The sequence below is a fragment of the Thermithiobacillus plumbiphilus genome (assembly GCF_038070005.1).
Taxonomy (GTDB): domain Bacteria; phylum Pseudomonadota; class Gammaproteobacteria; order Acidithiobacillales; family Thermithiobacillaceae; genus JBBPCO01.
Map to the genome: position 1 here is coordinate 1 of NZ_JBBPCO010000011.1, position 56,613 is coordinate 56,613.

The 56,613-nt window shown below is 60.4% G+C and carries 60 protein-coding genes and 4 tRNA genes (1 of these 64 only partly in view); 14 read left to right on the top strand and 50 right to left on the bottom strand.

The annotated features are described in order from the left end of the window. From WOB96_RS11030 to WOB96_RS11055, 6 genes are all read left to right on the top strand, one after another. The coding region (locus WOB96_RS11030; RefSeq protein WP_341371351.1) for a DUF2283 domain-containing protein at positions 1-198 on the top strand (198 nt) is incomplete at its 5' end. Between the two features lie 97 nt (positions 199-295). Next, on the top strand, positions 296-1,171 hold the full coding sequence (locus tag WOB96_RS11035) for a hypothetical protein (protein WP_341371352.1): 876 nt from the start codon (positions 296-298) through the stop codon (positions 1,169-1,171). 105 nt (positions 1,172-1,276) lie between these two features. Further along, positions 1,277-1,483, top strand: a complete 207-nt coding sequence (locus WOB96_RS11040) for a helix-turn-helix transcriptional regulator (RefSeq protein WP_341371353.1) — start codon at positions 1,277-1,279, stop codon at positions 1,481-1,483. Beyond that, positions 1,480-2,610 carry a DUF7146 domain-containing protein gene (locus tag WOB96_RS11045; RefSeq protein WP_341371354.1) on the top strand — a complete coding sequence of 377 codons (1,131 nt, stop codon included), beginning with the start codon at positions 1,480-1,482 and terminating at the stop codon, positions 2,608-2,610. Before WOB96_RS11040 ends, WOB96_RS11045 begins: the two co-directional genes overlap by 4 nt. Then, a complete protein-coding gene (locus WOB96_RS11050) occupies positions 2,607-4,133 on the top strand; it encodes a YfjI family protein (protein WP_341371355.1) in 1,527 nt (508 codons plus the stop codon). The genes WOB96_RS11045 and WOB96_RS11050 overlap by 4 nt, the downstream gene beginning before the upstream one ends. Then, positions 4,130-4,750 (top strand): hypothetical protein, encoded by a 621-nt coding sequence (locus WOB96_RS11055; RefSeq protein WP_341371356.1) that lies wholly within the window; start codon positions 4,130-4,132, stop codon positions 4,748-4,750. The genes WOB96_RS11050 and WOB96_RS11055 overlap by 4 nt, the downstream gene beginning before the upstream one ends. Positions 4,751-6,055: 1,305 nt before the next feature. Here the strand turns inward: WOB96_RS11055 and WOB96_RS11060 are convergent. The 33 genes from WOB96_RS11060 to WOB96_RS11220 all read right to left on the bottom strand — a co-directional run bounded on the left by WOB96_RS11060 (position 6,056) and on the right by WOB96_RS11220 (position 34,973). Beyond that, positions 6,056-6,132 (bottom strand) — tRNA-Pro (locus WOB96_RS11060). A 66-nt stretch (positions 6,133-6,198) separates the two neighbouring features. Continuing rightward, the gene (locus WOB96_RS11065) at positions 6,199-6,561 is read right to left on the bottom strand and encodes a MerR family transcriptional regulator (RefSeq protein ID WP_341371357.1); all 363 of its coding nucleotides are present in this window, start codon (positions 6,559-6,561) and stop codon (positions 6,199-6,201) included. Further along, positions 6,539-6,835, bottom strand: coding sequence for an integration host factor subunit alpha (locus tag WOB96_RS11070; protein ID WP_341371358.1), 297 nt, complete (start codon positions 6,833-6,835; stop codon positions 6,539-6,541). Before WOB96_RS11070 ends, WOB96_RS11065 begins: the two co-directional genes overlap by 23 nt. A gap of 13 nt (positions 6,836-6,848) precedes the next feature. Beyond that, positions 6,849-9,215, bottom strand: a complete 2,367-nt coding sequence (gene pheT / locus WOB96_RS11075; RefSeq protein ID WP_341371359.1) for a phenylalanine--tRNA ligase subunit beta — start codon at positions 9,213-9,215, stop codon at positions 6,849-6,851. A gap of 3 nt (positions 9,216-9,218) precedes the next feature. Further along, positions 9,219-10,253, bottom strand: a complete 1,035-nt coding sequence (gene pheS, locus WOB96_RS11080; RefSeq protein WP_341371360.1) for a phenylalanine--tRNA ligase subunit alpha — start codon at positions 10,251-10,253, stop codon at positions 9,219-9,221. Positions 10,254-10,351: 98 nt separating this feature from the next. Next, positions 10,352-10,711, bottom strand: coding sequence for a 50S ribosomal protein L20 (rplT, locus tag WOB96_RS11085; RefSeq protein ID WP_341371361.1), 360 nt, complete (start codon positions 10,709-10,711; stop codon positions 10,352-10,354). A gap of 42 nt (positions 10,712-10,753) precedes the next feature. Continuing rightward, entirely contained in the window at positions 10,754-10,951 is a 198-nt protein-coding gene (gene rpmI / locus WOB96_RS11090; RefSeq protein ID WP_341371362.1) for a 50S ribosomal protein L35, read from the bottom strand. A 15-nt stretch (positions 10,952-10,966) separates the two neighbouring features. Next, positions 10,967-11,488 (bottom strand): translation initiation factor IF-3, encoded by a 522-nt coding sequence (gene infC, locus WOB96_RS11095; RefSeq protein WP_341371465.1) that lies wholly within the window; start codon positions 11,486-11,488, stop codon positions 10,967-10,969. 3 nt (positions 11,489-11,491) lie between these two features. Further along, positions 11,492-13,423 (bottom strand): threonine--tRNA ligase, encoded by a 1,932-nt coding sequence (gene thrS, locus WOB96_RS11100; protein WP_341371363.1) that lies wholly within the window; start codon positions 13,421-13,423, stop codon positions 11,492-11,494. Positions 13,424-13,473: 50 nt separating this feature from the next. Next, positions 13,474-13,548, bottom strand: a tRNA-Val gene (locus tag WOB96_RS11105). Between the two features lie 37 nt (positions 13,549-13,585). Further along, complete coding sequence (locus WOB96_RS11110) at positions 13,586-13,900, bottom strand: DUF2818 family protein (protein ID WP_341371364.1); 315 nt, start codon at positions 13,898-13,900, stop codon at positions 13,586-13,588. Beyond that, complete coding sequence (gene nuoN / locus WOB96_RS11115; RefSeq protein WP_341371365.1) at positions 13,900-15,342, bottom strand: NADH-quinone oxidoreductase subunit NuoN; 1,443 nt, start codon at positions 15,340-15,342, stop codon at positions 13,900-13,902. The genes WOB96_RS11110 and nuoN overlap by 1 nt, the downstream gene beginning before the upstream one ends. An 11-nt stretch (positions 15,343-15,353) precedes the next feature. After that, positions 15,354-16,838, bottom strand: coding sequence for an NADH-quinone oxidoreductase subunit M (locus WOB96_RS11120; protein ID WP_341371366.1), 1,485 nt, complete (start codon positions 16,836-16,838; stop codon positions 15,354-15,356). 3 nt (positions 16,839-16,841) lie between these two features. Further along, the gene (gene nuoL, locus WOB96_RS11125; RefSeq protein ID WP_341371367.1) at positions 16,842-18,833 is read right to left on the bottom strand and encodes an NADH-quinone oxidoreductase subunit L; all 1,992 of its coding nucleotides are present in this window, start codon (positions 18,831-18,833) and stop codon (positions 16,842-16,844) included. 2 nt (positions 18,834-18,835) lie between these two features. Next, positions 18,836-19,141 (bottom strand): NADH-quinone oxidoreductase subunit NuoK, encoded by a 306-nt coding sequence (gene nuoK, locus WOB96_RS11130; protein WP_341371368.1) that lies wholly within the window; start codon positions 19,139-19,141, stop codon positions 18,836-18,838. Positions 19,142-19,177: 36 nt separating this feature from the next. Further along, positions 19,178-19,783: an NADH-quinone oxidoreductase subunit J gene (locus WOB96_RS11135; RefSeq protein ID WP_341371369.1), complete on the bottom strand. Its 606-nt coding sequence runs from the start codon at positions 19,781-19,783 to the stop codon at positions 19,178-19,180. A gap of 43 nt (positions 19,784-19,826) precedes the next feature. Continuing rightward, positions 19,827-20,312, bottom strand: coding sequence for an NADH-quinone oxidoreductase subunit NuoI (nuoI, locus tag WOB96_RS11140; protein ID WP_341371370.1), 486 nt, complete (start codon positions 20,310-20,312; stop codon positions 19,827-19,829). Positions 20,313-20,345: 33 nt separating this feature from the next. After that, complete coding sequence (nuoH, locus tag WOB96_RS11145; RefSeq protein ID WP_341371371.1) at positions 20,346-21,377, bottom strand: NADH-quinone oxidoreductase subunit NuoH; 1,032 nt, start codon at positions 21,375-21,377, stop codon at positions 20,346-20,348. A 110-nt stretch (positions 21,378-21,487) separates the two neighbouring features. Continuing rightward, positions 21,488-23,851 carry an NADH-quinone oxidoreductase subunit NuoG gene (gene nuoG / locus WOB96_RS11150; protein ID WP_341371372.1) on the bottom strand — a complete coding sequence of 788 codons (2,364 nt, stop codon included), beginning with the start codon at positions 23,849-23,851 and terminating at the stop codon, positions 21,488-21,490. Between the two features lie 14 nt (positions 23,852-23,865). Then, positions 23,866-25,134, bottom strand: coding sequence for an NADH-quinone oxidoreductase subunit NuoF (gene nuoF, locus WOB96_RS11155; protein WP_341371373.1), 1,269 nt, complete (start codon positions 25,132-25,134; stop codon positions 23,866-23,868). Positions 25,135-25,142: 8 nt separating this feature from the next. Further along, positions 25,143-25,613 (bottom strand): NADH-quinone oxidoreductase subunit NuoE, encoded by a 471-nt coding sequence (gene nuoE / locus WOB96_RS11160; protein ID WP_341371374.1) that lies wholly within the window; start codon positions 25,611-25,613, stop codon positions 25,143-25,145. A 3-nt stretch (positions 25,614-25,616) separates the two neighbouring features. Beyond that, positions 25,617-26,870, bottom strand: coding sequence for an NADH-quinone oxidoreductase subunit D (locus tag WOB96_RS11165; protein WP_341371375.1), 1,254 nt, complete (start codon positions 26,868-26,870; stop codon positions 25,617-25,619). Continuing rightward, positions 26,863-27,456 (bottom strand): NADH-quinone oxidoreductase subunit C, encoded by a 594-nt coding sequence (locus tag WOB96_RS11170; RefSeq protein ID WP_341371376.1) that lies wholly within the window; start codon positions 27,454-27,456, stop codon positions 26,863-26,865. The genes WOB96_RS11165 and WOB96_RS11170 overlap by 8 nt, the downstream gene beginning before the upstream one ends. Positions 27,457-27,462: 6 nt before the next feature. Beyond that, positions 27,463-27,939: a NuoB/complex I 20 kDa subunit family protein gene (locus tag WOB96_RS11175; protein WP_341371377.1), complete on the bottom strand. Its 477-nt coding sequence runs from the start codon at positions 27,937-27,939 to the stop codon at positions 27,463-27,465. Then, positions 27,930-28,286, bottom strand: coding sequence for an NADH-quinone oxidoreductase subunit A (locus WOB96_RS11180; RefSeq protein ID WP_341371378.1), 357 nt, complete (start codon positions 28,284-28,286; stop codon positions 27,930-27,932). Before WOB96_RS11180 ends, WOB96_RS11175 begins: the two co-directional genes overlap by 10 nt. A 196-nt stretch (positions 28,287-28,482) precedes the next feature. Continuing rightward, positions 28,483-28,567, bottom strand: a tRNA-Leu gene (locus WOB96_RS11185). 53 nt (positions 28,568-28,620) lie between these two features. Further along, complete coding sequence (gene secG / locus WOB96_RS11190; protein WP_341371379.1) at positions 28,621-29,001, bottom strand: preprotein translocase subunit SecG; 381 nt, start codon at positions 28,999-29,001, stop codon at positions 28,621-28,623. Positions 29,002-29,036: 35 nt separating this feature from the next. Beyond that, positions 29,037-29,792 (bottom strand): triose-phosphate isomerase, encoded by a 756-nt coding sequence (gene tpiA / locus WOB96_RS11195; protein ID WP_341371380.1) that lies wholly within the window; start codon positions 29,790-29,792, stop codon positions 29,037-29,039. A 55-nt stretch (positions 29,793-29,847) separates the two neighbouring features. Continuing rightward, positions 29,848-31,209, bottom strand: coding sequence for a phosphoglucosamine mutase (glmM, locus tag WOB96_RS11200; RefSeq protein ID WP_341371381.1), 1,362 nt, complete (start codon positions 31,207-31,209; stop codon positions 29,848-29,850). 39 nt (positions 31,210-31,248) lie between these two features. Then, positions 31,249-32,097, bottom strand: coding sequence for a dihydropteroate synthase (gene folP, locus WOB96_RS11205; RefSeq protein WP_341371382.1), 849 nt, complete (start codon positions 32,095-32,097; stop codon positions 31,249-31,251). Between the two features lie 15 nt (positions 32,098-32,112). Beyond that, complete coding sequence (gene ftsH / locus WOB96_RS11210; protein ID WP_479725481.1) at positions 32,113-34,023, bottom strand: ATP-dependent zinc metalloprotease FtsH; 1,911 nt, start codon at positions 34,021-34,023, stop codon at positions 32,113-32,115. A 133-nt stretch (positions 34,024-34,156) separates the two neighbouring features. Further along, complete coding sequence (gene rlmE / locus WOB96_RS11215) at positions 34,157-34,777, bottom strand: 23S rRNA (uridine(2552)-2'-O)-methyltransferase RlmE (protein ID WP_341371384.1); 621 nt, start codon at positions 34,775-34,777, stop codon at positions 34,157-34,159. Further along, a complete protein-coding gene (locus WOB96_RS11220) occupies positions 34,770-34,973 on the bottom strand; it encodes a hypothetical protein (protein ID WP_341371385.1) in 204 nt (67 codons plus the stop codon). The genes rlmE and WOB96_RS11220 overlap by 8 nt, the downstream gene beginning before the upstream one ends. Before the next feature lie 63 nt (positions 34,974-35,036). Here WOB96_RS11220 and yhbY point away from each other — a divergent pair, with 63 nt between their 5' ends. After that, positions 35,037-35,324, top strand: coding sequence for a ribosome assembly RNA-binding protein YhbY (yhbY, locus tag WOB96_RS11225; RefSeq protein WP_341371386.1), 288 nt, complete (start codon positions 35,037-35,039; stop codon positions 35,322-35,324). On the opposite strand, the gene WOB96_RS11230 is transcribed toward yhbY, so the two are convergent. From WOB96_RS11230 to pcnB, 13 genes are all read right to left on the bottom strand, one after another. Further along, positions 35,309-35,776, bottom strand: a complete 468-nt coding sequence (locus WOB96_RS11230) for a DUF4149 domain-containing protein (protein WP_341371387.1) — start codon at positions 35,774-35,776, stop codon at positions 35,309-35,311. The two genes, yhbY and WOB96_RS11230, sit on opposite strands and share 16 nt — an antisense overlap. Positions 35,777-35,800: 24 nt before the next feature. Further along, on the bottom strand, positions 35,801-36,277 hold the full coding sequence (gene greA / locus WOB96_RS11235; protein ID WP_341371388.1) for a transcription elongation factor GreA: 477 nt from the start codon (positions 36,275-36,277) through the stop codon (positions 35,801-35,803). After that, the gene (gene carB, locus WOB96_RS11240; protein WP_341371389.1) at positions 36,274-39,534 is read right to left on the bottom strand and encodes a carbamoyl-phosphate synthase large subunit; all 3,261 of its coding nucleotides are present in this window, start codon (positions 39,532-39,534) and stop codon (positions 36,274-36,276) included. The genes greA and carB overlap by 4 nt, the downstream gene beginning before the upstream one ends. After that, complete coding sequence (gene carA / locus WOB96_RS11245; protein ID WP_341371390.1) at positions 39,518-40,681, bottom strand: glutamine-hydrolyzing carbamoyl-phosphate synthase small subunit; 1,164 nt, start codon at positions 40,679-40,681, stop codon at positions 39,518-39,520. The genes carB and carA overlap by 17 nt, the downstream gene beginning before the upstream one ends. A gap of 167 nt (positions 40,682-40,848) precedes the next feature. Continuing rightward, positions 40,849-41,793 carry a lysylphosphatidylglycerol synthase transmembrane domain-containing protein gene (locus WOB96_RS11250; RefSeq protein ID WP_341371391.1) on the bottom strand — a complete coding sequence of 315 codons (945 nt, stop codon included), beginning with the start codon at positions 41,791-41,793 and terminating at the stop codon, positions 40,849-40,851. 90 nt (positions 41,794-41,883) lie between these two features. Then, complete coding sequence (locus WOB96_RS11255) at positions 41,884-42,240, bottom strand: hypothetical protein (RefSeq protein ID WP_341371392.1); 357 nt, start codon at positions 42,238-42,240, stop codon at positions 41,884-41,886. 133 nt (positions 42,241-42,373) lie between these two features. Continuing rightward, entirely contained in the window at positions 42,374-42,757 is a 384-nt protein-coding gene (gene panD / locus WOB96_RS11260) for an aspartate 1-decarboxylase (RefSeq protein ID WP_341371393.1), read from the bottom strand. 65 nt (positions 42,758-42,822) lie between these two features. Then, positions 42,823-43,647 carry a pantoate--beta-alanine ligase gene (gene panC, locus WOB96_RS11265; protein WP_341371394.1) on the bottom strand — a complete coding sequence of 275 codons (825 nt, stop codon included), beginning with the start codon at positions 43,645-43,647 and terminating at the stop codon, positions 42,823-42,825. Positions 43,648-43,649: 2 nt separating this feature from the next. Further along, positions 43,650-44,468 (bottom strand): 3-methyl-2-oxobutanoate hydroxymethyltransferase, encoded by an 819-nt coding sequence (gene panB, locus WOB96_RS11270; RefSeq protein WP_341371395.1) that lies wholly within the window; start codon positions 44,466-44,468, stop codon positions 43,650-43,652. After that, positions 44,469-45,104: a deoxynucleoside kinase gene (locus WOB96_RS11275; RefSeq protein ID WP_341371396.1), complete on the bottom strand. Its 636-nt coding sequence runs from the start codon at positions 45,102-45,104 to the stop codon at positions 44,469-44,471. It lies immediately after the preceding gene. A 28-nt stretch (positions 45,105-45,132) separates the two neighbouring features. Beyond that, complete coding sequence (gene folK, locus WOB96_RS11280) at positions 45,133-45,672, bottom strand: 2-amino-4-hydroxy-6-hydroxymethyldihydropteridine diphosphokinase (RefSeq protein ID WP_341371397.1); 540 nt, start codon at positions 45,670-45,672, stop codon at positions 45,133-45,135. Next, a complete protein-coding gene (locus WOB96_RS11285; protein WP_341371398.1) occupies positions 45,612-48,320 on the bottom strand; it encodes a CBS domain-containing protein in 2,709 nt (902 codons plus the stop codon). The genes folK and WOB96_RS11285 overlap by 61 nt, the downstream gene beginning before the upstream one ends. Further along, a complete protein-coding gene (gene pcnB, locus WOB96_RS11290) occupies positions 48,317-49,720 on the bottom strand; it encodes a polynucleotide adenylyltransferase PcnB (RefSeq protein ID WP_341371399.1) in 1,404 nt (467 codons plus the stop codon). Before pcnB ends, WOB96_RS11285 begins: the two co-directional genes overlap by 4 nt. Before the next feature lie 292 nt (positions 49,721-50,012). Between pcnB and WOB96_RS11295 the strand changes: the two genes are divergently transcribed. Beyond that, positions 50,013-50,088: transfer RNA gene (locus tag WOB96_RS11295), tRNA-Glu, on the top strand. Positions 50,089-50,120: 32 nt separating this feature from the next. Here the strand turns inward: WOB96_RS11295 and WOB96_RS11300 are convergent. Next, positions 50,121-50,708: a hypothetical protein gene (locus WOB96_RS11300; protein ID WP_341371400.1), complete on the bottom strand. Its 588-nt coding sequence runs from the start codon at positions 50,706-50,708 to the stop codon at positions 50,121-50,123. A 442-nt stretch (positions 50,709-51,150) separates the two neighbouring features. Here WOB96_RS11300 and mscL point away from each other — a divergent pair, with 442 nt between their 5' ends. Continuing rightward, a complete protein-coding gene (gene mscL / locus WOB96_RS11305) occupies positions 51,151-51,576 on the top strand; it encodes a large-conductance mechanosensitive channel protein MscL (protein WP_341371401.1) in 426 nt (141 codons plus the stop codon). Between the two features lie 56 nt (positions 51,577-51,632). Here mscL and WOB96_RS11310 read toward each other — a convergent pair whose 3' ends face one another. Then, entirely contained in the window at positions 51,633-51,899 is a 267-nt protein-coding gene (locus WOB96_RS11310) for a hypothetical protein (protein WP_341371402.1), read from the bottom strand. Between the two features lie 147 nt (positions 51,900-52,046). On the opposite strand from WOB96_RS11310, the gene WOB96_RS11315 reads away from it, so the two are divergent. From WOB96_RS11315 to WOB96_RS11335, 5 genes are all read left to right on the top strand, one after another. Continuing rightward, on the top strand, positions 52,047-52,313 hold the full coding sequence (locus WOB96_RS11315) for a hypothetical protein (RefSeq protein WP_341371403.1): 267 nt from the start codon (positions 52,047-52,049) through the stop codon (positions 52,311-52,313). A 194-nt stretch (positions 52,314-52,507) separates the two neighbouring features. Next, the gene (locus tag WOB96_RS11320; RefSeq protein WP_341371404.1) at positions 52,508-52,714 is read left to right on the top strand and encodes a dodecin domain-containing protein; all 207 of its coding nucleotides are present in this window, start codon (positions 52,508-52,510) and stop codon (positions 52,712-52,714) included. Between the two features lie 93 nt (positions 52,715-52,807). After that, positions 52,808-53,533, top strand: a complete 726-nt coding sequence (locus WOB96_RS11325; protein WP_341371405.1) for a BON domain-containing protein — start codon at positions 52,808-52,810, stop codon at positions 53,531-53,533. Between the two features lie 192 nt (positions 53,534-53,725). After that, entirely contained in the window at positions 53,726-54,220 is a 495-nt protein-coding gene (locus WOB96_RS11330; RefSeq protein WP_341371406.1) for an Rsd/AlgQ family anti-sigma factor, read from the top strand. Positions 54,221-54,267: 47 nt separating this feature from the next. Further along, complete coding sequence (locus WOB96_RS11335; protein ID WP_341371407.1) at positions 54,268-54,696, top strand: hypothetical protein; 429 nt, start codon at positions 54,268-54,270, stop codon at positions 54,694-54,696. 66 nt (positions 54,697-54,762) lie between these two features. On the opposite strand, the gene tal is transcribed toward WOB96_RS11335, so the two are convergent. Continuing rightward, the gene (gene tal / locus WOB96_RS11340; protein WP_341371408.1) at positions 54,763-55,929 is read right to left on the bottom strand and encodes a transaldolase; all 1,167 of its coding nucleotides are present in this window, start codon (positions 55,927-55,929) and stop codon (positions 54,763-54,765) included. A gap of 24 nt (positions 55,930-55,953) precedes the next feature. Beyond that, positions 55,954-56,613 carry the 3' end of a transketolase gene (gene tkt / locus WOB96_RS11345; protein ID WP_341371409.1) on the bottom strand. It continues 1,380 nt past the right edge of the window, so only the last 660 of its 2,040 coding nucleotides appear in the window; its start codon lies beyond the right edge, outside the window — the gene reads right to left on this strand; the stop codon is at positions 55,954-55,956.

Consider the following 56,613-nt stretch of genomic DNA (forward strand, 5'->3'; position numbering starts at 1 on the left):
GTGAAGATCAACTACAACGCGGAAGATGACATTCTGGTAATCGAGTTCAGCAAGGACAAGATCATCAAGGATCTATCCCTGAACTGGAACGTCAATGTCGGCATGACAGAGAACGGCGTGGGCGAAATCGTCATCCTGGATGCCAAGCGGGATGGCTTTCTACCCGTCGAACTGGACGAAGCGGCGGAAGTCGCCTGACCGAGTTTTGCCAAGCCTAGCCCGACGGGGCGAAGAGCGGGACACCCTTCCCTGCCTGGTTTGGCAATCTATTTGGAGGGCGCGCAAAGGGGCGCTGATGAACAAGTTGTTGAAGCTCAAGTCGTGGCTGACAGTTCCTGAAGCTGCCAAGTACATGTCTGCATTATTTGAAGAGGATGTCACCGAAGCTGATGTGCTGCGCATGGCCTTGGATCACCGGCTTCAGCTCTCAGTCTATTTTGTTAATCATGCAGAGGCAAAGCCGGGCAAGGTCGTACCTCTGTCTTCAGCAAAGAAGATGACCTTGAAGCCACCCTTCGTATCCAGTGAGGAAGAGCAAGAGATCATTATGGGCATTCCGGTTCGTGTCCTATTGAGCAACATAGAAAGCCAAATGTGTGCAGAGTCCTTAAAGCTAATTTTCGGGGATGCTCTCCCGGAAGGTGTCATAAACATAGACGAGGACCACCCAGTCACTATAAATGGTATTTGGAACCTGCCGATGATTGGCAATGAGTCCTTGGACATCGAACATCAATACCAGCAGCTTACAGGCGGTCCTGCCGTAACACTTCAAGGCCTAGATGGCGCTTTCGTCACCAGGAATGACGGCCAGATATGGCAGCTTCAGGAAAGATACGATCCAGGAGAAAGAAAATCGTACTGTTACCCGGCGGGTAGCTTGCCGATTGATAGCGTGTTGGTTGTCCGGACAGAGGCCCTCAGAGAACTAGAAAACAGCGTATCCGGAAGCTCCATTAACAGGAGCAAATCTGCTGAAACAAAGGGGCGGCGAACGTTGCTGACCATCATTGCAGCTGTCTTCCAGCATAGTAAAATCGACTACAACGCGAGGGGAGCCGCACAACGCATCAAGGAAATGACCGAAGCCCTGGGCGCTCCTATTGATGATGGAACCATTGCGAAAGTACTTCGTGAAATAGATGATGCGCTTGAAAGCCGCATGAAATAAAACTTCACCAGCGAATTCGGAATTCGCATTACCGAATTCGTCCAATGGGATAACGCATCCCCGCATTGTTGCACCCGTAGCCAATCCAAACCTACGAGGTGCAACATGCAAGCATCATCACAGTATCAGCCCAAGCGATTGATCCGGCCCAATGTAGTTGCTGAGCGCCTGGGCATTTCCAAAACGACGCTATACCGGATGGTCAATGCCGGCAAGCTGCCAGCACCGGTCCGTATCTCCAGCCAATGCACCGGCTGGCCCGAAGACGTCATTGATACCTTCATTGCTGAACGCCAGCAGGAGGTCAGATGATGCAGACAACAAAAAAGGCCGGTCCCGCCAGACCGGCCCTCAGCAGCTACCACCCGGCAGCCCTTTCAAAACTTTATGCAAGCACGAATCATAACAATTCCCGCATTGATGCAGCCACCGTCAAAAGCCGGATCGATCCGCGCACCTACTACGCTGGCGAACTGATCGAAGCCCCTGTTTCGCGCTGGCGGGGGGAAGGTTGGAACGATGCCGGGCTCTGCCCCTTCCATGCCGACAATCGTGCCGGCAGCTTCCGGGTTCACCTGGGCAGCGGCGCCTATGATTGCTTTGCCTGCAACGCCAAGGGCGGGGATCTGATTGCCTTCCACATGCACAAGCATGGTCTGGGCTTTGCCGATGCCCTGAAGGACCTGAGCGGCACGCCAGTAGCACGGACACCGGCACCGCGCATTGAGACCAGGCCTAAGCCTGCCGAATCCCCGGAGAGCAGACGCGGGCGCTACCAGCGGATGATGCAGGCGGCCCGGCCCATCGAGGCCAGTGACCCGGCAGCCTGTTACCTGCACGCACGCGGCCTGAGGCTCGCCAGCTTTCCCCGCATGCTGCGCCATGCACCGGCCCTGAGTTACCGCCATGCCGACGACAGCAAGACCTTTCACCCGGCCATGCTGGCAGCGGTCCAGGGCCCGGACGGGCGGCTGGTGAGCATTCACCGCACCTATCTGACTGCCGACGGCGCCAAGGCACCAGTACCCGAGCCCAAGAAGCTGATGCCAGCCATTGCCGAGGGCGCCACCACGGGCGCGGCTATTCGCCTGCATCCTGTTCAGGATGACCGGCTGATCGTGGCCGAGGGCATCGAAACCGCGCTGGCCCTGCACATGCTCACCGGCCGGCCGGCCTGGGCCTGCGTGTCGGCGCCGGGACTGGCATCCGTGATCCTGCCACCCCAAGCCCGAGAAATCATCATCGGCGCCGACCTGGACCGAAGTGCAACCGGCGAGAAAGCCGCGAGAACGCTCCGGGAGCGGCTGCGGGCAGAGGGGCGAAGCGTCCATATCCTGATGCCATCCAAGGCCCACCTGGAGCGCATGGTGGCCCTCAAGGGAGCCATGCCGAAGAGCTGCGATTGGGCGGACGTGCTGAACATGGAGGTCGGGGCATGAGTGTCAGCAGCATGAGCTATGACGAGATCCGGGCACGCTTGGCACCCAACGAGGAACCGACCAATGGCGAGGACTGGCCGGAGGCCCTGCCCCTGCGCCGAGAGATGCCCGAGGGCGACCCTTATCCCCTGGACGTGCTGCCCGGCGTGCTCAAGGGCGCGGCCACGCGAATGCATGAGAGCATCCAGGCCCCGCTTGCCCTGATTGGCCAGTCCATCCTGGGCGGCGCCGTGCTGGCGGTACAGGGGCACGCCAATGTAAGCATCGATGGCCGGCGATTTCCCCTTTCCCTGTTCCTGGGCACCATTGCCGAGTCCGGCGAGCGCAAGACCGCCTGTGATAATGCGGCGCTGGCGCCACACCGAAAGCGCGAAAAGGACCTGAAAGACGAGCTCGGACTTGAGCGGGCAGACTATGACGCGGAGCATGCGGCCTGGAAAAAGGCCCGTGAGGAAGCCTTGTCAGCCAGCAAGAACAAGACCCGCGAAGCCAAGGCCCAAGCAATCAAGGCCCTTGGTCCGGAGCCCCTGGCGCCGATTGATCCGATGATGATTGCCCAAGAGCCGACCTATGAAGGGCTGGTGAAGTCGCTGGCGGATGGCTGGCCATCGATGGGACTGTTCTCGGATGAGGGCGGCCAGTTCCTGGGCGGGCACGCCATGAATGCCGACAACCTCGTCAAGACCGCTACCGGGCTTTCTGATCTATGGCAGGGCAATCCGATACGGCGCACCCGAAGCGGAGATGGCAGCTTTGTCCTGTATGGCCGGCGCGTGTCGCTGCATCTGATGTTCCAGCCGGTCCTGCTGGATCTGCTGTTTGGCAATGCCATCCTGGGGGGACAGGGTTTCAATGCCCGTATCCTGGCAGCCTATCCAGCTTCCACCATCGGCACCCGCCTATATCGCGCCATCGATCTGAACCAGGATCCCGTGATGCTGCGCTACTTCGCGCACATGATGCAGATCCTGGAAACGCCTTTGCCCTGGGAAGATCCCCAAGACCTGCGCCGTGGCCTGAAACAACGCGAGATTGTCCTGGCGCCTGATGCCATGGCGGCATGGATTCGCTTCCATGACCACATGGAGCGACTGAGCGCACCGGGCGCGGCCCTGGAGCCGATCAAGGCCCATGCGGCCAAGGCAGCCGAGCAGGCGGCCCGGCTGGCCGGCATCCTGGCCATGACAGAGAACCTGGATACCGGCGTGATCAGCAAATCCGCCATGCATGCGGGTATCAAGCTGATCCAGTTCTACGTCAATGAGGCCCTGCGGCTGCATCAGGGACGGGCAGATGATCCGGATATAGTCTTGGCGGAAAAGGTACTGGCCTGGGGACAGGCGCGGGGCGGACGCTTCGGGGCAACAGAGCTGTATCAGTTCGGCCCCAATGCCATCCGCGACAGTAAAACCGCTCTGCGGATCCTGAATCTTTTGGCTGACCACGGCCTGGCGCGGACCCTACCCGATGGCTGCGTCATCGATGGCAAGTCCTACAAGCACGCCTGGGAGGTCCGGCCATGAGCCTGTTCCCGCAATTCGATCCGGACCTGGACAGCATCCCTGCCGCTATTCTTGCTATTCCTGCTATTCCTGAGCACCCGAATAGCGAAAATAGCGGGAATAGCACGGACCCCGTACCCGTACCCGTACCCGCACCCGTACCTGTAACGACACCCGAAGACGCGGCAGCCATGCGCCTGTCTGCCATCGAATCCAGCGGCCTGGCGCTGCTGGTGAAGGTGGATGACGGTTACATGGTCTGGGCGAGTACCAAGGCCCGCATCCCTGATGAATGGGCGGACTACCCGCGCTTCACCATGGAAGAACTGCGACTGATCCCACCGGGCAACGGGCAGGCTGCACGGGATTGGCTGGCGCTCAAGCGGACGTTCCCGGCATCGACCATGCACCCGGTCAGCGAGGATGAGGCATCGACCACGCCACCGGCACCCGCGTTTGTCACCTGCGCCACCTGCCAGCACTACCAGGCCGGCGAGCGGGGCGGCATCGGCGCTTGTGCCATGCAGGAGGATCAACGCACCACGCCACCATCAGAACGCTATCCGGCAGGCCACCCTATCCAGCCGGCCCTGTATCCACATGCACGGCGCATCTGTTCTACCTGGGAGGCGCCATGAAGGCGATCTGCTGGCTATGGATAATGCGCCTGCTGGCCCTGGCGAGAATGGGCGGCTTATGAATAACTGGAGCAATACGCGCGCGCGTGCGCGAGGGAGCCGCGTAACAGCGGATGTAACAGCTAAACGCCAAGCACTGAGTGATTCACGCGGGCAGCACGGAGAACCTGACAAAACCTGACTTTGCAGCCTGCCTGAAAGCCTGGCGGGCGGGCTGCCTGTTGATAAAAGTTGACATTGGCACACACCAAAACGGGGCGGCTTAGGCTGCCCTGTTTCATTCAAGCACATGGTTAACACCTGGGTTAACACCGGCAACGACGAAAAAAGCCCGGCCTATACCGGCACCCGCACGCCTGAAATGCTGCCCTAACCTTCGGCACAACACTAACAAAAGCTAACAGCGGCGTGGCCGGGGGTCCTTGGCATCCTTGCCCACTACACGGGTGAGAGCAGCACGCACAAGCCCTAGCGCCATACCATCCAGCCGGACCTTTTAGTTTATTCCGGAATGCGCGGGGGTCCCCTTGGCGGCCTGGGGGTACACGGATGGCGACAGCCCGAGCTTCCACTATTCACCAGGCCAGCACAAAGCCGCTTCCGGTTCCGGTCGGCATCCCCATCCACCTGTTCAGCCTAGCAGCCGGCATCCCGCCTGATTCCTGACTTCGACGTCATACCCACCCGGCAGATAGACCTGAGAGCAGGCGGAAGCCAGCGGGGGGACCCTGCCCCATGGCCAGCACCACGGGGCGGCCATGCCGTGGTGAGCGGGACTTTTCCGGGCGCTAGGGGGTTGTTGTTGTTGAGGTCGGGGACCCTGACAGGCACCCAGCCACCACGGGCGCGGAAGGCCGTGGTTTACGGCTAAATTCCGGGTTTCCCGTTTGATTGTTTTCAAGTTGCACGGCAGCGGCGAGCCTGGCCAGCAAGGGGACCCTGGACGGGATAGACGTCACCACGGGGCACTGAGGGCGCGGATTGCGCCAGTTTTCCGGCCAGTGCATATGCTCCACCACCAGGCGGCATCGATGCAGGCGGACATTGAGCTGGCGGCCTGGGCACCCTGAGCATGGACAGCCCTGGGGAGGGGGGGATCAAATCTCTAGGACTTCATGCCGGCATGACCGCGCGCCTCACCAGATTTCTACACCCGCGAAATTAAAAATTCGGGCGGATGCCGGGCGGGCGACCTGAGCACTGCGGGACCGCCTAGCGGCTGCCAATGGTAAACGTGGTGGTAAACGTGGAGACCGGAAAAGCAAAAGGCCGGCTAGGCCGGCCCTTCTAACTACTTGATTTAATTGGTCGGGGCGAGAGGATTTGAACCTCCGACCACCTGAACCCCATTCAGGTGCGCTACCAGGCTGCGCTACGCCCCGCCGAGAGCGAAGCATTTAATCATAGGCCCCAGGCAAGGTCAAGGGAACCCGCGTGACTGCTGGCATTCATGAGCGGCACAGGTCCAGGATTTCCTGCAACTGACGGCGAACGGCCGCCAGGTCCGGCATCCGCGCGGATTGCGTCCCCTGGGAGAGGGAGTCTGCCTGCAGACGATCACGGGCGCCCTGGATCGTAAATCCCTGATTGTACAACAAGTCCCGGATCTGGCGGGCAAGAAGAATATCGGCTTCCCTGTAATAACGCCGGTTGCCGCGGCGCTTCACGGGTGAAAGCACCGGGAATTCCTGTTCCCAGTAACGAAGTACATGCGCCTTGACGCCGCACAGATCCGCCGCCTCGCCAATGCTGAAGTAGAGTTTGGCAGGTATCGGCGGCAGGGCGGCCTTATTCCTCTCCGGAATCTCCATTGACACGCGCCTTTAGCTTGTTGCTCGCTCGGAAGCTTACAACTCGGCGGGCGGTAATGGTGATTTCCACGCCGGTCTTGGGATTGCGCCCGGGTCTCGGGTTTTTCTCCCGAAGGGAAAAGTTGCCAAAGCCGGACAGCTTGACCTCCTCTCCCGTGGCGAGGGCGCCACGCACCTCATCGAAAAAGCTCTCGACGATCTCTTTCGCCTCGCGCTTGTTGAATCCTACCTTTTCAAACAGCATGTCTGATAGATCAGCTTTGGTTACAGCCATTACGACTTCTCCACTAACGTAAGCTCACGGGGCAAATCCTTCCTACCGCTGTAAGCACCCGCTTGATTACCTCATTGACCATCTCGTCATCGAGGGTCTTTTCGTTGCTCTGCAACAGCAGGCTGAATGCCAGACTCTGCTGTCCGGCCGGCACTCCGGGTCCTTCATAGCGATCAAATACCTGCACGTCCCGGATCAAAACCGGATCTGCCGCCAGGATGGCAGCCATGATGTCAGAAGCTAGCACATCTCTGGGAAGCAGCAAGGCCAGATCGCGACGCAATGAAGGAAACTTCGACCAGCCCTGATAGACCGGACGATCGCTGCCGAGTTGAAGCAGCATATCCAGATCAAACTCGAACAGCACGGGCGCACCCGGCAGATCCATCTGTCTGGCCAGCGCAGGATGCAGGGTACCCATCAATCCCAGCGTATGGCCATTCACATGGACGGAAGCGGTTTGCGCAGGATTCAGGGCAGGATGCTCGGCCGGCTTGAACAGCGCGCCAGGCAGGCGACAAGCCTGCAGTACCGCTTCCACATCGGCCTTGAGATCGTAAAAGTCAACGGACTGGCGGGCATGGGCCCAGGTCTCGGGGAAGCGCGCGCCCATGATGAGTCCTGCCAGGCGGACGGGCTGCGCGCTGTTCACGAAGGTCCGCCCCCACTCGAAGATCCGCACGCGCTGCTGCTGGCGTTTCAGATTGTAGTCAAGCGTCTGCAGCAGCCCAGGCCACAGGCTGGTACGCATCACCGACATGTCCTGGGATATCGGGTTGAGTACCTGGACCGGGGCCAGAGAGGGTTCGAGGCGCGCCTGCCACTCCGGCGAGACAAAGCTGTAGGTAATCACCTCATTGTAGTCACGCGCTTCCAGCATGCGGCGCAGATCATGGATGCGCTGCGTCCTTCCGTAGGCCTCCGTGACATGCAGCACGGCCCTGGGCATCTGCACCGGCAAGGCATCGTAGCCATATACCCGCGCCACCTCCTCGATCAGGTCCGCCTCGATCCGGACATCGAAGCGGGCGCTGGGAGGACGCACTCGCCAGCCGCCCTCAGCGACTTCCAGGGCCATGCCCAGTCCGGCCAGAATCGCTGTTACCCGTTCATCAGCGATTTCGGTCCCCAGCACCCGGTTCAGGCGCTCACGACGCAGGAGGATCTCCGGCCGCACCGGAATGTATTCCACCGCCTCGACACGCAGCATACTGCCAGGCCTGCCGCCGCAGATATCGGTGATCAGGGATACTGCCCGCGCGAGCGCCGCCGGTGGCAGCTCGGGATCAACGCCACGTTCGAAGCGATGCGAGGCATCGGTATGAAGACCCAGTCGCCGAGCTCGGCCTGCCAGGGCCGCGGGCGTGAAATAGGCGCTCTCGATGAAGACCGAGCGGGTGTCTGCACCAACCGCGCTCCCCTGCCCCCCCATGATGCCCGCCACCGCCTGAACCCCGGCATCATCCGCGATGACCAGCATATCCGGGTCGAGGCTGACCGCAGAGCCATCGAGCAGTTTGGTTTGCTCGCCCGCCTGGGCCATTCGCACCTGCAAGGATCCCTGCAATTTCTCCAGATCAAAGGCGTGCAAGGGCTGACCAAGCTCAAGCATGACGTAGTTGAGCACGTCCACAACCGGGTGGATACTGCGCAGCCCCGAGCGGCGCAGCGCCTCGCGCAACCAGTCAGGCGTCCGCGCATCCGGACGAATGCCCTGGATGAGTTGGCCACAGTAACGTGGACAGGCAGCCGGCGCGTCCACCTGGATCACCCTGTCATGCTCTTCCTGCGGGGCTGGAATTTCGATGTTCAAGGGCTTGAACGCTGCCCCTGACAGTACGGCAAGCTCGCGGGCAAGCCCCTGAATGGACAAGCAGTCCGCCCGATTGGGGGTCAAACCCAGGGTCAGAAGAACGTCATCAAGCTGCAGATAGGCACGCAGATCCTCACCCAGCTGGGCCGAAGAGTCCAGAATCATCAGCCCGTCCGACCTGTCCTCCAGACCAAGCTCCTGGGCGGAACACAACATGCCAGCAGATGGCACTCCCCGAACCTCCGCAGCACGAATGGTCAGCCCAGCCGGGAGAGTTGCCCCGGGCAGGGCAACCGGCACCCGCTGCCCCACGGCAAGATTTGCCGCGCCACAGACAATCTGCACTTCCGGGGGATTGCCAAGCGCCACACGCGCAAGGCGCAGCCGGTCCGCATTCGGATGCGGCCAGACCTCGAGCACCTCGCCGACCACGACGCCGGTGAATGGCGGCGCAGCCGGTTCAAGGCTTTCCAGCTCAAGACCCGCCATGGTCAGACGGCGACCAAGCTCTTCCGGCGTCCAGCCTGTCTGTACCCAGTTTTCCAGCCATTGATAGCTAAACTGCATGGCTCACTCCAGCCCCGACCCAAGTTGACGCAGAAAGCGCAGGTCGTTTTCAAAGAACAGGCGCAGATCATCCACCCCGTAATAGAGCATGGCCAGCCGCTCCACCCCCAGACCAAATGCAAATCCCAGATAGGTCTCGGCATCGATATTGACCTTGGCGAAGACGCCGGGATGGACCATGCCGCAGCCAAGTACTTCAAGCCAGCCGGTGTGCTTGCAGACCCGGCAGCCCGCCCCCTGGCAGATGACACAGCCGATGTCCACCTCCGCCGAGGGTTCGGTGAAGGGAAAGTACGAAGGCCGGAAGCGCACCGGCAGATCGGGCTGTTCGAAAAACTGCTGTAGAAAAGCTACCAGCAAACCTTTCAGGTCGGCGAAGCTGAGCTCCTGATCCACCCAGAGCCCTTCCACCTGATGGAACATGGGGGTATGCGTGACATCCGAATCGCAGCGATACACCCGACCGGCCGCGATGATGCGCAGTGGCGGCTGCTGGTTCTCCATAACCCGGACCTGAACCGGCGATGTGTGCGTACGCAACACATGACGATCATCGACATAGAAGGTGTCGTGCATCGCACGCGCGGGATGGTCGGCCGGGATGTTCAGGGCCTCGAAATTATGGAAGTCGTCCTCGATTTCGGGACCGTCCTCCAACTGAAATCCCATTTTGCGGAAAATGCCCTGGATCCGGTCAAGGGTCAGGCCGACAGGATGCAGGCTGCCAAAGGCGCTTCCCCGGCCGGGGAGGGTCACATCGATCCGGTCAGCCTCGAGCATCGCAGAAAGTGCCTCGCTTTCCAGCTGCTCGCGCCGGGCCTGAATCGCCTCGGCCAGCTGGTCCTTGGCGTCATTGACCATCTGCCCCAGACGCGGCCGGTCCTCGGTGGATACCTTGCCCAGCTGCTGCAAAATCGCTGTCAGTTCGCCCTTCTTGCCCAGATATTGAACCCGCACCTGATCCAGACGTCCCAGATCACCAGCGGCAGCAACTGCTGCCAGCGCGGCATCCCGAATGCGTTGCAGACTATCCTGCATGACCTTCTCCAGAAACAACGACGGGGAGAAAGGGCATCCTTTCTCCCCGGCCAGCTTTCATCCAGCTGCCCATCTGGGCACAGGCCGGACTGTCCGTTTCAGCTCGCCAGCTGCTGCTTGGCAATCTCGGCCAAGGAAGCAAACGCGTCCTTGTTTGCCACGGCAAGTTCAGCGAGGACCTTGCGGTCCACCTCCACCCCGGCACTCTGAAGTCCGTTGATGAAACGGCTGTAGGTCAGACCCTGCTCGCGGGCACCGGCATTGATACGGGTAATCCACAGGCGGCGGAAATCACGCTTGCGGACGCGACGATCGCGGTATTGATACTGGCCAGCCTTCATCACCGCCTGATTGGCGGCACGGAAGGTGCTCTTGCGGCGGCCACGGAAGCCCTTGGCCTGTTCCAGAACATGCTTGTGGCGCTGGCGCGCCTGAACTCCACGTTTTACGCGAGGCATTTCACTTACTCCTTAAGCCCGGAAAGCCAATTCCGGTGCTACTTATAGGTACGGCAGCATCCGTTTGAGGGATGCCACATCACTGCCGGAAGCCATAACGGTATGACGCAGGTGGCGTTTCCGTTTCGTGGTCTTCTTCGTCAGGATGTGATTCTTGAACGCGGGGCGAAACTTGAAACCACCACCCCCGACACGTTTGAAGCGTTTTGCCGCGCCCCGGTTCGTCTTCAATTTAGGCATTTCACTCTCCAACTGTTAATGTTTACGCGGGGCGATCACCATCACCATCTGACGCCCTTCCAGGCGCGGCCGCTGCTCTACCGTTCCAATGTCCTTCAGATCGGCTTCCACCCGGTTCAAAAGCTGCAATCCCAATTCCTGATGGGCCATTTCGCGCCCACGGAACCGGAGGGTGATCTTTGCCTTGTCGCCCTCTTCCAGAAAACGAATCAAATTCCGCACCTTGATCTGGTAATCACCTTCATCGGTACCGGGCCGGAACTTGATCTCCTTGACCTGGACCTGCTTCTGCTTGCGCCGGGCCTCGTGCTGCCGCTTGCTTTCCTCGTACTTGAATTTCCCGTAGTCCATGATGCGGACCACGGGAGGCGTCGCCGTCGGGGCGATTTCAACAAGATCGAGACTAGCTGCTTCGGCAGCAGCGAGGGCCGCCGCAATCGTGACAACGCCCTGCTGCTCGCCGTTTTCGTCGATCAGACGAACATTGGGCGCGGTGATTTCACGGTTGATGCGCGTAGATGACTTGTTCGAGGCGATTGCTTAACCCTCCGGATCCTGGTTTATGGATGATCGTGTACTTACTTGCTGATCCAACATGGCAGCGAACTGTTCCAGCGTCATGACGCCGAGATCCTGGCCCGCACGGGTGCGCACCGCAAGCTGGCCTGACTCCTGCTCGCGTGCGCCGACCACGAGCAGATAGGGAACCCGCTGCAAAGTATGGCCGCGTATTTTAAAGCCGATTTTCTCGTTTCTCAAGTCGGCATTGCATCTAAAACCCATTTTCTGCAGATTTTCCGCGCAATTACGGGCATATTCGCCCTGGGCATCGGTGATATTGAGCACCACGGCCTGCACCGGCGCCAGCCAGACGGGCAGATTGCCGGCATAGTGCTCGATCAGGATGCCAATGAAGCGCTCCATGGAGCCAAGAATGGCTCGGTGCAGCATGACGGGTGGGCGGCGCGTATTGTCCTCGGCCACATACTCGGCATCGAGCCGTACCGGCAGATTGAAATCCAGCTGGATGGTTCCGCACTGCCAAAGTCGCCCGATGCTATCCTTGAGCGTAAACTCGATCTTGGGGCCGTAGAAGGCGCCCTCGCCCGGTTGCATCTCATAGGCCAGTCCGTTCTGCTCCAGGGCCGCCGCCAGCGCGGCCTCGGCCTTGTCCCAGCTTTCATCGGAACCGACGCGCTTTTCGGGACGGGTGGAGAGCTTGACCAACACGTCATGGAAGCCAAAGTCGGCATACACCGCCTGCAGCATCTGAATGAAAGCAGAAACCTCTGTCTGCACCTGCTCTTCGGTACAGAAGATGTGGGCATCATCCTGTACGAAGCCGCGCACCCGCATCAGACCGTGCAGGGCACCGGAAGGTTCATTGCGATGGCAGGAGCCAAATTCGGCCAGGCGCAGCGGCAGATCACGGTAGGAATGCAGGCCATGATTGAAGATCTGCACGTGACCCGGGCAGTTCATGGGTTTGACCGCATAGTCCCGGTTCTCGGAGGCGGTCGTGAACATGTTGTCGCGGTAATTGTCCCAGTGCCCGGATCGCTCCCAGAGACTGCGGTCCATGATGGTCGGCGTCTTGATCTCCTGGTAGCCGTATTCCTGGAAGCGGACGCGAATGTACTGTTCCACCTGCTGCCAGATCGTCCAACCATGCGGATGCCAGAATACCATGCCTGGCGCCTCTTCCTGCATGTGGAAGAGATCAAGTTGGCGCCCGAGCCGGCGATGATCCCGCCGCTCCGCCTCTTCCAGCCGGTGCAGATAGGCATCGAGATCTTCCTTGCTTGCCCAGGCCGTGCCATAGATGCGTTGCAACATGGGGTTACGCGAATCACCCCGCCAATAGGCGCCAGCCACCTGGGTAAGCTTGAAGGCCTTCAGGCGGCCAGTGCTCGGCACGTGTGGGCCACGACAGAGATCCAGAAACTCGCCCTGCCGGTACAGGCTGATACTTTCCCCCGCCGGAATATCCCGGATGATTTCCGCCTTGTAGCGCTCGCCCATCTCCTCGAACATGGCGATGGCCTGGTCACGGGGCATGACTTCCCGGCTGACCGGCAGGTCTGCGCGCGCGAGTTCCTGCATCTTTGCCTCGATGCGCTCGAGATCGTCGGTCGTGAACGGGCGGTCGATGGCGAAATCGTAATAAAAGCCATTCTCCACCGTCGGCCCAATGGTCACCTGAGCCTGCGGGAAAATCGATTTCACCGCCTGCGCCATCAGATGCGCCGTGGAGTGCCGGATGACTTCGAGGCCGTCTTCGCTGCCAGCCGTTATCGCGGCAAGGGACACATCACGGTCGATGACCGTCGACAAATCAACCAGCTTTCCGTCAAGGCGTGCAGCCACGGTAGCCTTGGCCAGCGATCTGCCGATACTCGCAACGACCTCCCCGGCACTGACCGGGTGATCAAATTCTCGGATACTTCCGTCTGGCAGCGTGACCACAGGCATACAGGCCTCTTGAAACAAAAAAAGCATCACATATCGCGATGCTTTGAAAATGGTAGGCACGGGCGGTTTCGAACCGCCGACCTCTACCGTGTCAAGGTAGCGCTCTCCCCCTGAGCTACGCGCCTGAAGCGTGGCTAAGGATACTATCCAGCACGCTCAAGATCAAGGGCGGCCGGCCCTATCCCTGAGATTGTAGCGGTAAATGAATCCCGGGAATGCAAAGACCGCGAACAGGAAGAAGGTTACCGCATAGAACTCCCAGCCCTGAGGGTGGACGTTGCCCAGGGTCGCACGCTCCATGCCAATGGCAAGGAAACCAACCACGAAGTAGAGTAAAAACCATTCCAGCAGGCGCCACTGCCAGCTTTTAACCCCGGACTTCGGCGCCATCACGAAGAAGATGCGATTACTGAGCCAGGGCAGATTGGCGGCAATGAACGCCAGGCCGAGAAGCACCCAAACCGATGCCGGGTTCATCAGAACAGACCCTGCACCGCCTGAACGCAGATCGTCATCAGCGCGCCAGGTGCCAAGCCAAGTATCAGGATCATCAGGCTATTGAGGCTGACCACGCCCCCCACAAAATTGTCGGCCTGGATGGGCTGGGGGTTCTCGGGGGCGTCGAAATACATCACCTTCACCACCCTGAGATAATAAAAGGCCCCAACCACCGAGAGAATGACAGCGTACACTGCCAGCCACAGGTGTCCGGCCTGAATGACGGACTGCAGCACTGCCAGCTTGGCGTAGAAACCCACAGTCGGTGGTACTCCCGCCATGGAGAACATCAGGATCATCATCATGCCGGCATACCAGGGATGGCGCTGGTTCAGGCCCTTGAAGTCGCTGATTTCCTCGGCTTCGAACCCCTTGCTGGCCAGCAGCATGATCATGGCGAAACTGCCAATTCCCATCAGAATGTAGGTCAGGGTATAAAACAGCGCGCTGGAAAGCCCATTGAGATCCCCCGTGACCAGGCCCAGCAGCAGGAACCCGGCATGACTGATGCCAGAATAGGCCAGCATGCGTTTGAGATTGGTCTGGGCAATGGCGACCACGTTGCCGATCAGTATCGACAAGACGGACAGGAACATGAAAATGTCGCCCCAAGCCGCCTGGGCTTCCGCCATGCCGCTGATGACAAGCCGTACCGCCATGGCAAAAGCAGCCAGTTTCGGTGCCGTGGAAATAAACAGGGTGACCGCGGTAGGCGCGCCCTGATACACGTCCGGCACCCACATATGGAAGGGCGCGGCACCGAGCTTGAACGCAATGCCCACCATCACGAACACCAGCGCAAACACCAGGACCTTGTCCTGCACCCCGGAAGCGGCAACGGTGTTGGCAATCGCCTGCAGCGACAGACTGCCGGTCGCACCATAGAGCAGCGACATGCCATACAGCAGCATGCCGGATGACAGTGCCCCAAGGATGAAGTATTTCAGCCCGGCTTCGGTTGCCTGTGGATCATCGCGCCGCATCGCCACCAGCGCGTACTGGCAAAGCGCCAGCAACTCCAGGCCCAGGTACACGGTCAGCAGGCTCCCGGCAGATGCCATGATCATCATGCCGACCATTGCAAACAGGATCAGGACGAAATACTCGCCGCGGTAGAGCCCCCGGTCACGCAGATAACGTGTAGATGCAGCCAGGGCCAGGAACACCGCCAGCAGCAGGAAGATCTTCACCACCTTGGCAAAGGTATCCAGAACGAACATGCCATCGAAGGCCAATGCGGTTTCCGCCCCCTGCTGCAGCACCAGCAAGGTCGCGCCAACCAGGGTGGCCTGGGTCAGCAAGTAGGTCAGCCCGCGCTGACTCTCCTTCAGGAAAAGGTCGAAGATCAGAATGCCGCAGGCCAGCGTGGTGACGAAGATCTCCGGCGCGAGCACAAACCAGTTGGACATCGAGGAACCCATGAAACCTTCCTTTATGGAATGACTTTGTTTATGGCTACCTGGCTGAGCAGGTTGTCCACGGATGCATGCATGACTTCCTGGAAGGGCGCCGGCCAGACCCCCATCAGAATGGTGAAGACAGCCAGTGCACCGAGCGCCAGAATTTCACGTCCGTTGGCGTCCTGCAACTTTGCCACTTCCTCATTGGCCACCGGCCCGAAGATCACCCGCTTGTACATCCACAGGGTATAGGCCGCCCCCCAGATCAGACTGGTCGCAGCGGCGATGGCAAAGAGCGGTTTCACCTCGAAGGATCCCAGGATCACGATGAACTCGCCAACGAAACCCGAGGTACCTGGCAAGCCTGCATTCGCCATGCTGAACAGCATCATGAATGCCGCAAATATGGGCATGGTATTCGCCACGCCGCCGTAACTGCTGATCAGGCGCGTGTGCATCCGGTCATACATCACGCCAACGCAGAGGAACATCGCGGCGCTGATGAAGCCGTGACTGATCATCTGGATGATGGCGCCCTCCACCCCCGCCTGATTGAAGAGGTACATGCCCAGGGTCACAAAGCCCATGTGCGAGATCGAGGAGTAGGCGATGAGCTTTTTCATGTCCTCCTGGACCATGGCCACCAAGCCGATGTAGATCACCGCTATCAATGACAGCAGGATCATCAACCAGTCCAGTTCACGCGTGGCATCCGGCAGGATGGGCATGGAAAAACGCAGGAACCCATACCCGCCAATCTTCAGCATGATGGCCGCCAGAATGACGGAACCCGCGGTGGGCGCCTCCACGTGCGCATCAGGCAGCCAGGTATGCACCGGCCACATGGGAATCTTGATGGCAAAGGCCAGCAGAAAGGCGAACCAGATCAGCATCTGGGCGGTCATGCCCAGCGTTACCGTATGGAAATCCAGAATGCTGAAGCTGCCACCAGCCTGGAAATACAGATACAGGAGGGCCACCAGCATGGGCACGGAACCCAGGAAGGTGTAAAGAAAGAACTTCATCGTTGCATAAACGCGGTTCGGCCCGCCCCAGATCCCGATGATCAGGAACATGGGAATCAGCATGGCCTCGAAGAAGACGTAGAAAAGGACGGCGTCCAGCGCCGCAAAGACGCCGATCATCAAACCTTCCATGATGAGGAAGGCCGCCAGATATTGCGAGACCTTCTTCTTGATATTGGTCCAGGAAGTGATGACGACGAGCACGGTGACAAAGCTCGTCAGCAGCACGAACCACATGGAAATCCCATCGATTCCCAGAAAGTAATCGATATTGAATGGCGCTATCCAGGGCCGCTTCTCGACGAACTGCATCCCGGCCGCAGCCGGATCGAATCGGGTATACAGCGGCAGGGTCACGATGAAGGTGAGCAAGGACCCCAGCAATGCCGTGTAGCGCGCCAGACCAGGACGTTTTTCGCCGGCGAGAAGGATCAGAATACCGGTGATCACCGGCAGCCAAATTGCCAGACTCAGTAGTGGAAATTCTTGCATGTTTTAGCCTTGGACAATCAGGAAATAAGTCATCAGTGCAAACAATCCGATGATCATGGCGAATGCGTAGTGATAGATGTAACCCGTCTGCATCTGCCTGAGCAACATCGCCGCGCGCCCCACCATACGCGCCGTGCCATTGACCAATGTACCATCGATGATGCGAATGTCCCCGATGCGCCAGAGCAGCCGACCGGTCCCCAGCGCACCGCCAGCGAAAACATAGCTGTTGAATTCATCTGCCCAGTATTTCTTGTCCAGCATGCGGTAAATCGGGGCAAAGGCCTGGGCAATGTATGCCGGAATATCGGGTCGACGCAGATAGAAGAAGGCGGACAGTCCAATGCCCCCGAGCGCCAGCCAGAGCGGCAGGTTTATGAACCCATGCTCGATGAACTGGATGACGCCGTGCCATTCTTCCGCCATATGCGCCAGTGCCGGATGTTCTGGTGAGACATAGGTAGCCGTTTTCATGAACTCCCCGAACAGCATCGGCTCGATGAACAGGAACCCGGCGACTACAGAGGGAATGGCCAGCAGAACCAGCGGTATGGTAATTACCCATGGCGATTCGTGCAGATGCTCACGGGTGTGCCTGTCCATGCGTCCTTCACCATGAAACACCAGGAAGAACATGCGGAAGGAGTAGAATGCAGTGAGGAAGACGCCCCCAAGGAGGGCAAGATGCGCAAAGCCGGCGCCCGGCAGATGAGACAGGCCGACCGCCTCGATGATGGCATCCTTGCTGAAGAACCCGGCAAAGGGCGGCACCCCTGCCAGTGCCAGCGAGCCAATCAGGGCTGTAATGTAGGTAATCGGCATGTACTTGCGCAGGCCGCCCATCTTGCGGATGTCCTGCTCATGATGCATGGCATGGATCACGGAACCCGCGGCCAGGAAGAGCAGGGCCTTGAAAAAGGCATGGGTCATCAGATGGAATACACTGGCGGCATAGGCCGAGGCGCCCAGGGCGGTGGTCATGTAACCCAGCTGTGACAGCGTGGAATAGGCCACCACCCGCTTGATGTCGTTCTGCACCAGGCCCACCAGCGCCATGCTCAGCGCCGTGATGGCACCGATGATCATGACCACATTGAGCGCTGTTGCCGAAAGCTCGTAGATCGGCGACATCCGCGCCACCATGAAAATGCCGGCGGTCACCATCGTGGCGGCGTGGATCAGGGCGGAAATCGGGGTCGGGCCTTCCATGGAATCCGGCAGCCAGACATGCAGGGGCACCTGGGCGGACTTGCCCATGGCGCCGATGAAGAGCATCAGTGCGATCCAGGTCATCAGGCTCCAGTCTACGCCTGGGATGACCGGTATCGTGGCATTTGGCACCTGGGCGACCTGGGCAAACACCTCGGCATAGTCCAGGCTGCCGAAATACGTGTAGATCGTGGCGATGCCGATCAAGAAGCCGAAATCGCCGACGCGATTGACCAGGAAGGCCTTCAGGTTGGCATAGATTGCACTTTCCTTGGTGTACCAGAATCCGATCAGGAGATAGGAAACCAGACCCACGGCTTCCCAGCCGAAGAAAAGCTGCAGGAAATTATTGCTCATCACCAGCATCAGCATGGCGAAGGTAAAGAGCGCGATATAGCTGAAGAAACGGGCATAGCCCGGATCATCATGCATGTAGCCAATGGTATAGACATGCACGCACAGGGACACGAAGGTCACCACCACCATCATCATCGCGGTCAGCTGATCGATCTGAAAGCCAATATAGGCATTCACCTGGCCGACATTTCCCCACTGATAGATATTGCCATAAAAGGTATGGCCTGCCAGGACATCGAAGAGGACGAATACGGACAGCAGCAGGGACACTGCCACGCCGATGATCGGGCCCCAGTGGGCGCTTTCCTTGAGCTTCCAGCCGAACAGACCTGCTATCAGGCCACCAATCAGGGGAGCCAGCGGCACCGCCAGATAGATCGAGCGGGCTGGAAACATATAAAGCCAGTCCAGAATCGCGGGCATGTTCATGATTATCCTCTCAGGCTATCGATATCTTCGACATTGATGGTCTGACGATTCCGGAAGTAAACGACCAGAATGGCCAGACCTATGGCCGCCTCAGCGGCAGCCACTGTCAGAATGAAGAAGACGAACACCTGCCCGGACAGATCCTGCAGATAGTGCGAAAAGGCAACCAGATTCAGATTGACCGACAGCAGCATCAGTTCGATCGCCATCAGAAGAATGATGACATTCTTCCGATTGAGGAAAATGCCAACCACGCTCAGGGCGAACAGGACTGCCGCAAGAATGAGATAATGCGATAGCGGAACCACGGAAATCCCCTTTTTGCAAATCAGAATCGATGACGGCTACTGCCGGTTCTCGGATTTTATATTGACCAGTTCGACACGATCGGCCCGTTTGATATGCAGCTGTTCTTCCGGACGCTGATATTTGGTTTCCGGGCGGCGCCGCATGGTCAGCGTAATGGCCGCCACGATGGCCACGAGCAGAATCAGTGCAGCAACTTCAAAGGGGTACACATAGGTGGTGTAGATCAGGCCACCGAGCGCCTTGGTGTTGCTATAGTCAGCCGGTGCCGCAGGGGGTGGCGGCAGGTTCCCCTCGCCGAAGCCGGAACCGGCCAGCAGCATCGACATTTCGACCACCATCACCAGCGCAAGCGCCGCACCCAGCGGGAGGTAGTCGAGAAACCCCTCCCGCATGCGGGCTACATTGATATCCAGCATCATCACCACGAACAGGAACAGCACCATCACGGCACCGACGTAGACCAGCACCAGGGTAATGGCTAGGAATTCCGCTTCCAGCAGCACGAACAGGCCTGCCGCGGTAAAAAAGGCCAGAACCAGATACAGGATTGCATGAACCGTATTACGTACCGTGATCACCATGCCGCCTGCAAACACCAGAATACCGGCAAAGGTATAAAAAATGAGCTGCTCCAGATCCATGCAATTTCCTTATTCTGATTCCGGCCTACACTCGGGCCCTTGACTAGCGATAGCGGGCGTCCTCTGCCCGGTCACGCTCAAGATCCTTCTCATATCGATCGCCATTGGCGAGCAGCATTGGCTTGGTGTAAATGAGATCACCGCGCTTCTCGCCATGGTAATCCAGTACCCGCGTTTCGACGATTGAATCCACCGGACAGGATTCCTCGCAGAAACCACAGAAAATGCACTTTGTCAGGTCAATGTCATAACGGGTCGTCCGGCGGGTATTGTCCTCGCGAGCTTCGCTTTCGATCGTGATTGCCAAGGCCGGGCACACCGCTTCGCACAGTTTGCAGGCGATACAGCGCTCCTCGCCGTTGGGATAGCGGCGCAAGGCATGCAGCCCCCGAAAACGGGGTGACTGCGGTGTGCGTTCCTCTGGATACTGGATCGTGATCTTCCTGGCAAACAGGTGCTTGCCAGTCAGCATCAAGCCCCTGACCAGCTCAGTCAGGAAAAAAGTATCAAACAGTTGCTTTGAATTCATTCCCACAGGAATCTCTCCTCAAGCGATCCACGCTTAATGGAAAAAGGCACGTAAAGGTGTTTGCTGGGCCGCTCCAACCACCAGGATCCAGACAATGGTGATAGGAATGAACACTTTCCAGCCAAGACGCATGATCTGGTCGTAACGGTAGCGGGGAAAGGTTGCCCGCAGCCACAGAAAGAAAAAGAGCAGGAATGCCACTTTCAGCATGAGCCAGATAAAACCTGGAATCAGGTTGAAAGGCATGAAATCCACGATCGGCAGCCAGCCACCCAGGAACATGATGGCCGCCAGCATGGCCACCAGGATCATATTGGCATATTCCGCCAGGAAGAACAGTGCAAAGGCAATGCCTGAATATTCGACATGGAAACCCGCCACGATTTCCGATTCGCCTTCCGCCACGTCGAAAGGTGCGCGGTTGGTCTCGGCCACGCCGGCGATGAAATAGATGATGAAGAACGGGAACAGAGGCAGCCAGTACCAGGACCAGAACCCCCCACCCCGCTGCGCCTCGACGATATCACCGAGATTGAGGCTTTGCGCCGCCATCAGCACCCCAACCAGCGCGAACCCCATGGCAATCTCATAGGCCACCATCTGGGCTGCGGAACGCATGGCGCCCAGGAATGCATACTTGGAGTTCGAGGCCCAGCCCGCGATGATGATGCCATAGACACCCATGCTGGTAATGGCAAGCACATACAGCAGACTGGCGTCGATGTCCGCCACCACCATGCCTTCCCCGAAGGGCACCACGGCCCAGGCCGCCAGGGCCGGCGCGATGGCCAGGATGGGCGCCAGCAGGAAGAGAAAGCGGCTGGCGTCGGTCGGAACGATGACTTCCTTCATCAGGAGCTTTATGCCGTCGGCAATCGGTTGCAGCCATCCTTTCGGTCCGACGCGGTTGGGTCCCAGGCGCACCTGGATGTAACCAATCACCTTGCGCTCGGCATACGTAAGGTAAGCCACCGCGAGCATCAGCGGGCCGATGATGGCCACGATCTTGGCCGTGGTCCAGGCCAAGGGCTGCACATAGTTGATCATCCAGGCATTTTCGAACATGTGCTTTCGCACCCCTCTCATTATTGCTGTTTACAGGCACAGTCCTGCCAGCTGAACGCCAATCCCTCGCGGGTGCGTCCAGCCAGCCTTTGTCTCGAAATATACCGTGCTCAGGAACTCACTTCGACAGTGCCTGCCAGCGGACCGAGGCCTACCGTCTCCTCGTAACCGGCGGGGACGAATATACATCCTTCCGGGATGTCCTTGTTCAGGCGCAGGGGCAGACTGACAGTATACCCATCTCTGGACAGTTGCACCGTTTCCTTGCCGGCCAAGCCCAGAGAGCCGGCCTGAAGCGGTGACACTTCCACGTGCAACTCACCTTGCGCCAGTGCCAGCGGCCTGGAGCGCCTGACCAGGGGATCGGTACGGTAGATCGGCCAGGACCCGATGCGGCGCAAGCCTGACTGCATGGGCTCCGCGCCACTATCACCCTGGATTTCCGGCAGGCCGCCAGTGACCTGGCGCGGGATCTCAGCGACCATGCCACGCCAGAGTGCACCCACTTCTGCCACGTCGTTGAAGTCGAGCCCTGAAACGCCAAGCTGATTTCCAAGAACGCGCAGCACTTTCCAGCCTGGACGCGCCTCGCCTGCTGGTTTCACATTGGCGCGCAAGCTCTGCACCCTGCCCTCATTGTTGATCAGGGTGCCGGAGGTTTCCAGGAAGGATGTGACCGGCAGCAGCACGTCGGCATAGTCCATCAACTCGCCACCGAAGGTGGACAGGCCCACCACGAAGTCGGCGCCGGACAAGGCCATCCTTGCCTGGCGACCATCCCAGGCATCCAGACCCGGCTCGACATCCATCAACAGATAGGCCTTGAGCGGCGAACTGAGCATTTCATGGGCGTTCATGCCAACACCCGACGCCGGCTTGCCGCCGGGTAGCCGGTGCGGCACGCAGCCTGTCAGCCAGGCACCAGCACTATTGCCAAACTCGGCCAGATATCCCAGGCGGGCGCCCGTGATCCCGGCAATACGCGTTGCCATCCAGGTGATTTCAGCCGCCTGCGGATGCATCGTCACGTCGGTTCCCAGCAGGATCAGCGGCGATGCCACATCCTTCAGTGCCGCTGTGACCGTCTGGACCCGCTCGGCACTTGCGGGATCAGGCTGGAACCCGCTGAAGCCAGGCAGCCCGTCCAGAGCGCCTGGATCAAGCTGCTGGAGCACCTGCGCCAGCAGTTGCAGTTCACCGCCGACCTGAGCAGGCGTGAGCTGGAAGGCCGGATAGTTGAAATCGTAGCGACGGCCATTCAGGGCGATCACCTTGCCCCCGGCCAGGGCTGCCTTGCGAATCCGCAGGTTGGTGATTGGCTGCTGCTTGCGGGGGTTGGCACCCACCAGGAAGATCATGGACTCGGCCTGGAGATCCTCAAGACTCACATTGAGGGCCGGGAAGAGCGGTGCCTCGGGGTCTGCGCGGAAGTCCCGCTGGCTGAGCCGGTGATCGATGTTCGCGGTGCCCAGCCCGCGCGCGATGGCCTGGAACAGGAACAGTTCTTCCGTGGTCGCGCGCGGCGAGACCACGGCGCCGAGCTGCTCGGGACCATGTTTCGCCATGACCTGTTTCAGCCCTTCCGCGGCTGCCGAGAGTGCCTCCTCCCAGCTCACCGCACGCCATTCACCATGGTGCTTGACCATGGGCTGGGTCAGACGATCCTCGCTATCGAGGCCAGCATAGCTGAAACGGCCCTTGTCGCAGATCCAGCTCTCGTTCACCGCCTCATTGTCCATCGGCAGGGTGCGCATGACCTTGGCGCCACGGCTGTCCACTTCCAGATTGCAACCGGTGGAGCACTCGGGGCAGATGCTGGGTCCATGCTTCAGTTCCCAGGGTCGGGCGGTATAGCGGAAAGGCTTGCTGGTCAAGGCCCCCACCGGGCAGAGGTCGATCACATTGCCAATCAGTTCAGAAGTCAGGCTGCGCTCGATATAGGTGCCGATTTCCATGTGCTCGCCGCGGCCCGTGGCACCCAGCTCCATGATGCCGCCGACCTCCTGGCCAAAGCGCACGCAGCGGGTGCAATGGATGCAGCGGGTCATCTCGGTTTCGATCAAGGGCCCGATGTCCTTGTCCTTGACCACGCGCTTGAGCTCGGCATAGCGCGAGTGGCTGCCACCGAAGCCTACTGCGAGGTCCTGCAGATCACACTCGCCGCCCTGATCACAGATGGGGCAGTCCAGGGGGTGATTGATGAGCAGGAACTCCATCACGCCTTTCTGCGCCTGCTTGCTCTTGCCGGACTTGGTGAACACCCGCATACCGTCCGCAACCGGCGTGGCACAGGCCGGCAGGGGTTTGGCCACCTTCTCCACCTCGACCAGACACATGCGGCAATTGGCCGCCACCGACAGCTTGGGGTGATAGCAGAAGTGGGGAATGTAGATATCCAGGGCCTTGGCGGCCTCGATGATGGTCGTTCCGGCCTCGACCTCTACAAAACTTCCATCAATTTCGATACGTGGCATCTCGTTTCCTCGAATTAGGACACCAGGCAGCGGCCGTGCTTGATGTGATGCTCAAACTCGGCGCGAAAGTGCTTGATCGCACTGGCGACTGGTGCAACCGCCGCATCTCCCAGCGCGCAGATGGTGCGGCCCTCGATGTTGCTGCCCATGTTCAGCAGCAGATCGAGATCCGCCTCCACGCCCTGGCCGTGTTCGATGCGACGCAGAACCCGGTAAAGCCAGCCGGTGCCCTCACGGCAGGGCGTGCACTGCCCGCAGGATTCATCGTAATAGAATCGGGCCATGCGCTCGGCGGCGCGCACCATGCAGGTGGTATCGTCCATGACGATGACGGAACCCGCGCCCAGCATGGAACCGGCCTTGGAGATCGAGTCATAGTCCATGTCGACCTCCATCATGATCTCGCCCGGGAGCACCGGGGTACTGGAACCGCCGGGGATGACCGCCTTGATTTTTCTGCCATCGCGCATGCCACCCGCCATGGCCAGCAGATCGCGAAACGGCGTGCCCATCGGCACTTCATAGTTGCCGGGTTTGTTCACATGCCCGGTCACCGAGAAAATCTTGGTGCCGCCGTTGTTGGGCTTGCCGAGATTCAGGAACCAGTCGCCGCCATGGCGAATGATATCCGGCACCGAGGCCAGGGTTTCGACGTTGTTGACCGTGGTCGGGCGGCCATACAGACCATAACTGGCCGGGAAAGGCGGCTTGAAGCGCGGCTGTCCCTTCTTGCCCTCCAGAGACTCGATCAGGGCGGTTTCCTCGCCGCAGATGTAGGCGCCGGCCCCCCGGTGCGTGTACAGATCGAAACTGAAATCCGTGCCCAGGATGTTCTTGCCAAGATATCCGGCGGCATAGGCCTCGTCGATGGCCGCCTGGGTACGTTCCCAGGGCTCGTAGAACTCGCCACGGATGTAGATGTAGCCCGCATCCGCGCCGATGGCATAGGCAGCGATGGCCATGCCTTCCACCAGGCGATGGGGATCATAGCGCATGATGTCCCGGTCCTTGCAGGTACCGGGCTCGCCCTCATCGGCATTACACAGCAGATACTTCGGATAGCCCACGCCCTTGGGCATGAAGCTCCACTTCAGGCCAGTCGGAAAACCCGCGCCGCCACGTCCGCGCAGGGCGGATTTCTTGACCTGATTGATGATGTCTTCCGGTGGCATCTGCTTTTGCAGGATCATGCGCAGCATTTCGTAACCACCCGTACTGACATAGGTCGCGAGCGTATGGGGGTCCTTCAGGTGCAGATTTTGAAAGCAGACTAGATTTGACACGGCAGGTCCTATTTTAGTCCGTCCAGGATTTCATCGATTTTGGCGGGTGTCAGGTTCTCGTGATAAACATTGCCGATCTGCATCATCGGCGCCCCCACGCAGGATCCCAGACACTCCACTTCGCGCAGCGTGAAACGACCGTCCGGGGTCGTTTCACCAACCTCGATACCAAGTTTCTCCCGAAAATAGTCCAGAATCCTGTCGGATCCGCAAAGCCAGCAGGACACGCTGCCACAGACATCGATGCGGTGACGTCCGATCGGCTTCAGTTCATAGTGATGGTAAAAGGTCGCGACCTCATAGACCTGAATGGGCTGCATACCCAGAAGCTCGGCGACATAGTCCATGGTATCGGTGGAAAGCCAGCCCAGTTCATCCTGGGCAATGCGCAGCGCGGCCATGACCGCCGACTGGGCGCGCTCCGGTGGATACTTGGCTTTCTCTTGTTCTATTGCCGCTAGTGCTTTGTCTGACAGCATACCCTACCTATCTATTTCACCGAAAACGATGTCCTGGGTACCAATGATGGCAACCACGTCCGCAATCATGTGACCTCGCGACATTTCATCGAGGGCCGCCAGATGCGGAAAGCCAGGGGCACGGATCTTCAGCCGATAAGGCTTGTTCGCCCCATCGGACACCAGGTAAATGCCGAACTCACCCTTCGGGTGTTCAACGGCGGCATATGCCTCCCCGGGAGGCGGGGCAAAGCCTTCCGTGAACAACTTGAAGTGATGGATGAGCGCCTCCATGCTTTCCTTCATGTTCTCGCGCGGCGGCGGTGCAACCTTGTAGTCACTCGTGATCACCGGGCCAGGATTCCTGCGCAGCCATTCCACACACTGTTTGACAATGCGGTTGCTCTGGCGGAACTCTTCCATGCGCACCAAGTAGCGGTCATAACAGTCGCCATTCTTGCCAATCGGGATGTCGAAATCCAGGCGATCATAGACCTCATAGGGCTGCTTGCGCCGCAGATCCCAGGCAATGCCGGAACCGCGCAGCATGGGACCGGTGAAACCAAGGTTCAGGGCACGTTCAGGCGAGACCACGCCAATCCCGACGGTACGCTGCTTCCAGATGCGGTTATCGGTGAGCAGGGTCTCATAATCATCGACGTAGGCCGGAAAACGGTTGGTGAAGTCCTCGATGAAGTCCAGCAGACTGCCCTGGCGGTTGGCGTTCAGTTCCTTGAGGCGTGCCGCGTCGCGGTAAGGAGATGGCTCATAGAGAGGCATGCGGTCCGGCAGATCGCGATAGACACCACCAGGCCGGTAGTAGGCCGCGTGCATGCGCGCGCCACTCACCGCCTCGTACATGTCCATGAGATCCTCACGCTCGCGGAACGCATACAAAAAGACCGTCATGGCACCGATGTCCAGAGCATGCGCCCCGAGCCACAGCAGATGGTTCAGGATGCGGGTCAGCTCGTCGAACATCACGCGGATATACTGGGCCCGCTCCGGTACCTCAAGGCCCAGGAGCTTCTCGATGGCCATCACATAGGCGTGCTCGTTGCACATCATCGACACATAATCCAGCCGGTCCATGTACGGAACACTCTGGATATAGGTCTTGTGCTCGGCGAGCTTTTCCGTTGCCCGATGCAGGAGCCCGATATGGGGATCGGCCCGCTCGATGACCTCGCCATCCAGCTCCAGCACCAAACGTAACACGCCGTGCGCGGATGGGTGCTGCGGGCCAAAATTCAGGGTGTAGTTGCGGATTTCAGCCATGTCGCTGCGGCTCCTCGCGGACGACCCGCGGAATCAGGTTTCGTTCTTCCAGCTTGGTAGGTTCATAGACCACGCGCTGACGATCCTGGTCATAGCGCATTTCCACATAACCCACCAGCGGGAAGTCCTTGCGGAATGGATGCCCCACAAAGCCGTAGTCCGTCAGAATGCGGCGCAGATCCGGGTGACCGTCGAAGATGATGCCATAAAGGTCGAAGGCCTCGCGCTCATACCAGTTTGCGGCACTCCAGATGTCATTGACCGAATCCACCACTGGCGCATCATCCTCAAGGAAGACGCGCAGCCGGATTCGATGATTATGCTTTACGGAGAGGAGATGATAGACCACGGCATAGCGGGGCCCTTCCCAGACTCCCTCGCCGTATTCCAGGTAATCCACGCCACACAGATCGATCAGCTGCTCGAAGGCCAGGGCAGCATCGTCCCGCAGGATGCGACAGGTCTCAAGCAAGCCCTCCCGCGGCAGTTCAATGGTCAGCTCGCCCAGCGCAATCTTCGGGTTCAGTACCCGCTCACCCAGACCTTCCATGATCTGTACGAGCAAGTTATCGAGGTATTCACTCATTTTCACCTACCGGGCAATCGTATTGGTGCGCTTGATCTTGTTCTGCAACTGCACCAGGCCATACAGCAAGGCCTCCGCCGTAGGCGGGCAACCGGGCACATAGATATCCACCGGCACGATACGATCGCAACCACGCACCACAGCGTAGGAGTAGTGATAATATCCACCGCCATTGGCGCAGGAACCCATGGAGACGACCCAGCGTGGCTCGGCCATCTGGTCATAGACCTTGCGCAGGGCTGGCGCCATCTTGTTGACCAGGGTCCCTGCCACGATCATCACATCCGATTGTCTAGGACTTGGCCGAAAAACAATGCCAAAACGGTCCAGATCATAGCGGGAAGCACCAGCGTGCATCATTTCCACGGCGCAGCAGGCCAGCCCGAATGTCATGGGCCACAGGGAACCGGTGCGCGTCCAGTTGACCAGCTTGTCAACCGTGGTGGTCACCACACCTTTTTCAAGGATACCTTCTATTCCCATTCCAGCGCTCCTTTCATCCATTCATAGATGAAGCCGATCACCAAGATGCCCAGAAAGACCACCATGGCCAGAAAGCCCGGCAACCCTATTTCGTCGAGCACTACGGCCCAGGGAAAAAGAAAGGCGATTTCCAGGTCAAAGAGGATGAACAGAATGGCTACGAGATAGTAACGCACATCGAACTTCATGCGGGCATCTTCAAACGCTTCGAACCCGCACTCATATGGCGACAGCTTTTCACTATCCGGCTTGTTGGGTGCAAGGATGAATCCCAGCACCAAGGGCACTACGCCGACCAGCAAGGCAATGATGATGAACACCAGTACCGGAAAGTAATTCTCTAGCACCCCTGCCTCCTCTCTTTGAGCTATTCTCCCGGCCACATCGTCCTGTCCGGGCAGGCCCTGACTTGCTCGCGGGCAAAAAACCAGTCTAGGTAGAGCCTTGCGCAATGTCAACAAACAAGTTTTGTTTATACCTTATGAAACAATTACTTATGCAACAAAGAGGTAAAAAAAACAGCCTTTTCAGGCTGTTTTGGTTTGGTGCCGAAGGCCGGACTCGAACCGGCATGGCTTGCGCCGCCGCCCCCTCAAGACGGTGTGTCTACCAATTTCACCACTTCGGCTTGTATACAATTAAATCAAATTCTAAAGCTTGAGACAATGGGGAGATCCAGTCTCAGGGTTGAGTACCGGTGCCCGTTAATCCGGCAGGACCTTGCTGGGCGCCTGGAACGGGGCCAGAGGGCGGCTGCTGGGTGGGCGCGGGCGCCTGCCCCTGCGCTGGCCGGCTGGCGGCCGGTGCATCAGTCATGACGCTGTCCTGGCCGGTACGGGTGGACAGATAGGAAAGACCGAGGCTGCTCAGAAAGAACACCGCCGCTGCCAACCCTGTCGCACGTGTGAGGAAGTTCGCCGAACCCTGGCTGCCGAAGACGGTCTGGGAAGCACCGCTGCCAAAGGCAGACCCGATATCACTGCCCTGCCCTTTCTGGATCAGAACCAGGCCAATCAGGACCAGGGATACCAAGACCTGCACGACTGTCAGAAAGATCACCATATGAACCTCATTGAGTACAAGCCGGGCCTGAACTTTCAGGCAGCCGCAGCCGCACAGATCCTTAAGAATTCTTCCGCCTTGAGGGAGGCCCCACCGATCAGACCCCCATCGATGTCGGGCCGGGAAAAGATTTCAGCAGCATTTTCCGCCTTGACACTGCCGCCATAAAGTATACGGGTACTTGCGCCAACGCCGCTATCAAAAGCATGCAGTTCGGCACGCAGGAAGGCGTGCACCTCTTGCGCCTGGTCCGGCGTGGCAGTCAGCCCAGTGCCTATGGCCCATACCGGCTCATAGGCGATGACGGTCCCGTGAAAGGTTGCCGCATCCGTTTGCTGCAAAATGGCTTGTAACTGGGCCGACACCACCTGCTCGGTGATGCCCTGACTGCGCTGCTCCTCGGTCTCACCGACACAAAGCACCGGGATCAGCCCCGAGCGCTTTGCCGCGGCATACTTTCTGGCCACATCCTGATCAGACTCGCCAAAGATCTGGCGGCGCTCGGAATGTCCCAGGATGACATAGCGGCAGCCGAGGTCGCGCAACATTTCTCCGGAAATCTCGCCGGTATAGGCCCCATTCTTCTCCCAGAATAGATTCTGGGCACCATACCGAATCGGACTCCCCTTGAGAACCCGCGCAACCGCATCGATTGCGGTGAATGGCGGACAGACCAGGATCTCGACAGCCGAGGGATCGGGTTCAGCCTCCTTGATGGCGCGCACGAGGTTCTCCGCCTCCCAGCGCGTCGCATTCATTTTCCAGTTCCCCGCCACCATGGGTTGCCGCATGATTTCCTCCATTACGAATGTCAGAGCGGCATAGTAACGGCGCGCCCATGGGCGGTCAATTCCCCTGGAGCACCTGCCCCATGACCTTGCTGACCACCTCCGTCAATTCATCGGCCAGGTCATAAACCAGGATGTCATCTTCGCCCTCGACCATGATGCGCAACAAGGCTTCGGTTCCCGACGGCCGCACCAGCAGCCTGCCACTGTTGGCCAGGCGCTGCTCGGCCGCTGCAATCGCATCCATGATTTCTGGATATGAGCGATAATCCACGCGTGATTGCAGCCTGATATTGCGCAACACCTGTGGATAGCGCGGCATCCTGTTCACCAGTTTCGACAGAGGCTGGTGATGGCTGCACATGGCGGCAAGTACCTGCAGGGCCGCGACGATGCCATCCCCCGTGGTATTGTGAGGCGTGATGATATGCCCGGAGGTCTCGCCGCCCAGACGCCAGCCCCTGTCTTTCATCTGCTCCAGGACATATCGATCGCCCACGGCGGCGCGCGCGAAGGGGATACCCCTGTCCCGTAGTGCCTGCTCCAGCCCCAGGTTGCTCATCAGTGTTCCCACCACGCCGCCATTGAGGGTCCCCTGATGCTGCATCTCTGTGGCAATGACATAGAGGATCTGATCGCCGTCCACCAGCTGGCCCTTTTCATCGACCAGAATGACCCGGTCGCCATCACCATCAAAGGCAATGCCGATATCCGCCTTCTCAACCAGGACCCTGGCCTGCAGGGCGGCAGGTGCCGTGGACCCAACTTCATCGTTGATATTGAGGCCGTCTGGCTGATTGCCCATGACGATCACGTTGGCCCCCAGCTCCTGCAGAACCATGGGTGCGACGCGGTAATTGGCGCCATTGGCGCAGTCCACCACGACTCTCAGCCCGTTCAGGGTTTCGGACGTGGAGAATGTATGCTTGCAGAATTCCACATAACGGCCGGCCGCATCATCCACCCGGCGGGCCTTGCCCAGCTGATCCGGGGCCGGCAGGGTCATGGGCCTTTCGAGATAGGCCTCGATTTCCGCCTCGACGGCATCGGGGAGCTTGTTGCCATCACCCGAAAAGAACTTGATGCCATTGTCCATGTAGGGATTGTGCGAGGCGCTGATGACAATGCCCGCATCCGCGCGCAGGGCGCGTGTCAGATAGGCGATGCCTGGTGTTGGCAAGGGCCCAACCAGCAGGACGTTCAGGCCAGCGGAAGCCAGGCCGGCTTCGAGAGCGGACTCCAGGAGATAACCTGACAATCTGGTATCCTTGCCGATCAGCACGTTACCACGACCTTTCTTGACATGCCCTGCCAGCACGTGCCCGGCAGCCCAGCCCAGCTTGAGCACGAAATCCGGCATGATGGGCATCTCGCCCACCTGGCCACGGATGCCATCAGTTCCAAACCATTTTCTCGCCATGCACTTTCCTCATTGATTTTTTTGCCGCTTGGCGGCTTTTCAATTCACATTCAGCAAGGCGGACGTCATCCGCAGGGCCCGTGCGGTTGCAGCGACATCATGCGTGCGGATGATGCGCGCGCCCTGCCAGGCAGCGATGACCGCCAGCGCCAGCCCACCCTCAAGCCGCTCCTCGACGGGAAGATCCAGCACCTTGCCGATAAAAGATTTGCGCGAGACACCAATCAGGACCGGATAAGCGCTCCGGATCAGCTCAGGCAGATGCTTGAGCAGCGCGAGGTTGTGCACAACCCGTTTGCCAAAGCCGATACCGGGATCCAGCACAATGCGGTCTCGCGGAATGCCGGCCTCGATGCAGATCTCGGCCCGCTGGCGCAGGAAAGCGAACACCTCAGCGCAGACATCTTCGTACTCCGGATTCTCCTGCATGGTACGGGGAGTACCTTTCATGTGCGTCAGACAGACGGGAGCACCCAAATCGGCGACCGTGGCAAGGGCTTGCGGATCCGCCTGCAAGGCACTGACATCATTGATCAGCCCCGCGCCATGCTGCCAGGCGGCGCGCATCACGGCGGACTTCATCGTATCGATGGAAATAGGCAAGGAAATGCTATTTGCAAGTACCTCGATGACCGGGACGACTCTGGAGAGCTCTTCCTCGACTGTGATTGCAGGCGCACCTGGACGAGTGGACTCTCCACCGATATCGATGATATCCGCGCCATCCGCCACCATCTGGCGGGCATGGGCCAGGGCCTTGTCCAGGCAAAAAAATTGACCCCCGTCCGAGAAGGAATCGGGAGTCACGTTGAGAATACCCATCACAAGCGGGCGGCCCAGATCAAGAGGCCGCCCGTTGCAGTCCAGCATGGCTGCAGGTTCAGACATATCCCGCAGTCAGTTTCAGACGGGATTGCTGCCCGGCTTCAGGGAGGGTTCCTTGTCCCCTTCTCCACCCGCAGGCAGGACAGGGGCAGGCGTGCCGGCTCCAGGCCCGGGACCGCCATCCACGACCACCTTGGCACGAACCTCACGGCCCGCCATGATGTCGTTGACCTGATCCGCATCCAGGGTTTCGAACTTGAGCAGCGCACGGGTCATGACTTCAACCTTGTCGCGATTGGTCTCGACCAGATGACGCGCCCGCTGGTACTGCTCGCGAATGATGCGCTGCACCTCTTCGTCGACCGTGCGTGCGGTTTCCTCGGACACATTCGAGTGCTTGCTGACCTCGCGACCAAGGAACAGCTCCTCTTCCTTTTCCCCGATGACCATGGGGCCGATATTGCTCATGCCCCACTGGGTGACCATGCGTCGCGCCAGTTCGGTGGCGCGCTGGATGTCATTGCCGGCACCGGTGGTCATCTGGTTCAGGAAGATTTCCTCGGCCACACGCCCACCCATGAGGATGGCGATGTTGTTCAGGATCTCGTTGCGCTCGTAGTTGAAGCGGTCCTCGGTCGGCAACTGCATGGTCAGACCCAGGGCCCGGCCGCGCGGGATGATGGTCACCTTGTGCACCGGATCGGTCCCAGGCAGCAGCTTGGCCACCACGGCGTGACCCGATTCATGATATGCCGTGGTCTCCTTCTGCTTGTCGGACATGACCATGGACTTGCGCTCGGCGCCCATCATGACCTTGTCCTTGGCGTCCTCGAAGTCCGCCATGTCCACCAGACGCTTGTTGCGGCGCGCGGCCATGAGCGAGGCTTCATTGACCAGGTTGGCCAGATCGGCACCCGAGAAGCCTGGCGTACCGCGCGCGATCACCTTGGGATCGACATCCGGCGCGGCCGGCACCTTGCGCATGTGAACCTGCAGGATCTGCTCGCGCCCGCGGATATCGGGCAGCGGCACCGTGACCTGGCGGTCGAAGCGGCCCGGGCGCAACAGAGCCGGGTCGAGCACGTCCGGACGGTTGGTCGCGGCAATCACGATGATGCCCTCGGAACCCTCGAAACCGTCCATTTCCACCAGCAACTGGTTCAGGGTCTGTTCGCGCTCGTCATTACCACCCCCGAGACCGGCGCCACGCTGGCGCCCCACGGCATCGATCTCATCGATGAAGATGATGCAGGGTGCATGCTTCTTGGCCTGCTCGAACATGTCGCGCACGCGCGAGGCGCCCACACCGACGAACATTTCCACGAAATCGGAACCGGAAATCGAGAAGAACGGCACCTTGGCTTCCCCGGCGATGGCCTTGGCGAGCAGGGTCTTGCCCGATCCGGGAGGACCCATCAGCAGCACGCCCTTGGGAATACGGCCACCGAGTTTCTGGAATTTCTGCGGATCACGCAGGAACTCGACCAGTTCGGCGACTTCTTCCTTGGCTTCATCGACGCCCGCGACGTCGGCGAAGGTGACCTTGTTGTTGTCCTCGGTGAGCATGCGTGCGCGGCTCTTGCCAAAGGACATGGCACCGCGGCCACCCGCGCCGCCTCCCTGCATCTGACGCATGAAGAATATCCAGACGCCGATCAGCAACAGCATCGGAAACCAGGAAATCAGGATGGAAACCAGCAGGGACTGGCCCTCCTGCGGCTTCACCTTGATGTTCACGCCGGAGTTGAGCAGATCGCGGACGAGCCCCGGATCATTGGGCGTGAACACGCGAAAGTGCTCGCCACTCCCCAGGGTGCCGTCGATCCGGTCACCCTGAATGGTGACCTGGGCAACGTTGCCATTCTTGACGCTGGTCATGAACTCCGAGAAGTCCAGCGTCTGCGTGCTCATGCTGCCCTGGTTGAAATTCTGGAAGACCATCATCAGGATCAACCCGATGATGGCCCACAATGCTATATTCTTAGCCATGTTGTTCAATCTACGGCTCCTTGAGCTGATAAAGCTGTTTAAGCTAAGACAGCACGAGCAGGAAGAGGTTCGAAGGGACGAAGGTAATTTACCATAACATGGAGATAAGCAGACCTCCAGTCCATCCTTTTGCCTAGCCCTTGAAATCCATGCCTAACCAGTACTGTTCTGCCGACCGCGCCCGGGATGCTTCCGGCTTGCGGACCACGATCCGCCCGAAGCGGGCCTTGATCGCAGTCCTCAGGGCATCGGCGCCGGACCCCATGAATACCTTCACGAGAAGCACACCACCAGGCCTGAGCACCTCGGCGGCAAATTCCAGTGCCAGTTCGGCCAACTGCATGGAACGGGCCTGATCTACGGCAGCCACCCCACTCATATTGGGGGCGATGTCCGACATTACAAGGTCCACCTGTTGTCCCCCGAGCGCATCCATCAGTGTTTGATAGACTGCCTCGTCATTGAAGTCTCCCTGGATGAAAGTCACATCCGGCAGGGGATCCATCGGCAGACGATCCAGGGCGATGACCTTGCCCTTGCCACTCAGATAACGTGCCGCCACCTGGCTCCAGCCGCCAGGCGCGGCACCAAGATCGACGACGTGCATGCCGGGCCTGAAAATCCGGTCCTTGTCCTGGATTTCCATGAGCTTGAAGGCTGCCCGGGATCGATATCCCTCCTTCGCGGCCCGCTTGACGAAAGGATCGCTGAAATGCTCATCCAGCCAGCGGCGACTCGATTTCGATCTAGTCATGTCCCTCCTCCGCAATGCCCCGTGTCCGCTGCCGGATCCGGAAAAAGAGGATCGACCCGCTGCCCGCGCCAAAGCAAAGCGCCAGCAGGAAATCCCAGGGGCTTGGCAAACGCAGGCTCAGCACCAGTATAGGTACCATCAGGACCAGGATCAGGGCGAGTTCGATCTTCAGTCTGGCAAATGGATCCCGGTCCACGCATAGCTCCAGTTTCTCTGCTCAAGAGTGCTATAATCCGCCATCAATTCGGAAGGGGGCGATATGCTCAACAGCAAGCAGCGACAATATTTGAAAGGTCAGGCACATTCCCTGAACCCGGTGATTCTGGTTGGCGATGCAGGATTGTCGGACAACCTGCTGGCCGAACTGGACCGTACCCTGGCCCATCACGAACTGATCAAGGTACGACTGCCGGCCATGGAGCGCAATGAACGCGACAGTCTGGCCGCAGAGATCGTCATGCGCAGCGGGGCCGAAATGGTGCAGATGATCGGGCGTGTGCTGGTGATCTATCGCGCCAGCGAGAAGCAGCGTTATTCCCTGCCCTGATCCGGCCTGTCGCGCTTGTTTGCGGGACCTACCTGAACCCAGAGCTGCCAGATCACGACGAGCAGAACCAGCAGGAAGATCAGACTGGAAACCCCATGCAGGGCCCCGAACAGTTGCAGCTCCGGACTGTCCGGTGCCAGGGCGTCAACAGGACCCCGCGCCTTGATGGCTTCCATTCTCGGGTTCAGCAGGAGCCGGCTGGCGAGCAAAAGTAGCGCGACAAAAGACCAGGCCAGCCTGGCAGCCCTGCCGCCACCCCGCAGGGCCTGGACCAGAAACCACAGGGCGAAAGCCAGCCCAGCCCAGTCCAGGTAGGCAAACAGCACGCCGGCGACATTACCGGCCATCTGCCGCTCCGGCAAATGCGCGAAGAGGACGGGTGCCACAGCGCCACCCATGAACAGCAGGGCACCGGCCCAGATGCCCAGCAGGATCCTGTTCAGGCGGTGCATGGCCGGCACGCTGGTTTCAGACGCTTACTGATAAGTCACCTGAAGGATCTCGTACTCCCGCACACCAATGGGAGCCTTGACCTCGACCACGTCGCCTTCGCGCTTGCTGATCAGGGCGCGGGCAATGGGTGAGCTGATCGAGACCTTGTTTTCCTTCAGGTCCGCCTCGTCGTCGCCGACGATCTGGTAGGTCACCTGAACGCCTTCGGCATCCTCAAGGCGTACCGTCGAGCCAAACACGACGCGACCATCGGCACTCAGGGTCGCAGGATCGATGATCTGGGCCCGGGCAAGCTTGTCTTCGAGTTCCATGATGCGGCCCTCGATAAAGCCCTGTCGTTCCTTGGCGGCATCGTATTCCGCATTTTCCGACAGATCCCCCTTGGAACGGGCCTCCGCAATCGCCTCGATCACCGACGGACGCTCTACGGTTTTCAGGCGATGCAGTTCGTCCCTGAGCCGCTGGGCCCCTGTCACGGTCATTGGCACCTTGCTGGTCATGCACGCTCCTCCTTCAGACTGCGTTCACTATTCTCGTGGTTGATACGCTCATGTAGTTGCTGCAACTGCGTCACGCCTGGCTCGCTGCCGACCCGCATCCGCAGGGCGGCATAGGCAGCCTGGGCGCCAGCCAGGGTCGTGTAGTAGGTGATGCGCTGCTGGAGCGCAGCCCGGCGGATGCTGTAGGACGCGCGCACCGCTTCCGCCTCTTCCACGGTATTGATGATCAGGCAGACATCGCCATTCTTGATGTGGTCGACGATATGCGGCCGCCCCTGGGTGACCTTGTTGACCGTTTCGACCGGGATGCCCCGCTCGGCCAGATAGGCCGCGGTGCCGCGCGTCGCCATCAACTCGAAACCCAGCTCCTCCAGGCCGCGGGCAACGGCGATCAAACCTGGCTTGTCGGCGTCGCGCACGCTAAGGAATACCCGGCCAGCCTCTGGCAGGCGTTCGCCGGCTCCCATCTGCGCCTTCAGGAAGGCCTCGCCAAAGGTGGCGCCGACGCCCATCACCTCACCGGTGGACTTCATCTCGGGCCCGAGCAGCACATCCACGCCGGGGAACTTGATGAAGGGGAAGACCGATTCCTTGACGCTGTAATGGCGCGGCGCGATCTCCGCATGGATACCCTGGCTGGCCAGACTGCTGCCGGCCATGCAGCGAGCAGCGATCTTGGCCAGCGGCCTGCCCGTGGCCTTGGAGACAAATGGCACGGTTCTCGATGCGCGCGGATTCACCTCAAGGACATAGACATCCTCGCCCTGCACCGCGAACTGGACGTTCATGAGCCCGACCACCCCAAGCGACCTGGCCAGCATGCGGGTCTGGTCCCGCAACTGAGCCTGGATGGCTGGCGACAGACTGAACGGCGGTAGTGAGCTGGCGGAGTCGCCACTGTGCACGCCGGCCTGCTCGATATGCTCCATGATGCCGCCCAGGATCACCTGCTCACCATCGCTGACGGCATCGATGTCGACCTCGGTGGCATCATTCAGGAAGCGGTCGAGCAGCACCGGCTGGTCTTCGGACACCCGCACCGCCTCGCGCATGTAGCGATCGAGATCGGTCTCGCTATACACGATCTCCATGGCCCGCCCGCCGAGCACATAGGAAGGCCGGACCACCAGCGGATAGCCGATCTCCGCAGCTTTCTCGCGCGCCTGTTCGGGTGTGCGGGCAATCCGGTTGGGCGGCTGGCGCAATCCATCACGCTCCAGCAACTGCTGGAAGCGCTCGCGATCCTCGGCCAGATCGATGGAATCCGGTGTGGTGCCGATGATCGGCACGCCGGCGGCCTCCAGTGCATTGGCAAGTTTCAGCGGCGTCTGGCCGCCAAACTGCACGATCACGCCCTTGGGTTTTTCGAGCTGCACGATTTCGAGCACGTCTTCCAGAGTCACCGGCTCGAAGTAGAGACGGTCGGAGGTATCGTAATCGGTCGAGACCGTTTCCGGGTTGCAGTTGACCATGATGGTCTCGTAGCCATCCTCGCGCAGGGCCAGCGCGGCATGCACGCAGCAGTAGTCGAACTCGATGCCCTGGCCGATACGGTTGGGCCCGCCGCCGAGGATCAGGATCTTGTCGCGATCCGTAGGCTGCGACTCGCATTCCGCCTCATAGGTGGAATACATGTAGGGCGTGCGGGAATCGAATTCGGCGGCACAGGTATCGACGCGCTTGTAGACCGGACGGACGCCGAACCGCTGGCGAGTTTCACGCAGCGCGGTTTCGGTGGCACCCAGCAGGCGGGCCAGACGCCGGTCGGAAAAGCCCATGCGCTTGAGCTGCAGGAGACGCCCGGCATCCAGGTCAGCAAGGGCCTGCCCGCGCAGCTCCTCTTCGGTCCTGACGATCTCCTCGATCTCCTCCAGAAACCAGGGATCGATGCGGGTGGCCTCATACACCCGGTCCAGGCTCCAGCCCATGCGGAAGGCATCCGCCACGAACCAGATGCGATCGGCACCGGGCACCAGAAGTTCCTGCTCAATGCGCGCCACGGCTTCCGGATCGTCCCTGTCCACCTTTTCATCCAGGCCGTCCACGCCTACCTCAAGACCGCGCAGCGCCTTCTGGAAGGATTCCTGGAAGGTGCGGCCCATGGCCATCACCTCGCCCACCGATTTCATCTGGGTGGTCAGGCGGGCATCTGCCTGCGGGAACTTCTCGAAGGTGAAGCGCGGGATCTTGGTCACCACGTAATCGATGGTGGGCTCGAAACTCGCCGGCGTGGCCTGGGTGATGTCGTTTTGCAGTTCGTCGAGGCTGTAACCCACGGCCAGCTTGGCCGCAATCTTGGCAATCGGGAAACCGGTCGCCTTGGAGGCCAAGGCCGAGGAACGCGATACCCGCGGATTCATCTCGATGATGATCATGCGGCCATTTTCGGGGTTGATGGCGAACTGCACGTTCGAGCCACCCGTTTCCACGCCGATCTCGCGCAGCACCGCAATGGCGGCATTGCGCATGATCTGGTATTCCTTGTCGGTGAGCGTCTGCGCGGGTGCGACCGTGATGGAGTCCCCGGTATGGATGCCCATGGGATCGAGGTTCTCGATCGAGCAGATGATGATGCAGTTGTCCTTGCGGTCACGCACCACCTCCATCTCGTATTCCTTCCAGCCGATCACGGATTCTTCGATCAGGACCTCGCTGCTGGGGCTGGCGTCGAGGCCGCGCGGCACGATTTCTTCGAACTCCTCGCGGTTGTAGGCGATGCCGCCCCCGGAGCCCCCCATGGTGAAGGACGGCCGGATGATGGCGGGGAAGCCGATATCCTCAACCACCATACGCGCTTCTTCCATGGAATGGGCGAAGGCGGAGCGCGGCATGTCGAGACCGATCTTCTGCATGGCCTGCTTGAAAAGATCGCGGTCCTCTGCCTTGCGAATGGCGTCGATCGAGGCCCCGATCAGCGCCACCCCGTATTGTTCCAGCACGCCTTCGCGGGCGAGATCCAGGGCGCAATTGAGCGCGGTCTGCCCGCCCATGGTCGGCAGGATGGCATCGGGCCGCTCGACCTCGATGATCTTCGCCACCGTGCGCCATTCAATGGGCTCGATGTAGGTGGCGTCGGCCATCTCGGGATCGGTCATGATGGTGGCCGGATTGGAGTTCACCAGGATGACCCGGTATCCCTCGGCACGCAGGGCCTTGCAGGCCTGGGCGCCGGAATAGTCGAACTCGGCGGCCTGACCAATCACGATGGGCCCGGCGCCAATCAGCAGAATGCTTTTGATATCAGTACGTTTTGGCATGGTTGCGGCTCTTGCGGTAGGCGTCTACCTGCTCAATGAATCGATCGAAAAGGTAGCCCATGTCGCCTGGTCCGGGGCTCGCTTCGGGATGCCCCTGAAAGCTGAAGGCCGGCAGTTCGGTATGCGCCACCCCCTGCAGGCTACCGTCGAAGAGCGATACATGGGTAACACGCAGGCTGGCTGGCAGGCTGTTAGGCTCGATGGCGAAACCATGATTCTGGCTGCTGATCAGGACGCGACCGCTATCGAGATCCTTGACCGGATGATTGGCACCATGATGGCCAAATTTCATTTTGACCGACCTGGCGCCCAGCGCCAGACACAGCAGCTGGTGGCCAAGACAGATGCCGTAGGTCGGCACGCCCTGTTCCAGCAACTCGCGGGTGGCCTGCTGGGCATAGCGCATCGGCTCCGGATCCCCGGGACCGTTGGATAGAAACACCCCATCCGGCCTCAGGGCCAGCACGGTTTCCGCCGGGGTCTGCGCCGGCACTACCGTGACCCGGCAACCGCGATCGACCAACATGTGCAGGATGTTGCTCTTGATGCCATAGTCATAGGCCACGATGTGACGCGGCAGGGCCTCTTCCAGTGAGGCGGGCGCCTCCGGCAAGCCGGCATCAAGGCGCCAGCTGCCCTGGGCAAACAGATAGGGCTCGGCCACGCTGACATCGCGCGCCAGGTCCATGCCAACCAGCCCGGCAAACTCCCGGGCGGCGGCTATGGCGGCCTGGGGATCGATATCCGGGCCAGCCACCAGGGCGGCGTTCTGGGCCCCCTTTTCGCGCAGGATCCGGGTCAGTTGCCGGGTATCGACACCAGCGATGGCGACCACCTGATTTTCTCGCAGATAATCTTCGAGGGGCCGTTCAAGGCGCCAGCTGCTCGCCCGGCGCGGCAGATCGCGGATCACCAGGCCGGCAGCATGGACCCGGCTGCTTTCGGTATCGACGGCATTCACCCCGACATTGCCCACGTGAGGATAGGTCAGGGTGACGATCTGCCGGGCATAGGAAGGGTCCGTGAGGATTTCCTGATAGCCGGTCATGGCGGTGTTGAAGCACAATTCGCCCACGCTCTGCCCTTCGGCGCCCACACTCTCACCCCAAAACAGCGCGCCATCTTCCAATGCCAGCAATGCTTTCACGCCTGTACGCTCCTGAACTGCACATGCAAAAACGGGAGGGGCAACCCCTCCCGCCAAGAACCCTGAAAAATCAATGAAATACTTTTATGGATTTCCTGGAATTTTAAGAAAAACCGGCTTCCGGGTCAATGCGAAAGCCCGCAGCGGCGCAAATATACCTCGCCAGCTCAGGTCTGACCCGTCAGGGCGCCCGCCACCGCCTGTCGCCGATCGAGCGATAGCCAGAAGATGCCACCCGGCAGACTCGCCAGCAGGACCGTGAACCCCGCGAGCAGGGACAAGGCAAGCGCCTGCTCCGCCGCCACCCCGCTATAGGCCAAAAAGTATACCAGCAGGCTTTCGCGCAGACCCCAGCCACCCAGGGTCAGGGGCAGGACGGTGAGAAGGCTGACCAAAGGCCAGAGCACCCAGATGGCCGCGGCATCGAGTGACACGCCCAGCGCCTTGCCGAGCACCACGAACATGGCGATCGAAATCAGCTGCACCAGCAGGGAGAGTGCCAGCACGCGCCAGCGGCAGGCATGCCCTTGAAACAGGGTCGCCAGCGCCAGACGCACCTCGCAGAGCTTCTCTCCCAGCCTGCCCGCCCGCCGGGCAATCCGGTCCAGACCTGACCAGAGCAGCACGGCCATGCCAGCGAGATAGGCCAGGGCAATCAGGCCGAGCAGCAAGCCGACCGGCGGCAGGCTTGCCAGCCAGAAGCCACCCAGCACGAATGCAAGCACTGCCACTGCAATCAGCACACCCAGGCCGATCAGGCGTTCGCCAAAGACCGCCGCCACTGCCAGCGCAAGACTCTGGGTGTAAGGTCTGCTGAGATAGGCGCGTACGGCATCGCCCGAGACCGCACCCGGAAGGACCTGATTGAAAAAGGCGCCAATGCCAGTCAGGCGCAGCAGCAGCGGATAGGGCATGGGGCTGCCAAGGCCCTGCATGACATAACGACTGCGCCAGGCCGAGCAGGCGAGATTGAGCCAGTACAGGACGATCCCGGCCAGAAACCATGGCATGTGCATGCCTGCCAGAATCAGGCCAAGCTTCTGCCAGTCCAAATCCCGGAATACCCAGTAGAGCAGGACAGCGGATACGCCAGCCTGCAGAAATGTCTTCAAGTGTCGCCTGCTCTGCAAGCCTTTCTCCAATCACCGGCCAAGGATGCGGCAAGCAGCAGATCCGCATCCAGATAGAACAGGCAGGATGCCTCAGCGCTCCAGCTTGGGCGCCACCAGCAAGGCCTGGGGTACATGCAACTTGATCGCGGTCGCGATCTCCAGGGTAACGCCCGGACGGTTTCGTACCGACACCCAGAGCACGTTCAGCTTCATGTTGAAGTTGGCGAAGACCACTTCGCGATAGTGCACGAGCACTGCCTGGATGCGTTGCAGGCAGGCATCGATGATCTCCGGCGACTGCTTGCCCAGATGCGGGATGAGCATCATGAAATCACTGACAGGACGCCCATCCTCGTCCCGGGTCGGCACCAGTTTCCAGAGAGGGACGCCAGGCTCAAGGGCTTCCGCTTCACAGACCGCGCGCGGGCCGGCTTTGGAGATCTGCATAAGGCCTCCTGCAGAGAGTACTCAGAATCGAAACCGATCCTCCTTGGAGTCAGTCTGGCCGGATCGGTTCGATGCCATCTGCCGGACGCCCGAGCACTGCTGGACTGAGGCGCCGCACAGCCAGGGGATGACTTCAGGATGCTGCCTGAACGGGGATATCGTGGCCGATGCGTGCTATCCGGTTGCCCTCGTCCACATAGACCAGGCGCGGCTTGTGGCGGGCAGCCTCGGCGTTGTCCAGCCCGCAGTAGGCGGCGATGATCACCAGATCTCCCGGTGAGGCCTTGTGCGCAGCGGCGCCGTTCACCGAAATGATGCCGGACCCGGCCTCCGCGACGATGGCGTAGGTCGTGAAGCGCTCGCCGTTGTTCACGTTATAGATATGAATCTGCTCGTACTCGCGGATGCCCGCCGCAGCCAGCAGCTCGGCGTCGATCGCGCAGGAACCCTCATAGTGCAGTTCGGAGTGCGTGACCGTGGCGCGGTGAAGCTTTGCCTTGAGCATTTGAATGAACACAAATTTCTCCTTACCGGCCTGCCCGGGATGAATGCCACCTGCGGCGACCAACGAAATTGTGACTATTATCGCGGATTTACAGGGACATTATCAATGAGCCGGGTCCTGCCAAGCCGGGCGGCGGCAAACCAGCGCAGCGCTCCCCCGCCCTCGGCGGGCTGCAGGGTGGCGGCGTCGAGCAAGTCCAGATATTCAGGTTGAAAGCCCGCCGACTCCAGACGCGACCAGGCCCTCTCCCTGGCGGCGTCGCTTGCAGGCGCAGCCGCCAGCCCGCACAGCACCTGATAAAGCAGTGGCGCCAGCTTGCGTTGTCCGGCATCCAGATAGCCGTTGCGGGAACTCAGGGCAAGGCCGTCCGGCTCGCGCAGGGTCGGCACCGCCACGATTTCCACCGGCAGATTCAGGTCCAGCACCATGCGGCGAATGATCTGCAACTGCTGGAAGTCCTTCTCGCCGAATACCGCCGCCCCAGGCTGCACCAGACCAAAGAGCTTGGCGACGACGGTCGCCATGCCAGTGAAATGGCCGGGCCGGGCCAGCCCACACAGCCGCTCGCTCAGCTCGGCGGGCGGGACCACCGTCGTCAAGCCCTGCCTGCCCAGGGGGTAGAGGGCCTGCTCCGAGGGAGCGAATACGGCGGCCACGCCGGCCGGGCGCAAGCGGGCCAGATCCTGCTCCAGGGTGCGTGGATAGCTGGAAAAGTCTTCCGCTGGCCCGAACTGCAGGGGATTGACAAAGATGCTGACGATCACCGGCCTGCCGGTTTCCTGACCGCGGCGCACCAGTGCCAGGTGCCCCGCGTGGAGATTGCCCATGGTGGGCACGAGTACTGGGCCCGGATTGATGCGCCGCCAGTCGGCGAGCGCTTCAAGGTCCTGCAGCAGCTCCATGCTCAGCCCTCTCCGGACCCGGGATAGGCGCGCTGATGGACATCGTCCACGAACCGGGCCAGGGCATCCTGGCAGAGTGCGGCTCCTTCCAGGTAGCGTCTGACGAAACCGGGGCTCTGGCCCAGGAAAAGGCCAAGCACATCCTGCATGACCAGCACCTGGGCATCGCAGTGCGGCCCGGCGCCGATGCCGATGGTGGGCACGGTGGATTCCGCCGTGATCTGGGCTGCCAGATCGGCCGGCATGGCCTCCAGCACCAGCAGGCGGGCGCCGGCGGCCACCAGCTGGCGCGCATCCTCACGCAGACGGGCAGCCGTGACTTCATCACGCCCCTGCTGGCGATAGCCGCCCAACTGGTGCACCGATTGCGGTGTCAGGCCGATATGCCCACAGACGGGGATGCCGCGGGCGCTGAGAAAGGCCACGGTTTCGGCCATGACCGCTCCGCCTTCGAGCTTGACGACCTCAGCCCCAGCGCGCAACAACTCACCGGCGCTGCGCAAGGCCTGTTCCGGGCTCTCCTGATAGCTCAGGAAGGGCAGATCGCTGATCAGCAGGGCACGCTCGCGGCCCCGGGCGACGGCGCGGGTATGATAGACCATCTGCTCCAGGGTGACGGACAGGGTGTTGTCCTCGCCAGCGAAGGTCATGCCCAGCGAATCGCCCACCAGCAGGGCATCAGCCCCGGCGCGATCCGCAAGTCTTGCGAAGGTGTAGTCATAAGCGGTCAACACCGCCAGGGTTTGCTTGCCGCGGGCGCGATCCCAGTCAATGAGGCTCTGGCGCCTGACCCGGGCTGGCAGCTTGTCGGAATCAGCCATTTAGAAATCCCTATCCTGTAGCATGGCGCTGGCGCCTGCCGAGCGAATGCGCTGAAGCAAGGCCGCGAAGTCCTGCGGATGATGCTCGAAATCGTGGCTTTCGGCATCGATCCTCAGCACGGGCGAGGCCTGATAATGATCGAAAAGGCGATCATAGCCATTCACGAGAGCTTGCAGATAATTTCCGGAAATTGCCTGTTCGTGAACGATGCCACGCCGGCGGATGCGACCTTGCAGAAATCCCACGCCGGCCCGCAGATAAATAATGAGATCCGGTGTCGTGACAGGTGGCTTGAGCGCCTCGTGCACCTGATTATACAGGGAAAACTCCTCCTCTCCGAGGTTCAGGGCAGCAAACAACCGGTCCTTGTCCCACATGAAGTCCGCCACGATGCCGGGCCTGAACAGGTCTGCCTGGCGCAGTCCCTCCATCTGCCGGGCGCGCTGCAACAGAAAGAACAACTGTACCGCCAGGGCATGACGCGCGGGCTCCTCATAGAAGGCCGGCAGGAAGGGATTCTCCTCCGGCAGTTCCAGCAGGAGGGAAAAGCCAAGTGCTTCGGCCAGCCGTCTGGCAAGGGTACTCTTGCCGACCCCAATGGGGCCTTCCACGGCAATGTAGCGCAATTGCGTCAAGATATTCACTCGTTTTCGGAAGCCGGGATCATTCAGCCTGCTTCAGCGGCTGCACCAGATGCCTGTCTGGGCAGCGCAGCCAGGCATCGCGGGCCGTGAGGCCACCAGGCAGCACCCAGTCGCCCGCCACTTCCGCCAGCGGCCCAAGCACAAAGGCCCGCTCGCAGGCACGCGGGTGCGGGATCTCCAGGCGCTCGCCATGCATCACCCGGTCACCATAGAACAGCAGATCCAGATCGAGCACGCGAGGTCCCCAGCGCTGCTCCAGCTGGCGCTGTCTGCCGGCCCCGGCCTCGATGGCAAGCAGGCAGTCGAACAGGGCTTCAGGATCCAGGGTGGTTTCAAGGCCGGCGACGGCATTCACGTAGTCAGGCTGGGCAATGCCGCCGACTGGTGCTGTGCGGTACAGCCGGGAACTGGCGATGAGGCGGCAGCCCGGCAGCCCAGCCAAGGCCTCCAGCGCCCTGCCGACCTGACTGGCGGGTCCATGAAGATTGCTGCCCAGGCCTATCCAGGCGGTTGCGATCGAGCATGGCTCTCCGAGGCCTGCAGGCTTTGCCTTATCCACTGTTTCGCCGTTTCCCGATCCGTGACATGCCCTTCCACCACTGCCCGGCGCAATTGCGCCAGCAGCTCCCCGATGCGGGGCCCGCGGGGTATACCCAGGGCCTGCAGATCCTTGCCGCTCAGAGGAAGACGCAGATCATACTGATGTTGGATGAATTCTGAAACCTGTGCCTGCAGGATTTCGCATTCATCCCAGGACAGCAGGGCCAGCAATCCTTCCATGCTCAGGGGCGACAGAAGCTGATAGCGGGTCCAGGGATCCAGGGGCTTGAGCAGCCTGGAACGTGCCTGCCTCAGCTTTTCCACATCCGAGAGGGCGGCAGAGAGCTCGCGCGCGGGCAACTGGAACTCCCGCAGGCGTTGCCGCAGGCGCGCATCATCCAGATCCCCCCAGAACACGCGTATCCAAAGCCGCCAGCCAGCGACCTCCGGCGCAGCGCGAAACAGCAGCCGATACCAGCGCAGGCTGTCCACCGCCCGGGCGACCCGGGCCCTGAACCGCGCCGGATCCGCCAGCGGTTCACCACGCAGCACCGGCCAGAGGTGCAGCTCAGAGAGCCGGTCGCTCAGCGCCAGTGCATGAGGCAGGTCCAGCAGATAAGACAGCTCACGCCAGAGCCTCGCGCCGGACAACTGGGAGAAGACATCCAGATGCACGGCATTGCGGACCAGACGCTCACTCATGGCGTCCATGAGAAATCCCAGACGCAGCTCAAACCGCAGGGCCCGCAGGATGCGCGTGGGATCCTCGATGAAAGACAGGCTGTGCAGCACGCGGATACGGCGCTCCTTGAGATCCGTGGCGCCATGATAGGGATCCAGCAGCTCCCCGAAGCGCTCGGGATGGATGTGCATGGCCATGGCGTTGATGGTGAAGTCGCGCCGCCACAGGTCCGCCTGTATCCCGCTGGATTCGACCCGGGGCAAGGCGGCGGGTGATGGATAATGTTCCACCCGGCTACTCGCCAGGTCCAGCCGCTCACCGCCCGGAAAACTCAGGGTGGCGGTACCAAAGCTTGGGTGAACCGAGACCTGCAGCTCGGGGTTGCGGGCTTGCAGCTGACGGGCCAGTACGGGCGCTTCGCCCTCCACCACGATATCGACATCCTGGGTCTGGGCATTGAGCAGGAGGTCGCGCACACTGCCGCCCACCAGATAGGCACGCATGTCCAATGACGCCGCCACCTCGCCGAGCTCGCGCAGGCGGCTTTCCCGTGCAGGCCCCCACTGCCCGCGTACCCGTCCGGCGAGATTGCGCCTGGGCGCTGGCCGGGAAGGCTCCAGCGCATGGCTGGCTTCCAGCTGCCGGACATCCCATGGCGTGATCACACCGATCAGATGGCCCTGGGAATCCTGCACACCGATCATGGGCACAGCCGAGCGACCAAGCAGCTCGCGGACACTGGACAAGGTAGCCCGCTCTGCCAGCACCGGCAGGCTTTCCACGTAGTCTGCCAGGGGCCGCGCACCCAGGCCATGGCGCATGGCGTTCTCCAGCAACTGACGGTGGACGTAGCCCAGCGGCGCGCCGGATTCATCCCGCACGGGCATGCCGCGATGTGGGTAGCGGCCCAGCATGTCCAGCGCATCCCGGATGGTCCAGGATGCTTCCAGCGCATGCACCGGGCGAGACATGAAGTCCCGCGCCAGCGGGACGGGGGCAAGATGCTGGTGCAGGACGGCAAGCAGGCTTTCCTCGGCCTCCACGAGCGTCATGCCGTGCAGGGTGGCGGAAGCCGCGGCGGCATGTCCGCCGCCACCCAGGCGGGCGGCAATCTCATTCACCGCCATGCCGGATTCGCCACGCGAGCGCGCGATCAGGGAAATGCGCGCGCCCGAATCGAGCAGGACAAAGGCGGCGTCCGGTTGTTTCATATCCATCAGCCGGCTGACCAGCACGGCGGCATCCTCCACATAGCCCTCGGTGACCAGCGAGGCGAGCAGAATCCGCTTGCCGGAAAGTTCGAGCAACTGCAGATCATGCAAAAGCCGACCCAGCAACTCGATCTGATCCGGATTGAGCCGTTCCTGCAGGAAGCGCCCAACGAATCCGAGATCCGCCTGCCTTTCCAGCAGCCAGGCCAGGGCCAGGAAATCACGCGGTTTCACTCCGGGATAGGTCAGGCCACCGGTATCCTCGAAGATGCCCAGAGCCAGCAGGGTGGCCAGTTCCGGATCAGCCGTCATCCCTCTGGCCCGCAACTGCTCGATGATCAGGGTGGAGTTGGCGCCAGTCGGCGCATGGACCACCTGAACCTGCGGGAGCGTCACCCCTGCTGCGGGATGGTGATCATAGGCCTGCAGCACCACGCGAGGACTGTCGGCCAGCGGTGCCAGGGGCCCCAGACGGCCGGCCTCGCTGCAGTCGACCAGCACCATGCGCTCGACCTGGGCCGGGTCCACTGCCGACAATGGCAGCAGCTTCGCTTCCAGATGCGGTCTTGCAAGAAAAAGCCGGCGCAGATCGCGCGCGGCGCCACCGGGCAGTACGGGAGCACAATCCGGATGCAGGCATAGCGCCCCGAGCAGGGAGGCAAAGCCGTCGAGATCGGCTTGCTCATGGGTGACGATCAGACAGCGGGGGGACTCGGGGGGTGGGCGCTCCGGCGCGAGATCAGGGTGATCTGGCGGTTTTCGGGGAGCGCTCACGGCTGCGCAACATCCTTGCGCTTTGTCGTGCGGCGCCGGCGGCGACGCGGCCCGCGCGTCACCGGCTCACCTTCCACACCCTCGGCACCCGGAGTGGTCGGGGCTGGAGCAACCGGCGCCTCGCGCACCAGTGTCATCTTGCGCTCATTGCTTGCGTCCTGGAACTCGGTCCACCAGGCGCCAAGTTCCTCGGCGACCTCGCCGGCAGCGACGCGCAGCAGCAGAAAGTCATAGGCCGCCCGAAAGCGCGGGTGGGCCAACAGCGAAAAGGGACGGCGGCCGCGCCTTTGCTGAAAGCGTGATTGAAGATCCCATATTTCGCGCATCGGCACGGAGAAGCGCTTGGGAATGGCGATATGGCGGGTCTGCTCTTGCACCACCTGCGAAGCGGCCTGCTGCAGCGCAACCGCCTCGGGCATGCCCTGCTGCACCAGGGTATCCGCTTCCAGCCGCACCGGCTCCCAGAGCAGGGCTGCGAAAAGAAAGGCGGGCGTCACCGGCTTGCCCTCGGCTATGCGGGCATCGGTATTTTCAAGCGCCTTGTGCAGCAGGATGAGCGGAAAGTGCTCATGCTCCCGAGAGAGAGCCCGCTCGGTGGCAGGGAACAGATACTGGAAGAGGTCATGCTGCCGCAGCCATTCGTAACTCTCGACGGCATGCCCCGCCAGAAACAGCTTGAGGCTTTCGTCGAACAGCCGGGCCGGTGGCACCTCGTGCAGCAGGTGACCGAGGGATTGTAAGGGGGCCTCGGTTTCCGGCGCCAGCCGAAAGCCAAGCTTCGCCGCGAAACGGATGGCACGCAGCATGCGAACCGGATCCTCGCGGTAGCGGACCTCAGGCTCGCCGATGACGCGCAGGCGCCCCGCCCGCAGGTCCTCCAGGCCACCGACGCGATCCAGAATGGAGAAATCGGCAATGTTGTAGTACAGGGCGTTGACGGTGAAGTCGCGCCGGAAAATGTCATCTTCCAGGTTGCCATAGAGATTGTCGGCCAGCAGCCGACCGTTCTCATCCTGCACCATTGCATCAGCCCAGCCTTCCACCTCATCCAGGGCTTCGTCCGGATCAAGCGTGTCCTCCACGTCGGCTTGCTGATTGCCACAGCGGAAGGTGGCGACTTCAATGATCTCCTGCTGGAAATAGACATGCACCAGAATGAAGCGCCGGCCGATCAGGCGGGCATTGCGGAAGATGCGCCGGACCTCCTCAGGACGGGCGTCGGTGACGACATCAAAATCCTTGGGCTCCCGGCCGAGCAGCAGGTCACGCACGCCCCCGCCCACGAGATAGGCCTGGAACCCGGCGTCCTTCAAGCCATACAGAACCCGGAGTGCGGCCTGGCTGATCTGTTTGCGTGACAGCTCATGCGCAGACCGGGGTACGAGATAGGGCTGCTCCACAGAAACCTGTATTTCAGGAGTCTGAGCGTCAGGCGCGGGAGCAGGGATAATGCCACTATTGATGAATTCTTTTAAGGAAACCAATCCTTTTAACCTTGACCTGCACTCAATGAAGTCAGGAAAGTGGCCCGCGACCCGGCCACAACGGCAATACATGGATTACCGGGACAGTTTACACCATAAAGAGGTTCAGATGGGAAGCGGGAGGCGACATGCCGACTGATCGGGCATTCGCTGGAGCAGGAGATGGGCTTGCCACGCGAGGAAAACGGCATATAATGGGTGATTCAACGCTCCCATCGTCTAGCGGTCCAGGACACCGGCCTCTCACGTCGGTAACAGGGGTTCGAACCCCCTTGGGAGCGCCACTTCCCCAGCACTATCCGGACACAGCGCCAATTCAGCGATGCATCCGCGCCTGCATGTGCAGTTTTTGCGGGCGGGTCAGCCTCCCAACGGACGAGACTTTCACCTGCCGCAGCCGTGTTCTGGAAACAGCGGATCCGGAAAACCCCAGCGCAGGATCCAGGCTGAACAATCCGCCCTGTAGGTAGCTTGCCATTAGCTGAGCCCAGGGCCCTGCATGGCCCGCGCCAGACCTGGCGTTACCGATCTCGGGCCGCACCTCCATTGAAAGGTCCTGGGCATCCCTGCCGAAGCGATCATACTCCCTGTCATCGAGTGCGGCCGCACCAAGAGCCCTGGGCGCCTTTTTCTCAGGGACCTGGACGGCAGGATCAGCATCTTTTGACTCACGATTGATGTGTTCACCCAGCGGGATCTCCAGGGGGCCGCCCTGAATCGAGACGCTAACCTTGTCGCCGGTGAAAACCGCTGTCATTTTCCCCTCGATGTTCATCTGGTTTTCCATGAACAGCAGCGGTTGCGGTACGTTGCCGGGCTCATCAGTCATGGCCGATGTGGCCATCGGACTGCCAAGCGCCAGGGCCAGCAGGCATGATCGCAGTACTGGTATGAAAACTTTCATCAGCAATTCGCCCACATGTCTCCCATAGGGAGATCGTCAATTCGGGAAAGGCCGGATCTCGGAGCAGAGATCCAGCATCCCTCAGGGTCATTCAACAACTCCAAGAATAGTCACTGACCAGCCATCATGCAATGGCGATTATTTACAACATTGACCAGCAATCTGTTGGCAGATTCCAACGCTTTTCCATTTCCTCTCGAATGCAGAAAGTTCAACTGAAGTTCCGGACATTTACAGATCAGGAGCAGCAACATTTGTCGGACCAAAGTCCTATCTGACTTTCGTCAGGAACAGTGGTCGAGCGCGCCAGCAGGATTGGGGCGGATATCGCAACTCGATGGCGGGACGGGCCGCTCGGCCCTTGCAGCGCCACGACCGGGGCGATAGGCTTTCGTGTGGTCGAGACATTCGCGACGAACTCTTTATATTTACTGGAGGCTTCATGGGCATGATTGCCGAATTCAGGCAATTTGCCATCAAGGGCAATGTGGTTGACCTCGCCATCGGCATCATCATTGGCGCCGCTTTCGGCAAGATCGTCAACTCCCTGGTAGCGGACATCATCATGCCTCCCATCGGGCTTTTGCTCGGACGGGTGGATTTCAGCGAGCTTTACGTCAATCTCTCCGCCAGGTCCTACCCTTCCCTGGCCGCCGCCAAGGCCGCGGGCGCTCCGACCATCAACTACGGCGTGTTTCTCAATCAGGTCGTCAGCTTCCTGATCGTCGCGTTTGCCGTTTTCCTGCTGGTACGGGTGATCAATCACCTGCGCCGCCTGGAAGTCGAGCGCCCCAGCACACCGCCCGCGCCCACGCGCGAAGAAGCTCTGCTGACCGAAATTCGCGACCTCCTGCGCGAGCGCAAGTAGGATTTCGATTCTTCCCTTTTAAACCGGGTTGCAGGCCACGATTCTCTTTACCAGGGTCACCATCCTTGCCAGCCTGGCTCCTGGAAAAGGAATGCTGCCGGTCCTTCGCCAGCTCCCCTTTCCTTCTTCCCAACCTTTGTCTTAGGGCGAAAGACATATTTCTGGAACTTTTTGCAAAACGTATGTTTTGAGCGCAAGGCGCAAATATGCGCGAGAGGAAGCCTGAATATGCAAGCCTTTGGCGGCACCTGCAATTGCCATTCATCGGCACAAAAAAGCCCGGCAGAGCCGGGCGAAGGAATGAACATGCGTATATCGATCATATCCAGACCTGGCCTGAGCGGTATCAGACTTCAGTCCTAGCGCCCGGGACAGACCTTGGGCTTACAACCCAAGCCAGTGGCTGGAACCCTGATAAATATCAATACTTTCCGACCTGCCCCACGTTAAAACCGTAGAGGAGCCCATTCATGAACAAGCTGTGCCGGCGAGTTTCCAGCCTGCTGGTGGGAGCCTGCATTGCCGCGCCCCTCTCAGGCTGGGCTGAAGCCGCTTCAACGGACGAGAAGGACAACAGACCAGAGGCGTCCCAGGAGCAAAGGCAGATTCCCCAGCAAGACCGGAAAGCCTGGGAAAACGCGCCAATGCCGAACAGGCAGATCATCCCACCGGGCGTGGACATGCCGATCATCATACAGGAAAAGCCGGTAAACACCGGGATCGTCAAACAGATCTGAAACCCGCCAGCAATGGAGCAGCGTCTTAGACCATCAAATCCGGATTTGATGCCATTTCTTTCATGAAACCTCGGTTGGATGGATCAGCGACCCTGAAGGGTGGAAACTGTGCCCACCAATCGCCCCTGCACCGGCTGCCAGGGCAAGGTGGCCTTGCAGGACAAGTCCAGGCACTTTCCATGGAGGCAACAAAAATGGCTGACTCGATCAACGTACTTGAAGTGCTTTCGCAATCCGAAAAGAGCTGGGAAGACGCGGCCAGCCGCGCAGTGGCCGATTTCTCCGGTCGCATGGATGTCAAATCCGTTTACATCCACCATCTCGAAGCCGTGGTGGAGAAAGGCAAGGTGGTGGAATACCGCATCAATGCCAAACTCAGCGGCATCATGAAGAATGCCTGATCTTCAGCATCATGCGCGGCAGCACGCATTGTTGCCGCGTTTCGCCGGGGCTGTGGCCCCGGCAGGAATTCGTTAAACATGTGAGGCAATCCCATGGCTGCTCGCGATGAGATCCTGAACGAACTCAAGGCTGTCCTGACCCATGAGGCGCACCTGGACATGCATGAAAGCCCGCTGGACATCGACCTTGAGGATGGCGTTCTGCTGCTTTCGGGCGAAGTGGAGCACATCGCCGCGAAGAAACGCGCGGTGGAACTGGCTTCCGGCATCGAGGGCGTCAAGGAGGTAAGGGACCTGCTGACGGTCAAACCGGCATCCCGGATGGGTGATGAGGAAATACGCAATCACGTGCGCGACCTGCTTCTGCAGGAGCCGGAACTGCATTTCTATGCCATTCGGCAACAGGATGCAGAGGGGCTGCGCGAGATGCGCCCGATGAGCGGTGACCTGGAATGCTATATCAACGTAGCCGTTGAAGATGGCATCGTCACCCTCGAAGGTCAGGCTGACAGTCTGGCGCGCATGCGCATGGCAGGCGTGCTGGCCTGGTGGGTGCCTGGCACCCGGGCCGTGCGCAACCGGATCGCCATCGTGCCGGCGGAAGAGGATAATGATCTGGAAGTGGGTGATAACCTGCTGCGCATCCTGGAAAAGGATCCCTACGTGGATGCCACGCAGATCCAGGTCCGGGTGCAGGACCACGTAGTGACCCTCAGTGGCGCCGTCATTGGCCCCAGGGAGCGCGACATGGCGGAGTCGGACGCCTGGTTCATGCCCGGCGTGAAAAATGTGATCAATCAGATCCAGGTCAATCCCTGAACCTCAAACCCTGTGCCATCTTGCGGCTCCGGCGTCCGCGCCGGGGCCTTTGTGCCCTCACGCCATCCTTCATAAGCGCCCGCATCTGGCCTGATCCGGGCCACGCGCTGGAATCCCGTACCTTTCCTGGTTAACAAAATGTTCGCGAAAAGGTATAGTCAAATTTCGACCATGAAGAGAGAAAGCATCGGAATGAATAGCCAAAACGAAGCATCAGGCAACACATCCGAAAAGCGCAGCATGGCAGGTGAACTCGTCCGGAAACTGGTCACGGAACGCAACGAGGTGCTGGTGCTGTTTTGCCGGCTGGCCGGCCTGGATCCCTTCGAAGACAAACCCGCCAGGACCACCCCTGCCGAACTCCTGGAATCCTTCTGCCAGAAGCTGGTCGACTATATCGCTGCCGGCCATTTCATTCTCTATGACCGCATCCTGCGTGGCGAGGAGCGCCGCGATGAGATCCGCAAGGTGGCCGAGGAGGTCTACCCCGCCATCGCCAGCACCACGGAAGCCGCGCTGGACTTCAACGACAAGTACAATTGCGGAGATCACTGCCAGATCACCAACAGTCTGTTCCAGGATCTGTCGAAGCTGGGCGAGGTTCTGGCGCAACGGATCGAACTGGAGGACCAGCTGGCGCGCCTGCTATGCCAGAGCTGCAACCTCCGCCAGGCAAGTGCTGGCTGACTCGCGGAACGCTTCCAGAGAATCTGCCACCCTCCCGGAGACCGGACATGATCATCAACCCCTTTGCGCCGCCCAGCGGCCCCATCGAAAAGCGCATCACCCTGAAAACCAAGGGTGGCGAGCAGGTCAGCACGGACTTCACGCTGGCTGACAACAAGGGGAGGAAGTCTGCTGCCGAATATATCCACCATCTGTTTGCCACCATCAAGGACAAGCTGGGCGAACCGGCCATGTTCCAGGGTTTTCAGCCCGCCAACCCGAACAATCAGGAAGAGCTCAAGCACATGATCCTGTTCATCGCCTCATTTCATGACGCGATGTTCGGCACCTTCAATCGTGTTTCCAAACTGCCTGACGAAGAGCGCAGTGAATTCATCGAAATATTCCTGCTGGCCTGCGCCACGGTGCTGGAAGGCAAGAACATCCTGATCGATCTGGGCAAGGGCAAGATTTCAAATGAATCGGCCATGATTTAAGGCAGCCACGGCCAAAAGAAGGGGCGCTCCGGCAGCCACCGGCGCGCCCCTTCTTTGCTGGAAGGCCTACTTTGCGGGCTGAGCCCCCTTGCTTGCGGCCTCCCCCGCCCGGGTCTGCCCTTCACCGCCGAGCAGCGAACGCTTCTTTTCAATGATGTCGAGAATCTGATCGAAAGGCTCGACAAATTTCTGCATACCTTCGGTCATGAGCAGTTCCGTCACCTCGCGGAAACTGATCCCGAGTTTCTCCAGGGCCTGCATGGTCTGCCGCGCCTCCTCCATGCCCTCCATCACGGTGTCACGCACGACGCCGTGGTCAGCGAAGGCAGCAATGGTTTCATCCGGCATGGTGTTGACAGTATCCGGCCCGATCAGGGGCTCGACATACATCACATCGCGATAATCGGGATTCTTGGTGCTGGTGCTGGCCCAGAGCATGCGCTGGACCTTGGCACCCTGGCGTTCGAGCACCTGCCAGCGTGGATCATCAAGGATTTCGCGGAAGCGCTGATAGGCCAGCTTGGCATTGGCAACCGCCATCTTGCCCAGCAGATCCTGCGGCTGGATGCCATCCACCGGGCCAAGCGCCTTGAGCCGCTTGTCCACCTCCACATCGATGCGGCTCAGGAAGAAGCTGGCCACCGAACTCAATGCATTGATGGACTTGCCCTGCTCCAGCCGCCGCTCCAGGGCGCGGATATAGGCCCAGGCCACCGCCTCGTAGCTCTCGATGGAAAAAAGCAGGGTGACATTGATGGGAATGCCCTCGAACAGGGCTTCCTCGATGGCCGGCACCGCCTCCGGCGTGCCCGGGATCTTGATCATGACATTGGGGCGCTGGACCATCCGGTGCAGGCGCCGGGCCTCTTCCAGCGAACCCTGCATGTCATGGGCAAGGTGCGGCGAGACCTCCAGGCTGACATAGCCGTCCAGGCCCTTTGACTCGTCATAGACTGGCCGGAACAGATCGCAGGCGGCCTGGATATCCTGGATGGCCAGGGCCTCATAGATTTCAGGGGTCGGGCGCCGTTCGTCGATGAGCCTTTCAATCTGCTCGTCGTAGTCCTGGCTCTTGCCGATGGCCTTGCCGAAGATAGCCGGGTTTGAAGTCTGCCCGCGCAGGCCCTCGTCGTGGATGCGCCGGGCAAGTTCACCGTTTCGTAGCATCTGACGCGTGAGATTGTCGAGCCAGTAGCTCTGACCGTGGGCCAGCAGTTGCAATAAGGGATTCATGCGGTACTCCTTGTGGTGGCTACGTTACTTACCGAGCAGTTTTCGGGCTTTTTCCAGAATGTGCTCGACCGTGAAACCAAAATGCTGGAAGTTGTCCTCACCCGGGGCACTGGCGCCAAAACGGTCGATGCCGATCACATCCCCCGCGTCACCCACCCATTCCCGCCAGCCGAAGCTGGCGCCGGCCTCGATGGCCAGACGGGCGGTGACGCGTGGCGGCAGGACCGTGTCACGATAGGCTTTGGGCTGGGCGCGGAACAACTCCCAGCAGGGCAGGCTCACCACACGCACCCCAATGTCCTCTTCCGCCAACCTTTGCTGGGCCGCCATCGCCAGATGCACCTCCGAACCACTGGCAATCAGGATGAGATCCGGGGACTGCCAAGGCTCCTTCAATAGAATATAGCCGCCTTTGAGCACGCCGAGCATGCTGTTGGTCTTGCGCTGATCCAGGACGGGGACCTTCTGGCGCGTGAGCACCAGCACCGTGGGCCCATTGCGTCGCGCCAGGGCGGCCCGCCAGGCAAAACCGGTCTCGTTGGCATCGGCCGGGCGGATGACGTGAAGGTTCGGCATGGCGCGCAATGCGGCGAGATGTTCGATGGGCTGGTGCGTGGGGCCATCCTCGCCAAGCCCGATGGAGTCGTGGGTCATGACATAGATGACCGGGAGTTCCATCAGGGC

Coding starts and splice junctions, on each gene's coding strand:
- WOB96_RS11035 (WP_341371352.1), top strand. CDS start 296: ATGAACAAGTTGTTGAAGCTCAAGTCGTGGCTGACAGTTCCTGAAGCT.
- WOB96_RS11040 (WP_341371353.1), top strand. CDS start 1,277: ATGCAAGCATCATCACAGTATCAGCCCAAGCGATTGATCCGGCCCAAT.
- WOB96_RS11045 (WP_341371354.1), top strand. CDS start 1,480: ATGATGCAGACAACAAAAAAGGCCGGTCCCGCCAGACCGGCCCTCAGC.
- WOB96_RS11050 (WP_341371355.1), top strand. CDS start 2,607: ATGAGTGTCAGCAGCATGAGCTATGACGAGATCCGGGCACGCTTGGCA.
- WOB96_RS11055 (WP_341371356.1), top strand. CDS start 4,130: ATGAGCCTGTTCCCGCAATTCGATCCGGACCTGGACAGCATCCCTGCC.
- WOB96_RS11065 (WP_341371357.1), bottom strand. CDS start 6,561: ATGGAGATTCCGGAGAGGAATAAGGCCGCCCTGCCGCCGATACCTGCC.
- WOB96_RS11070 (WP_341371358.1), bottom strand. CDS start 6,835: ATGGCTGTAACCAAAGCTGATCTATCAGACATGCTGTTTGAAAAGGTA.
- pheT (WP_341371359.1), bottom strand. CDS start 9,215: ATGCAGTTTAGCTATCAATGGCTGGAAAACTGGGTACAGACAGGCTGG.
- pheS (WP_341371360.1), bottom strand. CDS start 10,253: ATGCAGGATAGTCTGCAACGCATTCGGGATGCCGCGCTGGCAGCAGTT.
- rplT (WP_341371361.1), bottom strand. CDS start 10,711: ATGCCTCGCGTAAAACGTGGAGTTCAGGCGCGCCAGCGCCACAAGCAT.
- rpmI (WP_341371362.1), bottom strand. CDS start 10,951: ATGCCTAAATTGAAGACGAACCGGGGCGCGGCAAAACGCTTCAAACGT.
- thrS (WP_341371363.1), bottom strand. CDS start 13,423: ATGCCTGTGGTCACGCTGCCAGACGGAAGTATCCGAGAATTTGATCAC.
- WOB96_RS11110 (WP_341371364.1), bottom strand. CDS start 13,900: ATGAACCCGGCATCGGTTTGGGTGCTTCTCGGCCTGGCGTTCATTGCC.
- nuoN (WP_341371365.1), bottom strand. CDS start 15,342: ATGGGTTCCTCGATGTCCAACTGGTTTGTGCTCGCGCCGGAGATCTTC.
- WOB96_RS11120 (WP_341371366.1), bottom strand. CDS start 16,838: ATGCAAGAATTTCCACTACTGAGTCTGGCAATTTGGCTGCCGGTGATC.
- nuoL (WP_341371367.1), bottom strand. CDS start 18,833: ATGAACATGCCCGCGATTCTGGACTGGCTTTATATGTTTCCAGCCCGC.
- WOB96_RS11135 (WP_341371369.1), bottom strand. CDS start 19,783: ATGGATCTGGAGCAGCTCATTTTTTATACCTTTGCCGGTATTCTGGTG.
- nuoI (WP_341371370.1), bottom strand. CDS start 20,312: ATGAATTCAAAGCAACTGTTTGATACTTTTTTCCTGACTGAGCTGGTC.
- nuoH (WP_341371371.1), bottom strand. CDS start 21,377: ATGTTCGAAAATGCCTGGATGATCAACTATGTGCAGCCCTTGGCCTGG.
- nuoG (WP_341371372.1), bottom strand. CDS start 23,851: ATGCCACGTATCGAAATTGATGGAAGTTTTGTAGAGGTCGAGGCCGGA.
- nuoE (WP_341371374.1), bottom strand. CDS start 25,613: ATGCTGTCAGACAAAGCACTAGCGGCAATAGAACAAGAGAAAGCCAAG.
- WOB96_RS11165 (WP_341371375.1), bottom strand. CDS start 26,870: ATGGCTGAAATCCGCAACTACACCCTGAATTTTGGCCCGCAGCACCCA.
- WOB96_RS11170 (WP_341371376.1), bottom strand. CDS start 27,456: ATGAGTGAATACCTCGATAACTTGCTCGTACAGATCATGGAAGGTCTG.
- WOB96_RS11175 (WP_341371377.1), bottom strand. CDS start 27,939: ATGGGAATAGAAGGTATCCTTGAAAAAGGTGTGGTGACCACCACGGTT.
- secG (WP_341371379.1), bottom strand. CDS start 29,001: ATGGTGATCTTTCTGACAGTCGTGCAGGTCTTGGTATCCCTGGTCCTG.
- tpiA (WP_341371380.1), bottom strand. CDS start 29,792: ATGCGGCAACCCATGGTGGCGGGGAACTGGAAAATGAATGCGACGCGC.
- glmM (WP_341371381.1), bottom strand. CDS start 31,209: ATGGCGAGAAAATGGTTTGGAACTGATGGCATCCGTGGCCAGGTGGGC.
- folP (WP_341371382.1), bottom strand. CDS start 32,097: ATGTCTGAACCTGCAGCCATGCTGGACTGCAACGGGCGGCCTCTTGAT.
- ftsH (WP_479725481.1), bottom strand. CDS start 34,023: ATGGCTAAGAATATAGCATTGTGGGCCATCATCGGGTTGATCCTGATG.
- rlmE (WP_341371384.1), bottom strand. CDS start 34,777: ATGACTAGATCGAAATCGAGTCGCCGCTGGCTGGATGAGCATTTCAGC.
- yhbY (WP_341371386.1), top strand. CDS start 35,037: ATGCTCAACAGCAAGCAGCGACAATATTTGAAAGGTCAGGCACATTCC.
- WOB96_RS11230 (WP_341371387.1), bottom strand. CDS start 35,776: ATGCACCGCCTGAACAGGATCCTGCTGGGCATCTGGGCCGGTGCCCTG.
- greA (WP_341371388.1), bottom strand. CDS start 36,277: ATGACCAGCAAGGTGCCAATGACCGTGACAGGGGCCCAGCGGCTCAGG.
- carB (WP_341371389.1), bottom strand. CDS start 39,534: ATGCCAAAACGTACTGATATCAAAAGCATTCTGCTGATTGGCGCCGGG.
- WOB96_RS11255 (WP_341371392.1), bottom strand. CDS start 42,240: ATGCAGATCTCCAAAGCCGGCCCGCGCGCGGTCTGTGAAGCGGAAGCC.
- panC (WP_341371394.1), bottom strand. CDS start 43,647: ATGGAGCTGCTGCAGGACCTTGAAGCGCTCGCCGACTGGCGGCGCATC.
- panB (WP_341371395.1), bottom strand. CDS start 44,468: ATGGCTGATTCCGACAAGCTGCCAGCCCGGGTCAGGCGCCAGAGCCTC.
- WOB96_RS11300 (WP_341371400.1), bottom strand. CDS start 50,708: ATGAAAGTTTTCATACCAGTACTGCGATCATGCCTGCTGGCCCTGGCG.
- mscL (WP_341371401.1), top strand. CDS start 51,151: ATGGGCATGATTGCCGAATTCAGGCAATTTGCCATCAAGGGCAATGTG.
- WOB96_RS11310 (WP_341371402.1), bottom strand. CDS start 51,899: ATGATCGATATACGCATGTTCATTCCTTCGCCCGGCTCTGCCGGGCTT.
- WOB96_RS11315 (WP_341371403.1), top strand. CDS start 52,047: ATGAACAAGCTGTGCCGGCGAGTTTCCAGCCTGCTGGTGGGAGCCTGC.
- WOB96_RS11320 (WP_341371404.1), top strand. CDS start 52,508: ATGGCTGACTCGATCAACGTACTTGAAGTGCTTTCGCAATCCGAAAAG.
- WOB96_RS11325 (WP_341371405.1), top strand. CDS start 52,808: ATGGCTGCTCGCGATGAGATCCTGAACGAACTCAAGGCTGTCCTGACC.
- WOB96_RS11330 (WP_341371406.1), top strand. CDS start 53,726: ATGAATAGCCAAAACGAAGCATCAGGCAACACATCCGAAAAGCGCAGC.
- WOB96_RS11335 (WP_341371407.1), top strand. CDS start 54,268: ATGATCATCAACCCCTTTGCGCCGCCCAGCGGCCCCATCGAAAAGCGC.
- tal (WP_341371408.1), bottom strand. CDS start 55,929: ATGAATCCCTTATTGCAACTGCTGGCCCACGGTCAGAGCTACTGGCTC.